The organism is Amycolatopsis minnesotensis, from assembly GCF_039529815.1.
Classification (GTDB): domain Bacteria; phylum Actinomycetota; class Actinomycetes; order Mycobacteriales; family Pseudonocardiaceae; genus Amycolatopsis; species Amycolatopsis minnesotensis.
In genome coordinates this window covers 112083-165551 of sequence record NZ_BAAANN010000013.1, presented here as the reverse complement: position 1 = coordinate 165551, position 53469 = coordinate 112083, and the positions used below count along the sequence as shown (strand labels likewise).

Below are 53469 nucleotides of genomic sequence, written 5' to 3'. Positions count from 1 at the left end.
CCCGAGGTCGGGCTCGCCTCGGCCGGGGTGTCGGCGACGTAGTCGCCCGAACCCGAGCAACCGCCCTGGAACGTGTGGTAGAGCCCGAGCCAGTGCCCGATCTCGTGCGTCGCGGTGTCGCCCTCGTTGTAGTTCGTCGCGGAACCGCCCGGCACCGACGTGTCGAGCATGACCACGCCGTCCATCTTCGGGCTCGATTGGTAGCTCCACGGGAACGTCGCCCAGCCGAGCAGGTCGTCACCGAGCGAGGCGGTGTAGAGATTGAGCACGTTCGCGCCGCCGGTGTGCAGCGCGTTCTTCATCTGCGTTTCGGCGCTCGAGCCGTCGGTGATGCCGTTGTACCAGGCAGCTTTGTTCGTGCGGTCCGTCTTCGCGAGCGAGAAGCTGAACCCGGCCTTCGCGTAGGCGCTGTTGAGCACCGAGATCTGCTTCGCGATCGTGGCGTCGGAAATGTTGCCCTTCGAGCCGTCGGTGATCACGTGGAAGTAGACGGGGATGTTCGTCGCCGCGAGCCGCGCGGTCGCCGCCTTCCCGGCCAGTTTCGCCGTCATGTCGCGTTCGACGGCCGCTGCCTGCGCGGGGGTCAGGTCGTTCGCGTCGCCGTCCTTGCCGCGCTGGGCGGGGTTCTGCGGGGTGAAGCAGTCGGCCCGCGCGGTTGCCGGTGCGGGCGCGGCCCCGACCGACGAGGTGCCGGGGACCATCAGGCAGGCCATGGTCAGCCCGGCGACGGCGCCGGCTTGTGCGATACGGCGGATTCGGGAACGAGTGCTCATCGGCAACTCCTCGAATGCGAAGTGTGACCCCAAGTGGTCGACGCGAAACGTAGCCAACGGGTCACGACAAAGTCCCCGATGTGATGAAAATGTGCCCAGGACGGGGTTTTTCGGGCCTTTCGGCGGGAACCGAGTGGAGTAATCAGGCCCAGCGAAGGCTTATCAACTGGGTGAGCAGGGCGAGCCTGGTGTCGGCATCGTCGAGGTCGAGCGGCGCGATCTCGAGCACTCGCCGCATCCGGTACCGCAACGTGTTGGGGTGGATCCGCAGCTCGCGCGCGGCCGCCCTCGGATCGCCGGGGTGCCGCAGCCACTGGTAGAGCGTGTCCAGGTAGCCGGCGCCGTTCGCTTCGTCGTGAGCGCGCACCAGGGCGAGCGGACCCAGCTCGCCGATCGAAGCGGCGGTCGCCGCGGTGGCGGCGCGATGCAGCGTCAGCGCCGTCCACACCTCTTCGAAGGTGACCACGCGTCCCGGCACGAGCCGGGCGCGCAGCAGCCCGAGCGCTTCCTCCGCCTGCCGGCGCGAGCGTGCGAGTTCGCCGACTTCTCCCGCGCCGCCCGCCGCGATCCTGACTTCGTTCGGCACCGCGGCCAGCGCGCCCCGAAGCGCGCTCCACGCGTCACCATCCGGGACGACGGCGTAGAGCAGGCCGCCCAGTTCGGTGGCCACCGGCCGCCTGCCCACTCCGGAGGCGATGCGTTCCAGCAGGGACAGCCGCAGGCCCTCCTGCTCGGCGTCGACGGCGACCACCCGGTGCGGTTCGTCGGACAGTTCGAGCTCCGCCATCACCTTGCGCGGGCTCGCCCTGCCTTCCAATACCGCGCGCAGCAGCTCCTCCGACGCGCGGCGCTGCGCGTCGGCATGGGCCCGCCGTCGCAGCAGGTGCAGCGCGACGACCGGCGCCGCGTCGGCGAACGCGGCCGCGCGCTCGTCCGACACCGGGCCGGAGACGACCGCCCACATCGACCCGAGCAGCTCGCCGCCCATCCTGATCGGCACGATCAGCCTCGGCAGCGTGCCGTCGCGCTGCGCGGGCACGAAGATCGTCTGCCTGCCGCGGGACAGCTCGCGGAAGACCCCGCGCGAGCGGAACCGCGCCAGCACGTCGTCGGGGATGCGGCGGCCCATGATCGTGGACACCCGTGCCGGGTCGGTCAGGTCCTGCCGCGCCGAATACGCGAGCACGCGCGAGTTGGTGTCCTCGATGGTCACCGGCGCGTCCACGACGGAGGCGACCGCGTCGGCCAGCCGGAACAGGTCGCTGGAGCCGGTGTCCTCGAGCGATTCCGATTCGTCGGCGATCGCGTCCAGCACCGTGCGCAGCAGCCAGACGAGCTGTGCCCACGACGCGGCCGCGCGCACCTCGATGAGCGCGATGGCGGCCGATTTCGCGGCCTGCCGCACCACGGGTTTCCCGGCGAGCGGCGGCTTGAACAGCACCGCGGCCGCGCCCTGCGACGCGCTCGACCTGACCAGCGCGGTCGCGTCCTCGACACGCGTCGTCGCGACGGCCAGCACCAGATCGCCCGCGGCGAGGTGCCCTGGGGTGCCCGGTTCGGCGATCACCACGTCGGCCACCGCCGGGCAGTCCTCCGGCAGCAGGATCGACCGCATCAGGGTCGGGCCGACCCGGTCGACGACACTGCGCACCGAAGCCACGTCAAACCTCCCGCGGGGCGCGGGCGTCGATGTCCTCCGGCGTGAACAGTTCGCGTTTCGTGGTCAGTGCCCACCGATGGCCGAACGGGTCGCGCACGCGGCCGTAGCGCTCGCCGAAGAACAGTTCCTCCACCGGGGCCTCGACCTCCGCACCCGCGAAGACCGCGCGCCTGGCGAGATCGTCGGGATCCTCGGTCTCGAGCGTGAGCAGCATCGGGCAGCCGCCGACGGTGGGCGGCGCGAGCGCGTTCAGCTGGGGGATTTCCTCGCTGACGAGCAGTCTCGCCTCTCCGACGGCGAGTTCGACGAACAGGATCACGCCGGTGGGCAGCCGGTTGCGGAACAGCTCGACGGCGCCGAAGGCCTTGCGGTAGAAGGCCAATGCCCCTTCGACGTCCTGGACGAACAGGTGTGGCGCGAGGCCGAGTACCCGGCTGGTGCTCATCGATACACACCCTTCACGGCTGCCCCGCTCCGCAGGGCAGTGCTTGCGGGGACACGGTTCATGCGGACTCGGCCCGTCCCGTATCGGCGAGGCCTGCCGCGGAAGCCGCGTCGAGCAATGCGCTCAGCTGCCTGGCTTCCCGTTCGGCAGCGCGCCTGCCCAGGCCGGTGAGCCGGTAGTTCCGGCGCCGCGCGTCGTGGGGGGCGCCGTCGGTGATGTCCGTGGTCTCCTCCACGAGTCCGTCGGCCGCGAGCCGCGACAGTGTCCGATACAGGGTGCCGGGCCCGAGCTGTGCCGCGCCATCGGTGACCTCGGCGATGAACGCCATGATCCCGTACCCGTGCGCATGACCGCTGGCCAGCGCGAGTGCCACCTGGAAGCCGGCCGGCGTCAGCGGGGGAGGGTTGCCGTCGGGCATGCCGCGAGCATACACTCCGCCCTCGTTATATCCAAAGTGGATACAAAGGAGTCTTTCGTGGCCATCCGAGGAGTCAGCAAAATCGTGCTCGGCGTGCAGGACCAGCAGCGCGCCAAGGAGTTCTGGTCCGAGATCGTCGGGTTCACCGTCACCACGGACGTGCCCTACGACGACAGTGGTGCCAGGTGGGTCGAGGTGACCTCCGCCGATGACAGGACCGTGCTCGTGCTGAGCACGGATCCCGCCGATCGGAAAACGTTCGAGGGCAGGGGTGAACTGCCGACCTCGAATTTCTTCTTCTACGCCGACGACATCGAGAAGACCTACCGTGAACTGTCCGCGAAGGGCGTGGAATTCCCCGCTGTGCCGGAAGAACAGCCATGGGGATGGTGGTCCATGTTCGTCGACAGCGAGGGAAACCGATTCGCCCTCCAGCAGCGGGACTAGAAGCGCTGTCCGGGTCTGCAGTGGATCTCCTTTTTCGGCCGGTTCGGGTCATCGGCGGAGGCGGTTTCGTGGGTGTCCGCATCGTGGTCGCCCGAGGGTGAGCGCATGGTTCCCCATGCACCCGAACGGGTAGCGCGTCTCCCACGGGATGGGAGTGGGTTGGGTGTGTCCGCGCCGGTGGTTAGCGTCGGCGGCGCGGGCAGGTCCGATCCACTGAGCAGGGAGTTCCGATGAGCGCCGAAGAAACCAGTGCGTGGTCGTTCGAAACCAGGCAGATCCACGCGGGTGCCGCGCCCGATCCGGCGACCGGCGCCCGTGCCACGCCGATTTACCAGACGACGTCCTACGTTTTCCGCGACACCCAGCACGGTGCCGATCTGTTCAGCCTCGCCGAGCCGGGCAACATCTACACGCGGATCAACAACCCGACGCAGGACGTGCTGGAGCAGCGGCTCGCCTCGCTCGAAGGCGGCGTCGCGGCGCTCGCGTTCGCCTCCGGTTCCGCCGCGACCACGGCCGCGATCCTGAACCTCGCCGGTGCCGGCGACCACTTCGTGTCGAGCCCGTCCCTCTACGGCGGCACCTACAACCTGTTCCACTACACCCTGCCGAAGCTCGGCATCGAGGTCACCTTCATCGACGATCAGGACGACGTCGAGCAGTGGAAGGCCGCGGTCCGGCCCAACACCAAGCTGTTCTTCGCCGAAACGCTCGCGAACCCGGGCAGCAACGTGCTCGACGTGCGCGCGGTGGCCGACGCCGCGCACGAATCCGGGGTGCCGCTGATCGTCGACAACACCATTCCGACGCCGTACCTGCTGCGCCCGATCGAGCACGGCGCCGACGTCGTCGTGCACTCCGCCACGAAGTACCTCGGCGGCCACGGCACCACCGTCGCCGGTGCGCTGGTTGACGCCGGCACCTTCGACTTCGGCGCCGACCCGGCGCGGTTCCCCGGCTTCACCGAGCCCGACCCGAGCTACCACGGCCTGAAGTACTGGGAGGCACTCGGCCCGGGTGCGTTCGCGGCCAAGGCCCGCGTGCAGTTGCTGCGGGACACCGGCGCCGCCATCGCGCCGCTGAACAGCTTCCTCATCCTGCAGGGCATCGAGACCCTGTCGCTGCGGATCGAACGCCACGTCACCAACGCGAAGGCGCTCGCCGAATGGCTGGAGCAGCGTGACGAGGTCGAGCAGGTCTACTACGCCAGCCTGCCGTCGAGCCCGCATTACCAGGCCGCGCAGAAGTACCTCCCCGGCGGCGCCGGCGCGGTGCTGTCCTTCGACCTGCGAGGCGGCGTCGCCGCGGGCCGTGCGTTCGTCGACGGCACCGAACTGCACAGCCAACTGGTGAACCTGGGCGACGTGCGCAGCCTCATCGTGCACCCGGCGTCGACCACACACAGCCAGCTCTCGTCGGAGGAACAACTCGCCAGCGGCGTCACCCCCGGCCTGATCCGGCTCGCCGTCGGCTTGGAGGGCATCGAAGACCTGAAGGCGGACCTGGACGCCGGCTTCAGGGCGGCGAAGGCGTCGCTTTGAGCCTTCCTCCCAGCGGTCGCCCGCCTGCCACCGGCGCGTGGCGGACGGGCGACCCACCAGGAAGGCGGACCTGGGCGCGCCGCCGCGGCGCGTTCACGTTCGAGGCAGGTGGCGTGCTGCCCGGGATCGACATCGCCTACGAGACTTGGGGGACGTTGAACTCGGACCGATCGAACGCGGTGCTGGTGGAGCACGCGCTGACCGGCGACAGCCATGCCGTGGGCGACGTCGAACCCGGACATCCCAGCCCCGGCTGGTGGGACGGGCTCATCGGTCCCGGCAAGGCGCTCGACACGACCGAGTTCTTCGTGGTGGTACCGAACGTGCTCGGTGGATGCCAGGGTACGACCGGGCCCGCGTCGCCGGACTCGGAGGGAAGGCCATGGGGCAGCCGATTCCCGGTGACAACGGTTCGCGACCAGGTCAAGGCGGAAACCGTGCTCGCGGACGAACTCGGCATCGAACGGTGGGCCGCTGTCGTCGGCGGTTCGATGGGCGGGATGCGTGCGTTGGAGTGGGGCGTCGGCCTGCCGGACCGGGTCGCAGCCCTGCTGGTGCTCGCAGCCCCCGCGGCAGCCTCCGCCGAGCAGATCGCGTGGGCGTCGCCGCAACTGCACGCTATCAGGGGCGACCCGGGTTGGCGCGGCGGCGACTACCACGACCTACCCGACGGCGAAGGCCCTCACATCGGGCTCGGCGTCGCGCGTCGCATCGCGCACGTGACCTACCGCAGCGAACCGGAACTGTCGCAACGCTTCGGCAGGTCTCCTCAAGTCGCCGAGGATCCGCTTCGCGGTGGCAGGTTCTCCGTTGAGTCCTATGTAGACCATCATGCCGCGAAGCTGGTCCGCCGTTTCGACGCGGCCAGCTACGTGGTGCTCACCGAATCGATGAACACCCATGACGTCGGGCGCGACCGCGGCGGAATCGGGTCGGCGCTGCGCCGTGTGCGCGCGCGAACGGTGGTCGCCGGTGTGGACAGTGACCGGCTGTATCCGCTGTACCAGTCGGAGGAGCTGGCCGCCGGTGTCCCGGCCGCCGGTGCGGCCGAAGTGATCAGTTCGCCCTATGGGCATGACTCCTTCCTGATCGAGACCGACCAGATCGCCGGTCTGGTGAAGGCGTTGCTCGAATGATTCGTGCACATGTTCGCGGGTGGTTCAGTTCCGGTGCCGCGTCGTAGCGTGACCAGTTCGGGTCGCGTGACGGGCACCGTATGGCACACCCGTGCTTACCAAGCTGGCCAGCTGTGCCCAACCTGCCGAGAAATGTTCGGCCACAGGCGGGCCGCTCAGTGAGGCCACCAAGACAAGCCGGTATCGCGGATGGCTGTTCTACGGTCACAGGAGCCTGGCTTCGTGCGACAGCCAGTCGCACCGGAGATCTGCGCTCGTTTTGTCGTGCTGTCAGCGGTTTCCCCTTCGTGACGAGGTGGACGCACCGGGTCGCCAGCATCACCAAGATGCCGCCGACGGCGAATCAGGGGTTCCAGAGGATCAGGCTCCAATGTGTTTCCAGCGGCCCGACGGACGCCGCGATACCACCCGGTCCGGAGAGGAGGACGACCTCCATCAGCGCACCGCGGAGCAGCAGTGCGCCACCGCCCAAGTATCCGAGCACCAGCATGACTTTGCGGAGTGGCACCGGCGGTCGCCAGCGCACCGGGCACAAGCTGAACACTGCGCCGATGAACAGCAGCAGCGCCACACCCCACAGGCCGAACGTCACGAACCACCCCGGCCGACGTCGGCGAGATCCATCCCTGCCGAGGACGCCAGTCCGATGCTCCCACCGGCCGTCCAGTAAAGGTGCAGCAACGCGAAGAGTGCGCACCAGGCGCTCGAGAGGTATCCGGAGGCGGGTGTCCGATGAGGACACTGTTGCCGTCCGAGATATCTTGCCTACTCTCACAAGCGGCACCGATCGGTCGGTGTGGTGTGGTTCAGTGTTGTCATTTGATGGTGCGGTTCATTGCTGTTGCGGAAACAGATGCTTGCTTGTCAGCCCCTGTGCACCAGGGTATCTGTCAGTGAGCACCGTCGAGGCCGGTTAGAGCCAGTAGCCTGGCGTGTGCGGCTCCTGGTGCAGGTGCACGATCTTAGGAGTGCTGGGCGTTGGCGGTGCGCCGCCTTTGCCTGCGAACCGGTCGGGCCCCGACGTGCCTCCTGGCCTGCGCCTGTCGTTGGCTTTGCGAGTGCGTTTTCCGGCAAGGATTTCCTGCCAGCGAAGCAGTCTGGGAGGCCGTCCGGCGGGCGACGGCGCCGGAGCCACTCCGACCAGGCACCGTTCGACCAGTGCGTCGGCCCGCAACTGATCGAGCGTCCTCGAGTCACCCAGCTTCTTGGCGTCGCGGGCATCGTCGTCGCAGGCTTTGTACAGCGCGACCGCCTGCTCCATCGGCAATCGCGCGATCACGGACGAGGACGCGTGGTCACGGTGGACGATCCGCAGCATCCGTTGGACACGCCGAATCCGCCGCCGTTCCTCATATCCCTGCCGATCGACCTGCAGAACGATCGAGTTCACGATCCGCCGCAGCTCGCTGGGGTTCTTCCCCGCGAACCGTTCGACGACGAGCGTGTCCACCTCTCGTGCTTTCCCTTCCTCCAGGTAGGAGGTCGCCTCGAACACTTTCGAGGCCTTGTACTCGTCCAGTAGCCCGGCCTCCATCGCCGCCAGCGTGTTCGGCAGGTACGTCGTCAGCGCGAGCGCGAGGCCGACCCGTCTTTCCGCGGCGCTTTTTGTTATATGAGAAGCTTTCGCGATTTGTTCGATCGCTCTTCGCCGCCCTACCTGGCGCGCGATGTGCGCGATCGCGCGTAGTCTCCGAGCATGCGACCGAGCCTCGACCGCATCCTCTTCCGTCAGAATGTCCATTGCGTCTGAGAGTTCCATGAATCGACTGTAACCCGGGACACCGACAGAGGCGAACAGTTGTTTGAGCGAGTGGAACATTTGTGCGAAAATTTTCTGGAGCGGGTCAGTCCGCCACGGCTTCGGAGATCCAGGGCGCGACCGGGAGGTCCCGTTCCAGGCATTCCGTCGACAGGCGCACGGTCCAGCGCAAAGCCTGCAGCACCAGGCTGTCCACCTCGTCCGGTGCGGCGTTGGCCAGTGCGATCTCCACCTGTTCCACGGCGGCCTCGGTGTTGCCGTGCACTTCGGCCAGCAGAGTGCGGACGGCGGTGCGCACCGGTGGGTCCGCTTGATCGATGGAGACTTCCTCGCCGTCCTCGTCGAAGACCTGCACCTTGACCGGTGCGCTGCCTCCGTCGCCCAGCGTCGCCACCATCTGGCTGCATTCGCCGAACAGGAGCAGCATCAGCGCGCGCGTTTCGGCGGACCGGTCGTCGTCCTCGGCCGCCGAAGGCGCGACCTCGTCCAATGCCTCGTCGTCCTCGCCGAGTTGCATAGCGACGAGGGCACGCTGTGCCTTCTCGACGAGCTTCTGCTGCTCGTCACCGCTGCCGTCGGGCTCCACGTGCCTATCAAACACCAGTGGCTGGTTTTGGCACAGTGGCGCCGCCAGGACACCCGATCGCGTTACCCCGCGGCGCGAAGCGCGCCCAAAGCCAGCCTGCTCAGGAGATCGGCGAGGTCGCCTTCGCCGAGGTAGCGGTTGTACGGCGTGGAGTTGATCAGGCCGAACACCGCGTGCGCCGCCGACCGGGCTTCGGCCTCGCCGACGCCGGGCACCGCCGCCGAGATCGCGCCGACCCAGACCTCGACGTAGCGGCGCTGCAACGCGCGGACCTGTCTGCGATCGGTGTCGGTGAGATTGGCGAGGTTGCGCTCCTGGACCGTGATGAGCGAAGGGTGGGAAAGCGCGAAGTCGACGTGGAACCGCACGAGTTCACCGAGCGTGGTCTCCGGGGCTTCCGCTTCCGCTGCTCGCGCCGTGCCCCCGTCGAGCAGGAACCGGCTGATCGAGCCCAGCATCTCGCCGAGCATGGCGTCCTTGCTCCGGAAGTGGCGGTAAAGAGCGGGGCCCGAGATGCCGACCGCAGCGCCGATGTCGTCGATGCCGACACCGTGGAAACCGTGCCTGGCGAAGAGTTCGGCCGCTGCGGCGAGGATCTGTTCCCGGCGGCTGGCCTTCTCGCCGTTGGTGAGCGGAGTCGGGGTGGTCGACATTTTCCCATCATATGCGGCAAAGTTAGCGATCGCTAACCTTATTTTCCCGACCGATGGCTTGGGCCACTCGGGTTACCTGTGCCGTGATTCGGCCAACGTTGCCCGTCCACGTGGTACTGATACTTCGCGTTTATCCATTACTGAGGGGTGTCACACCATGTCCGTCCCTGCTCGGATCACCTCACGACGATCATTGGCGGCCATCGCGGTCGCCATGCTGGCTGCGGTCGGCATGGCCACGCCGGCATCGGCCGTCCAAGCCTCGACCTACGCTGCGCTCGGCGATTCCTACTCTTCGGGAGTCGGCGCCGGTGACTACGGCGACTCCGGGTCTTGCAAGCGCAGCGCGAACGCGTACCCGAACCTTTGGGCGAAGGCCCACTCCGGCACTCAGCTGACCTTCGTCGCCTGCTCCGGCGCACGCACGCCGGACGTGCTCAAGCAGGCCGACTCCATCAAGTCCGGCACCAACCTGGTCACGGTCTCGGTCGGTGGGAACGACGCCGGATTCGTCGACGTGATCACGAAGTGCACGCTCGGCTCGGACCAGGACTGCCAGAACCGGGTCAACACGGCGAAGGACTACGCCGCCAAGACGTTGCCGGGCCTGCTTGACAGCGTGTACTCGAAGGTGAAGTCGAAGGCGCCCGCCGCGAAGCTGGTGGTGGTCGGGTACCCGCGGATCTACAAGGTGCCCGGCTCGTGCGACGTCGGCCTCAGTGATGCGAAGCGCACGGCGATCAACTCGGGTTCCGACGCGTTGGCTTCCGTGATCTCCGCTCGCGCCTCGGCCGCGGGCGCCACGTTCGTCGATGTTCGTGGTCCGTTCACCGGCCACGAGATCTGCTCGGGCGACTGGTGGCTGAACAGCCTCACCTGGCCGGTCGACGAGTCGTACCACCCGAACAAGAGTGGTCAGGCCAAGGGTTATCTTCCGGCGCTCACCTCAGCCGCCGGCTGAGCCCTGCACCGGGCGCGGAAGGAAGGGAGCTCCCCAGGGGGCTCCCTTCTTTCGTGTCGCCATCGTTCGCGCCCACTGGACGTCTTGGTTAGCGGTCGCTAACATCGGGCTTGTAGTTAACGACTACTAACCTGACTTCCGCGTGCCTGAGCGGCGGAGGACGAGGAGCCCATGGACACGCCGGTTCTCACCACCACCGCGGACCCTCGCGGTGCCGACTATGCGCGAAGCGTCACGGCGCACGCCGAACTCGTCGGGGACCTCACGAAGCGGCTCGAGACCGCCCGCCTCGGCGGTCCCGAGAAGTCGCGAACCCGGCACATCGAACGCGGGAAGCTCCTTCCCCGTGACCGGGTCGACGCGCTGCTCGACCCCGGTTCACCGTTCCTCGAACTGTCTCCGCTCGCGGCGAACGGCCTTTACGGCGACGAGGCGCCCGCGGCAGGCATCATCACCGGCATCGGCCGTGTGTCGGGCCGCGAATGCGTGATCGTCGCGAACGACGCCACGGTCAAGGGCGGCACCTACTACCCGCTTACCGTCAAGAAGCACCTGCGCGCTCAGGAAGTCGCGCTGCACAACAACCTTCCGTGCCTCTACCTCGTCGACTCGGGCGGCGCGTTCCTGCCGCACCAGGACGAGGTGTTCCCCGACCGCGAGCACTTCGGCCGCATCTTCTTCAACCAGGCGACCATGTCGGCGCGGGGGATCCCGCAGATCGCGGCCGTTCTCGGCTCCTGCACGGCGGGCGGCGCGTACGTGCCGGCGATGAGCGACGAGGCGGTCATCGTGCGCAACCAGGGCACGATCTTCCTCGGCGGGCCGCCGCTGGTGAAGGCCGCTACGGGTGAGGTCGTGACGGCGGAAGAACTCGGTGGTGGCGACGTCCACGCGCGTTCATCCGGTGTCACCGACCACCTGGCGGCAGACGACGCGCACGCCCTGCGCATCGTCCGGTCGATCGTGTCGACACTCGGTCCGCGCGCGCCGAGGCCGTGGGACGTCTTGCCGACGCAGGAGCCCGCGGTCGATCCCGGCCAGCTCTACGGTGTGGTGCCGACCGATTCGCGCACCCCGTACGACGTGCGCGAGGTGATCGCCAGGATCGTCGACGGCAGCAGGTTCGGTGAGTTCAAGAAGGAGTACGGCTCGACGCTCGTCACCGGCTTCGCGCGTATCCACGGCCACCCGGTCGGGATCGTGGCGAACAACGGCGTGCTGTTCGCGGAGTCGGCCATGAAGGGCGCCCACTTCATCGAACTGTGCGACAAGCGCTCGATCCCGCTGCTGTTCCTGCAGAACATCACCGGGTTCATGGTCGGCAAGGCCTACGAGGCGGGCGGGATCGCCAAGCACGGCGCGAAGATGGTGACGGCGGTGGCCTGCGCGCGCGTGCCGAAGCTGACCGTGATCATCGGCGGCTCGTTCGGCGCGGGCAACTACTCGATGTGCGGGCGTGCCTATTCGCCGCGGTTCCTCTGGATGTGGCCGAACGCCCGCATCTCGGTGATGGGCGGCGAGCAGGCGGCCTCGGTGCTGTCCACCGTTCGCCGGGACGCGATCGAAGCACGCGGCGACGAGTGGCCTGCCGATGACGAAGAGGCGTTCAAGGACCCGATCCGCCAGCAGTACGAGGAGCAGGGAAGCCCCTACTATTCGACGGCACGGCTGTGGGACGACGGCGTCATAGACCCGGCCGACACCCGCACGGTGGTGGGTCTCGCACTGTCCGCGGCGGCGAACGCGCCGTTGGAACCGGTCAACTACGGCGTCTTCAGGATGTGAGCATGTTCGACACGGTTTTGGTCGCGAACCGCGGCGAGATCGCGGTCAGGGTCATCCGGTCCCTTCGCGCGATGGGGATCCGCTCGGTCGCGGTGTACAGCGATGCGGACGCGGGTGCCCGGCACGTCATCGAGGCGGACACGGCCGTCCGCATCGGCCCGGCGGAGGCGTCGGAGAGCTACCTCTCCATCCCGGCGATCGTGGGCGCGGCACGGGAAACCGGCGCGCGTGCGGTGCACCCCGGGTACGGGTTCCTATCGGAAAACGTCGAGTTCGCTCGCGCCTGTGAAGAAGCGGGGATCACGTTCATCGGCCCGACGGTGGACGCGATCAACGCGATGGGCGACAAGATCAGGGCGAAGGCCACCGTGTCCGCGGCCGGGGTTCCCGTCGTCCCGGGTACCTCCGACGTCGACATCGCCGAGGGCGGGTTCGCCGACGCGGCGGCCGCGGTCGGGTACCCGTTGCTGCTCAAGCCGTCCGCGGGCGGTGGCGGCAAGGGCATGCGGCTGGTCGAGTCGGCGGGCGAGCTGGACTCCGCCGCCGAATCCGCGCGCCGCGAGGCGAAGAACGCGTTCGGCGACGAAACGCTGCTGCTGGAACGGTTCGTCACCACGCCGCGGCACATCGAGATCCAGGTCCTCGCCGACGGGCACGGGAACGTGATCCACCTCGGCGAGCGCGAATGCAGCCTGCAGCGCCGTCACCAGAAGATCATCGAGGAAGCCCCGTCGGTGCTGCTCGACGAGGAGACGCGCGCGCGGATGGGGGCCTCGGCGGTCGAGGCGGCGCGATCGGTGGGATACGTCGGCGCCGGAACTGTCGAGTTCATCGTGTCCTCGCGGGTGCCGGACGAGTTCTTCTTCATGGAGATGAACACGCGGTTGCAGGTCGAGCACCCGGTCACCGAGCTGGTCACGGGCCTCGACCTGGTCGAGTGGCAGGTGCGGATCGCGGCAGGCGAGCACCTCACCGTCGTACAGGACGACGTGCGCCTGAACGGGCATGCTGTCGAAGCGCGCGTGTACGCGGAGGACCCCGCGCGCGGGTTCATCCCGACCGGGGGCACGGTGCTCGCACTGCACGAGCCCGACGGCGTCCGGGTCGATTCTTGGCTCGACGAGGGCGCGGTGATCGGTTCGCACTACGACCCGATGCTGGCGAAGGTCATCGCGTGGGGCGCGGACCGCGGTGCGGCACTGCGCAAGCTCGATCTCGCGCTCGCGGACACGGCGGTGCTCGGCCTCGGCACGAACGTGGCGTTCCTGCGCGGCTTGCTCGCCGACGAGGAGGTGCGTGCCGGGCGGCTGGACACCGAGCTCGTCGCGCGCCGGATCGACTCGCTCGTATCGGCGACGGTGCCAGAGGAGTTCTTCGTCGCCGCGGCATTGGACCGGTTGCTCGCATTGCAGCCGACGACACCGATCGTGGACCCGTGGGACGTGCCGAGCGGGTGGCGTTTCGGTATCCGCGGCGGCGTGACGTTCCGGCTGCATTCCGGCGACGACGAATCCGTGGTGCGCGTCAAGGGTGCGCCGTCGGACGCGGAGGTCGTCGTCGGCGACGGTGACCCGACGCGGGTTTCGGCGCGGTGGCAGGGCGAAGAACTGCAGGTGCGTGCGCCCGGTGGTCTCCGCCGGTACCGCAGGGCACTCGCGGACGGCCGTGTTCTGTGGCTGGCGCGTGAGGGCCGTTCTTTTTCGTTCTCCGAACGCGACACCGTGCAGCTGGCGCATGGCGACTCCGTCGACGCGGGCCCGGTGAAGAGCCCGATGCCGGGCAGTGTCCTCGTGGTGAAGGTCGCCCGTGGCGACGCGGTGAGCGCGGGAACGCCGCTCATGGTCGTCGAGGCGATGAAGATGGAGCACACGATCACCGCGCCGGTCGACGGCGTGGTCACGGAACTGCACGTCCAGACGGGCCAACAGGTCGCACTGGACGAACCCCTTGCCATGGTGACCCCAGAGGAGCAGAGATGATCGACTTCCGGCTGGACGAGGAGTACGAAGCACTCCGCAAGACCGTCGAGGAGTTCGCGCGATCCGAGGTGGCGCCGGTGATCGGCGGCTTCTACGAGCGCGAGGAGTTCCCGTACGAGATCGTCTCGAAGATGGGCGAGATGGGCCTGTTCGGCCTGCCGTTCCCCGAGTCGTTCGGCGGCATGGGCGGCGACTACTTCGCGCTGTGCCTCGCACTGGAAGAGCTTGCTCGTGTCGATTCCTCCGTCGCGATCACCGTCGAGGCGGGCGTGTCGCTCGGCGCGATGCCGATCTACCGGTTCGGCACCGCCGAGCAGAAGGAACGCTGGCTCCCCGCCCTGTGCACGGGCGAGGCGCTCGGCGCGTTCGGCCTGACCGAGCCCGGTGGCGGCTCCGACGCGGGCGCGACTCGCACGCGTGCCGCGCTCGACGGGGACGAATGGGTGATCAACGGCAGCAAGTCGTTCATCACGAACTCGGGCACGGACATCACGAAGCTGGTCACGGTCACCGCGGTGACCGATGTGAAGGAGAACGGCCGCAAGGAGATCTCCGCGATCATCGTGCCCGCCGGGACACCGGGCTTCGCGGTCGCGCCGAAGTACTCGAAGGTCGGCTGGAACTGTTCGGACACGCACGAGCTTTCGTTCGACGACGTGCGCGTCCCGGCCGAGAACCTGGTCGGCGAGCGTGGCAGGGGTTACGCGCAGTTCCTGTCGATCCTGGACGAGGGCAGGGTGGCGATCGCCGCGGTCGGTGTCGGGCTCGCCCAGGGCTGCGTGGACGAGTGCCTTCGCTACGTCGGCGAGCGCGAGGCGTTCGGCCACAAGATCGGCGCCTACCAGGCCATCCAGTTCAAGATCGCGGACATGGAGATCAGGGCACACACCGCGCGGCTCGCCTACTACGCGGCGGCGTCGAAGATGCTGCGCGGCGAGCCGTTCAAGCACGAGGCCGCGATCGCGAAGCTGGTTTCGTCGAACGCGGCGATGGACAACGCGCGCGACGCGACGCAGATCTTCGGCGGGTACGGCTTCATGAACGAGTTCCCGGTCGGCCGGTTCTACCGCGACGCGAAGATCCTCGAAATCGGAGAGGGCACGAGCGAGGTCCAGCGCATGCTGATCTCCCGCCACCTTGGCCTGAAGTGAGCGGCGGCCTGAAGTGTGCGGCGGCCTGAACTGACGGTGCCGGGCGCCGGTGTGCTAGATATACCGGTATAGGTATCCCGGTAGGAGTGGCGGCGTGATCGAGATCAAGACCGGCGGCGAACTGGACGCGATGCGCGCGGCGGGGCAGGTTGTCGCGCGAACCCTCGAGACCGTGCGTGGCGAGGCGGCCATCGGGGTGAGCCTGCGTGAGCTGGACGAGGTGGCGGCGGGCGTGATCGCCGAGGCCGGCGCCAAGTCGTCGTTCCTCGGCTACCACCCGAACTGGGCGCCTTCGCCCTATCCGGGGGTGCTGTGCACGAGCGTGAACGATGCCGTGGTGCACGGCATCCCCACCGCGTACCGGCTTCGTGACGGTGACCTGGTCAGTGTCGACTTCGGTGCGTCGATCGACGGCTGGCACGGTGACGCGGCGATCAGTTTCGTCGTGGGCACCGCGGATCCGGCCGACCTGCGCCTCGTCGACACCACCGCGGAAGCGCTCGCCGCGGGGATCGCGCAGGTCCGCGAGGGCAACCGGCTCGGCGACATCGGGGCGGCGGTGGGCGTGATCGGCAGGCGCGCCGGGTACGGGCTGCTCGCCGACCACGGCGGCCACGGCATCGGCAGGGCGATGCACGAAGCGCCGCACGTGCCGAACGAAGCGCGCGCGGGTACCGGGGTGCCGCTTCGCGCGGGCATGGTGCTGGCGATCGAGCCGATGTTCCACGCGGGCGGCCGTGACGACTACCGCCACAACGAGGACGGCTGGACGCTGCACACGGCCGACGGCAGCAGGGCGGCACATGTCGAGCACACCGTCGCGATCACGCCGGAGGGCCCCGAGACCTTCACCGTCCTGCCCTGACATGCGAGCGGATCGGGCGGCGGGTCTCCTCTGGCACGCGTGGCAGGCCGGGGAGCGGTTGCCGGGCCTGCCCGACGACGCGCGCCCTCACGACCGTGCCGAGGCGATGGCCGCGCAGGAATGCCTGGCCGGGCTGGCCGGTCCGGTGTTCGGCTGGAAGATCGCCGCGACGACCGAGCTGGCGCAGCGGTACCTCGGCGTGGGCGGTCCGCTGCCGGGCATGCTGTTCGAGCGGTTCCGGCACGCCGAGGGGGAGCCGGTGCCCGCGGACACGATGACCATGGGGGTGGCCGAGCCCGAGTTCGCGTTCCGGATGGCGGCGGATCCCGGGCCGGAGCCGAGCCTGGGGGCCGTGCTCGACGCCGTCGACACGATGGTGCTCGCGCTGGAGATGCCGGACAGCCGGTACGCGGATCATCGGCACGCGGGCGAACCGCACCTCGTCGCGGACGTCGCGTGCGCGGGCCGGTTCGTCGAGGGAAGCCCGGTGCCGGGATGGCGTGATTTCGACCTGGCTGGGCAAGCAGTGGTCGCTTTCGCCGACGGCGCCGAGTTTTCGCGTGGTAGCGGTGGGCTGGTGCTCGGGGATCCGCGGCACGCGTTGCACTGGCTGGCGGCGGAAATCCCGCGGTACGGGTACCGGCTGCGGCCTGGCGACATCGTCACGACCGGCACCGCCACCCCGCCCGTGCCGATCGCGCCCGGCAGGCACGTGTCGGCGGACTTCGGCGTGCTCGGCACCGTCGGGGCCCGATTCACCTGACCGCTGGGTCGACATCTCCACCGGTGCGGGGCACCATGATGGGCAACCATTTGGCGCTACGCCAATAGTGGGAGGGATGCTCGTCATGCCACGCACGGAACGCCTGCTCAACGGCAAGGTCGTCGTCATCACCGGCGGAGCGCGAGGCATCGGCGCCACAACCGCCGCGGCCCTCGCCCGGCTCGACGCGAAGGTCGCCATCGGGGATCTCGACCGGGTGCTCGCCGAGAAGACCGCGGGTGAACTGGGCGGTGAGGCACTCGCGCTGCCGCTCGACGTCACCGACACCGCCGGGTTCACCGCGTTCCTCGACGAGGTCGAGCGCCGTCTCGGTCCCATCGACGTGCTGATCAACAACGCCGGCATCATGCCGCTGTCCCGGCTCGAAGACGAAGACGACGCGTCGACGCGACGTCAGCTCGAGATCAACCTGCACGCCGTGGTGCACGGGACGCGCGAGGCGGTCCGCAGGATGCGTCCGCGCGGGCGGGGGCACATCGTCAACGTCGCCTCCATGGCCGGTAAGGCCGGTTTACCTGAACCCCGAAAACCACATACTTTCACCCAACTGGGCTAGGTTTTCGGTTTGTCCAGGTCAGAAGGCTCTTGAGGCGAGTTTCGCCGGTCACAACTGCTTGGGCGCGGTGGAAGCGCTGGGAGTTGACCGCTGCCCAATGATCTTGCAGCGACTCCGCTTCTGACTCGTATTGGAGCTGGGGAGGCTCGTCCTCGCTGTTGATCGGGTGTATGTCGCCCCTTTGCATGGTCAGTTGAGGAATTGCTTGTCCTATTAGGAGTCCTTTTGCTTCTTTCCGCGTAGGGTTGTCGGCGCCCTGTCAGGGGTTTCCCTGGCATTGACCCGGACAGAATCTGAAAGGAATCGAAACGTGGCTAATAGCAGTCATGGTCGCCGATCGCGGCTTTTGCTGGATTATCCGTCATCGCCCGAGAAGGCTGGCCCCGTGCCGACTGAAAACGTGTTGCACACATACCGGGTGGAGCTTTTTTTGGAGGCGCCGGGATTGACGTTCGTGGCTCTCGTGGAAGCGCCGCATACCGACGTTGCTGCGAAGGGCGCTGGTCTTCGCGTGGCCGAGGTCATCAAGGAGGGGCACTTTATCACGCGTATCAATGTGTCGCTTGTGGATGATGAGCCGTCCCTTCCCGTGCAGAGGCGGGAGGACGGTTCGTGCTGAATGGCGAGTTGGAATCTGGCGAGACGATCGTTCTCTGGGAGACTCTTGCCCTGTGGGGTGTCGCTCTGCCCGAGGGGTGGGTGATCACGCTTCGTCCGGATCGGTTCGACGCGGACCGTACGCCGCTGGACTTCGAGGTCGGGCACTACTCGGCGCACGACTATCGGGCCTTTTTGGATGGTGAGCTGATATTCGTTGTTGTGGTGGCTGAGGTGTTCGCGGAGGGCGCCAGCCTGGCCCAAGTCGAGGTCAACGGGTTGGGGTGGCGTCCGGACACGAAGAAGCCTCGGTACGTCGGCGATGCCAATGTGGACGACCTGTTGTCCTACGAGGACTTGCGGGAGCTGGTCAGCGATGTCGTCGCGCAGGCTGAACGGGAGGTCGGCGCATGAGTTTGGATGAACTGAAAGCGGGCGAGCGGATCGTGTCCGCCGCCGAACTGGCCAAGTGGGATCTCTCCGTCCCGATCGATTGGACGGTGACGGTTCGGCCGGACAGGATCGACTCGACCACAACCCCGCTGGGATTCGGGCTTGGGGTGTACACGGCACACGACTACTACGCCTGGTTGCAGAGGCGGCTGGTGTTCGTCGTGGTGACGGCCGAGGTCTACAGCCCGAGCGGGGCGCCGGTGGCTTACGACGAAATCTGTGGCGTGGAGTGGCGTCCTGAGCATCGCATTCCGCGTGTGGTGCGCCTCGACGAAGCCAATGTGGACGAGTTGCTGTCCGGGAAGGAACGGGAGTTCCTGGTCACCAACGCGGTACAGAACTGGCGTCAACAGGGGGACCGCCGATGACGGGGGAGGTGAAGCCGGTGCTGTACGGGATGCGGGCGAGAGTCCTGCGGCCCTGGCCCGTTGTTCAGCGGGACACGAGCCGGATGCTCAGCGGCAACCCCGAGGTCCGGGAGGTGTTCGTAGTGGGCGACGGCGTCCCACGTTCTCACCCGGTTCGCCCGGAGATGCCGTTGGTGCTGCTGCACGAGGTGGTGGAGGGCCACGTCGTGGCGCGTCCGGCGGACCGATGCCCGGCGGGGCGACACGGGTTCATGGCGAGCGGCGCGTATGTCGTCCATTCCAGTTGCTACGACGAGTGGACGGCGTTCTTCGGGCACTCGCTTCCGATCCCGCTGCACGACTACACCGAACGGAGGCGAGACGCGTAATGGCCACTTTGCACAGCAATGTCACCGTCGACAACTACGCCGAGGTGCTGGCCGTAACCGAGGCCGCGCTGAAGCCTGCGCAGGAGAAGCGTGACCGGTTGGAAGCCGTGTACAACCGGCGCACCGCGCCGCGTTCGGAGGCGGAGACCGATCCGGCCATTGTGTCCCTGGTCAAGACCGGTGGGCAGCTCAAGCGTGCAGCGAAGAAGATGGACCTCGATCTGGAGGCGTACCAGGCGTTCAAAGCCGCCGACGACACCTACCGCGGGCTTCTCGCCCGGGTGGAGAACCTGCGCAAGATGAAGCCCGTCCCGTACACGGAGGAGGAGTTAAAGGCGGCGACCGCCGTGCGCACCGACCTCGGGTGGTTCCGGCTGCTCAAGGTCAACCGGGTCACCGTTGGCGTGCAAGATGGGTTCCCGTGGCCGCACAAGGTCAAGCGGGACCGGATCCTCGAGGTTCGACCCCAGGTGGTGGCGGAATGACCGACGAGAACCAGGACATGGTGGAGGCGGGCCGCCAGGCGTACTCGGCGGGCGAGTCGGGTGCGCCGTGGCTCAACGCCGCCGTCCGGGAAGCGATCGGTGACAGGCCGGTCGGCACGGGCGCGGTCGAGATCATGCGGCAATTCCAGCTCGGCTGGGCTGAGGCGTTGTTGGCCAGCGAGACTGCGGTCCACTTCGAATCGCCCCAGTCCCCGGGGTGCGCGGCGTGTCCGAGCAGGGCGGACGAGCCGGTGGTGACGGCGAACCCGCAGGCGGTCAACTGCTGGGCGTGCCGGGAGACGGAGGACTGGCGATCCGGAATGGACGCGGTGCTGCTCGAAGACGAGTTGCCCGAGGCCACAGAGACCGAGCCGGACAGGATCGTGATCCTGCGGGAGATGCGGGACAAGTTCGTGATGCGCAAGATCGACGGCGTGGTCATCGATCCGCAGACCGCGAACGCGATCGTCACTGTCCACGACGCGCTGAAGCCGGAGCTGCGGGTGAAGCTCGTGGCGATGCCGATCCTGACGATGGTGCAGGTGGCGTGGAAGTTGGTGGGCGGGTCCTGACGACCCGGTAAGGACGGAGCCCCGGGCGCGTGGCGGCCGGGGCTCCGTCGCGTTCACCGCCCGCCGGAAATGCTGTCTCACGGCCAGTTCCCCCAAGCGGATTAACTGGTGAAATTTAAAGCAAGAATTTATATCAGCCAGTTTTTAGATCATTCGATGTATATCACCCTGCGCGCACAAACGACAACACGGAATTGAATCGCGGTTGACACCGTGTTGTGGTTTCTCCTGTGTTGACGCGCGGGCGCGATCATGCTTACGGTGGCGTCCGCATTCGACGAACACCCGCGCACCACGCAGATGCCCATTTCCTGCCGACCGCTGCGCTTCCGAGTGAGATGAAAGGGCACTCCCGCATGACGGTCTCTGTGCGCGTACGCAGCTTGCCTGCGCTGCTGGAACGTACGCAGGCTGCCGGGTCGCAGCGGCAGCTCGCGAACGCGGTGGGCATCAGCCCGACCGCGATCAACCTTCTGATTCAGGGCAAGAGATCCACGGTCCGGGTCGACACGGCGGCCGGTATCGAAGACGCCCTCGGCGTCCCCCGGGGCAGTCTGTTCGTGTTCACCGATCTCGCGCTCGTCGCCCCGTACGCCCGCGAAGGCGCTGATGCCGCATGAGCGACAGCAGTGTCAATCGCGAGTGGACAGAGCGGTTCTACGCCGAGCGAGGCTTGACCCTGTCCGACGGCGAATGGGCCGCCATCGAACGCGCGGTGGACTCCGCCCCGCCCTGGCCGCGCGAGCAGGCGCGAGAAGTCGTGGCCCTGTTCCAGCCGATCCCGGCGCCGCCCGCCGGTACCCCGAGCACGCGGACCCGCCCAGAGAAACGTCCGCGTTCCCGGCGAGCGGAACGCGCGGCCTAACCGCCGGGCCGCGCAGGTGTGCCCGCCCCGCAGCGAACGCCCCCATTCCTGCGGGGCGGCGCACCACTCCACCCCCGATCGAAAGGCAGGCAATCCATTATGGCCGATCGTCCCGCGCACGCCCTCATCGTGCGCCCGGTCCTGGTCGAGGCGCCCTTGTGGCTGGTCTGGCGGATGGCCCATGTCCTCGGCGCCGCCCTGGACGTGCTGTCCATCCGGGCCGCCACCTACCTCGACCACTACCGCGACGCCCCGCCCGAGCACCGACGCCTCGCCCTGGCCACGGCCGTGACGACCGTGCTGTTCCTGGGGCTGGCCGTGTTCACCGTCTCCATCCTTGTCTGACCGGAAAGGACCGATCGATGCCGTCCACCGTGGAACACCTCGACGTCGCGGAAATGCGTGACCAGCACGACCCGGACACACCGTTGTTCAACGCGCTCGTCGCCGAGTACGACGCCGAGGTCATCGACGACCTGGGAAAGCGATGGCCGCACGGGCAGCTCGACCCCGAGCCCGCCGAGACACCCGGACAGGACCCGGAACCGAAGGAGGTGGGAACCGAAGAAACCGGCGACACCACGGAGCCCGTCCCCGACCCGGCTCCGGTGGCCGCCAAGTAGGTCGCTTCGGTCCCCACCGGCCTCCAGTATTCCCGCGCCGTTCTCGGAGAGACAGTGAACCCCGAACAACCTTGCTCGCCGCGATCATCCACACCGGATACCACGCGCAGCGTGTCCCTCGATCTTCATGCGGACCTCGTACGGAGCTGGCACGACGCCCGCGCCGCGTTCGGCCGCGCACGAGCCGATGTGGACCGCATCGAAGCCGAACTTCTCGTCCTGCTCGGCGATGCCGATGTCGGCACCGTCGACGGTCTGCCGGCGGTTGCGCGCGAGATCGAGGAACGAGCCGGGGTCGACCTGCCCCGCCTGCGCCGCGAGCGCCCCGAACTGGTGGACCAGTACCGGGTTCAGCGCCGTCGTCCCGTCTTGAAGTTTCCCCGTCACCGAAGGATCAACCCGTGATGCTCAGCCTGCGCATCGTCGCCCTGCTTCTGCTGTCCCGCCTGCTCATCATGGACCTGGACACCGCCCGCGACTGGTGGGGCTGGACCACGGTCGGGCTCGACGTCCTGATCGGACTGATGGTCTACGCCGACCGCGAGCCGGAACGTCCGGCCGAACAGGACGTGCGGTCATGACCGCGACCGAGGTCGACGGGGTCGCCGTCATCGCCGACGAACCACGCGAGGCCCCGTTCCGCGACAAGGCCGGAAACGTGGTCTACCAGCCGCAGACCCGGGTGCTCACGCTCGCGAACGGCACGATCGTCTACGGCTGCCTGCACTGCTCGTACACCAGCGCGAACCCGAACTCCGTGCGCCCGCACCTGGCCCGGCACAACAGCCGCCGCAAGACCAACGGCCACGGCCCGGACAGCTCGCTGAACCTGCCGCTGGCCGAACTGATGGACCGGCTGGACAAGCTCGCCGCGGTCACCGAGGACCGCGACGCGTGGAAGGCCCGAGCGCTCAACGCGGAGCGACGGCTCAAGCAGTTGCGCACCGCGCTGGGGGTGCGGGAGTGATGGACGCCGCGCTGGAGCTGACCGAGGACGACGTGCGCTGTCCGTCCTGTTCGTCCGTCCAATTCGTGGGTGTGCAGGTGTTCGGCGTCTACGACGGCGTTCTCTACTGGGAATGCGCAGCCTGCGGGCACCGCTGGCACCGCTTCCCCGCCGGGCACCACCTCCACCACCGCGCCGCCGCGTACCTCGCCGAACCCGAACCCATGCCCGTCATCGACGGGGCACCCGACAAGTCGTGCCCCGTCACCCACTGAATTTTCAGCCACAGAAAGGAAAACCGCGTGTCGGTCAAACTCGCACCCGCCTTACCCGCCGACGACCGCAACGGAATGCCCGCGATCGCCTCGTCCCTGGTCGAGCGCCCCGACGATGTGCACGTCGCTGTCCTGCTTGTCCGGACGAAGGAGATCCGCACCAACGCCCGGACCGGGGATGTCGTTCCCACGGCCGAGGTCCTGGCCTGCGAGGCGTTCACCGGCGTCACGGCCGACGCGGCCACGCTGCACCGGTTGCTGCGCCGCCAGCACGAGCGCCGTACCGGCAAGGTCGAACTCCCGCTGGAACTCGAAGAGGCCATCGACGCCCTGCGGCCCCACGACGACCAGGACGATGCGGCCGAGGCGCGCGACGACGAGCCGGAGGCCGGGCAATGAGCACCAGCCTGCGAGCCCTGCCGAGGCCGCCCTACCCGATGCCCCCAACCCTGGTATGCCAGTTCTGCGGACACCCCGCCAAGTCCTTCTGGCCGGGCCGCTACGTCGACCACGGCGGCCGGGTGCTGTGCACCCGCACTGCGGTCCGGCAGGTCCAGCGGCTCCCGCGCGCCCGCCGCACGGGGGCCGCCGCGTGAGCGAGTACACGCCCCCGATCCGCCGGAAGAACCACGGTAAGGGCCACTCCTACGTGGACGCCCACGGCGTGAAAGTCCCCGGGGTGACGACGATCCTGTCCGACGGCGTTCCGAAACCCGCGCTGATCAACTGGGCGGCGAAGACGACCGCGGAGTACGCGATCGACCATTGGGACGAGCTGGGCGAGCTGTCGCACTCGGCCCGGCTGGCGAAGCTGAACGGGGCACGGTTCGCCGACCGCGACGCCGCCGCGCGCCGGGGCAGCGAGGTCCACGGCCTCGCCGAGCGGCTGGTCGCGGGAGAGGAGGTGGAGGTCCCGGACGCGCTGGCCGGGCACGTCGAAGCCTATGTGGACTTCCTCGACCGCTTCGCTGTCGAACCGGTGCTCGTGGAGTTCGTGGTCGTGTCGCACTCCTACGGGTGGGCCGGGACCGGTGACCTGATCGCGGACTTCCCGACGCTGGGCAAGCGGCTGCTGTGCGACATCAAGACCAGCCGATCCGGGGTGTTCGGCGAAACGGCGTGGCAGCTCGCCGGGTACCGCTACTCCGATGCCTACGTGGACAGTGACGGCCACGAGCAACCCATGATCGAGGTGGACGGCTGCGCGGTCATCCACGTGCGCGCCGACGGCGCCGACCTGTACCCGATGACCAGTGGACCCGAGCAGCTCCGCGAGTTCCGATACATCCGCGAGGTTTCTCGCGCCTGCGCACGCTCCCGTGATTACGTGGGGGAGGTGATCCTGCCGCCCGCGCTCCAGCAAGCCGGATAGCCCCGCCCGCGAACACCCACGACGTTCACGTTTTGCGCACCACGCAGAAGCCCATTGCCTGCCGGTCGCTGCGCACCAAGCAGACCGAGGCAGCAGCAGATGAGCGAGCTTCAGCGCTACGACGCGCACGACCAGGTTTCCCGGCCACAACAGGACCCCGCCGCGCCGACCACATTGGATGAATGGGTCCTCGTCGTCCGCGACGTGTCCCGATTGGCCGCCCAGATCGCCGACACCCCGTTCGTGCCGGACGGGATGCGCGGCAACCCGGCCGCCGTCACCGCAGCCATCCTGACCGGCCGCGAAATGGGACTCGGCCCGATGACGAGCCTTCAGCACATCCACGTCGTGAAAGGAAAACCCGGCAAGAGCGCGGAAATCATGCGCGGCATGGCGCTGGCCGCCGGGCACCACCTGCGCGACGTCGAGGTCACCGACACCCGCGTAGTCCTGGAAGGACGACGCCGCGACGAAGAGACCTGGACCCGCGTGCAGTTCACCGCGGATCAGGCGAGGCGCGCGAAAATCGACCTCGGCGGCTACCCCGAGGACAAGCTGTACGCGCGCGCCACGACGAGGCTGTGCCGCCGGAAGTTCGCCGACGTGGTGGGCGGGATCGCCCTGACCGTCGACGAGCTGGAGGACAGCGACGCCCCGGACCCCACCAGGGCCGCCCTGACCACCCCACCCGGCCCGGCCGAGCCCGAGTCACCCCCGCCCGCGAAACGCACCGCAAAACGCCGTACAGCCCCGAAAAACGGTGTTCCCCAGGCCAAGGCCACCCCCGGCGAAACCGGCCAGGCGGACCCGCCCGCAGACCCCGGCCCAGCCGCGCCCGCTCCCTCCCTGCCCGGCGACGACGAGCAGCCCGCCACCCCCGACCCGGCCGAGCCTCCCGGCGATGACGCGGGGGAGGACGCGGCAACCCGCTCGCAGCTCGACAAGCTGCACGCCCAGCTCGGCGACCTCGACGTTAACGACCGCGGGGACAAGCTGGCCGTCGTCGGGCAGCTCGTGCAACGACCGCTCACCTCATCCAACGACCTGACGAAATTGGAGGCCACACAAGCGATCGACATCCTCGCCCGGGTCCTCGACAGTGACGAGCCCAAAAGGACGCTGGACGCGGTGCTCGGCGAGTTGGAGTCCTGACCGGCCATGCCGTGGTTCAAAGTGGACGACAAGTTCCACTCGCACAACAAGGTCCGCAAGGTCCTAGCGGAAGACCCCGCCGCCCTCGCCCTCTGGGTAGTCGCTGGCTCGTGGTCGTCGGACAACCTCACCGACGGGTTGATCCCAGACCATCAGCTCCCGTGGCTGTTCCCGACAGGCGGGGACGAGCTGGCCCGGAAGCTAGTGGCCGCGCGACTGTGGCGGCGAGTGCGCGGAGGCTACGAGTTCCACGAGTGGCGATCGGACAGCGACGGAACCAAACGCAACCCCAGCAAGGAAGAAGTAGAGGAAGAACGCCGGAAGAAGGCCGAAGCCGGGCGCAAAGGCGGCTTGGCCAGCGGGAAAGCGCGAAGCAAACCGCAAGCACCCGGTGAAGCACGTGCTGAAGCGGCTGCTGAACCACCTGCTAGCCGAGTCGTTGAACTCCCGACCCGACCCGACCGGGAGCCCTTACAGGGCTCCCCGGGAGGGCGCGCGAGCGCGCAGGCGCGCGGGGCGCGCTCGACGCCCTCCCCGGCCCGGCCGTCCACACCGGCCAGAGCGTCCCCGTCTGCGGTCCGCTGCGTCGAGCACGAGTTTGACGACGACCCGCCCCGCTGCGGCGCGTGCGAACGCGCCCGCCGCCACGCCGAGCAAGCCGACCACGAACGCCGGATCGAGACCCGGCAAGCGCACCTGCGCACCACCCACGCCGACAAACGCCGCGCCATCGCGAACTGCCCGCTCTGCGACGACAGCGGCTACCGGGGCACCGCCGTGTGCGGCCACGACCCCGGCGCCGAAGCCCGCGCCGCACGCGGACGCCGGATCGTTAACGACCTCATGGGCTGGACCAGCGACGAACGGACACCACCATGACCACCGACCTCGCGCCCTGGCGGGGAACCTGCGCCACCTGCGGACTCCCGGTCCTGTGGGCCACCACCCCGGCCGGGAAGGCCATGCCGGTCAACCCCGAGCCCGCACCGGAACGCGGAAACGTCCTGCTGTCCATCCGAAGTGGACAGCTCGTCGCCGGGGTGCTGCGCCGAGGCCAAGCCGCCGGAGCCCGCGATGCCGGACTCCCGGTCCACACCAGCCACTTCACCGACTGCCCCCACGCTGACCAGCACCGGAGACCACGATGAACGGCCCCGAGCACTACGCCAAAGCTGAAGAATGCTTCGCCGAATCCGACAGGATCGGCCCGTCCCACGAAGACGCCGGGCTCTGGCTCGACCTCGGCATCGGGCACGCCCTGCTCGCCATCGCCGCCGCGCTCTCCCAGCAGCTCACCGACCCCTACCACGTCAACGGCTGGCGGCCCGTGTGGACGTCCACGGCCGACATGCCGGCGGAAACCCCCGACGAGGAGAAAGCCGCGTTCGCCGAATGGGGGCCAGCATGAGCACCCTGGATCGGCAAACCCGCGCGGAAATCGGCCGGTCGAGCAACCGGCGCGGCAAGGAAGCCGAACAGGCCGTGGCGCGCTGGCTGCGCGAACACGGCTGGCCCGATGCGCAGCGGATGGTGCGCACCGGCTGGAAAGTCGGCGACCGGCGCTCCCGCGACCACGGCGACATCGACAACACGCCCCGCCTGGCGTGGCAGGTCAAGATTTCCCCCGAGGACTTCACTGACAGCCGCGTCCTGGTGGTGCTCGCCGCGACCGCCGACCAGGCCGTCGCCAGCGGCGCCGACTACGGCATCGCCATCGAACGCCGAGTAGGCAAGACCGACCCCGGCCGCTGGTGGGCCTGGATCACCGCGGGCGACCTGTACGCCCTCGCCGAAACCGCCCGCAATCCGTTCGTTCTCGCCGTGCCCCAACCCGTGCTCGAGATGCCCGTGCGGCTGCTGCTGCGCGACCTCGTGCCGCTGCTGCACGCCGCCGGATACGGCATCCCAGCAACAAACCCGACCACGAATGAGGAAGGACCAGCAGCATCATGAACCTGTTGACCAGCGACGACCTGCCCGAACCCACCGAACGCGGCCTCGACGGCGACGCCATGGCCTGGCACATCAACGGCCCGCTCGGCGTCCTGTGGATCCCGCCCCACGACGGCGAACCCAGCGCGGTCGGCGTCGGCATCGGCCCCGCCCTCATCGTGCTGGACCGCGACCTCGCGCAGAAACTCGCCGCCGCCCTGTTCGCGGCCCGCGCCCAGCCCGATCCGGCCACGGAACCGACCGAACATCCCGTCGCCACGCCCGCAACATCCGCGACAGACGCCACCGCGCCCGCACCTTCCGAGTGATGTACATGCCCAGCTCCAGCCCGCTTTTTCGCCCTCACGTGAGGTCGCACGGCCACCAGCGCCCGTTACACCGCGACCAGCCACACAGGCCGATGACCAAGGGCACCACGCCCGTGCTCTCGCCCCACGACCAGCCAGGAGCCGTCCCGTGAACGCCACGATCGACCTGCACCGCTGCCGCCGCGGACCCCGCTGCGCCCACTGCGAGCCCGACCCCGACTACCCGACGATCAAGCGGGGCGTACCGATCAACGCCGCCGAAGGTCTGTGCGCCGCCTGCGCACGACACCTCCACCAGGCCATCGTGGACATGCCCCGGGACTACCTCGACCTCGAAGCCTCGCTCACCGGCATCCGTGACGGGCTCCGGCAAGTCGTCGCCGGAACCCCCGACCCGCCCGTGCCGATCTCGCTAGCCATCGAGGCCACGCAGGCCGAGCTGCTGCACGAAGCGCAGTGCTGGGCCGAATCCGTCGCCGACGTCCTGGGTATCGAGTGGGACACGCAGAAAGCGCAGCGCAGCCGCCCCGGCCACGTGCTCGACCGCGCGCAGCGGCTTCTCACCAGCGGGATATCGGCGTTCCTCGCCCTGCGCAACGTCGTCCACACCGGCTGGACGGACGGGGAATGGTCCGTGCTCGAACGGGACGGATTGGACGGTGCCCTCGTCCTGATCGACCTGCATCACCGCGTCCGAGCCCTGACCGGGCAACGCCGCCTGATCAACCACCTACCCGTGCCCTGCCCGCGCTGCGAAAAGCTCGCCCTCGGCCGCGAAGACGGAGACGACACGATCACCTGTGCCGCCTGCAATCGTGCCTACACGTGGGATGAGTACGAGAAGCTGTGCACCCTGCTCACCGCCCGGCGGGAGATCGCGGCGTGAGCGACGATCCGTGGCCGTGGCCCGGCGACAGCCCGCTCGACCGGGCTCGCCGGGTCGCCCGCACCTACCGGGAAGCGCTGCTTCGCGACGCGCCCGAGACCTGCGCCGAACTCGACGACCGATGCCGGGAACTCGGTCAGAGCTGGGTGGTTCCGAAGCCCCTGACCTTCGGGCAGGACGACTTGCTCGACGCGGACGAAGTGGCCGACATGTGCGACGTGCGACCGGGCACCGTGCGGCAGTGGCGCCGCCGGGGTTTGCCCACAGTGGACACTGTGGACGGTGTTCGCTACCGGGTCGCCGACGTGCTGGCCTACCACGCCGATCGCCGCATCCGTCGCGCCAACATGGCCGTAAACCCTGATATGACAAGGGATTCGTGACCCACCCCAGTAGCGCGCGAACCCGTGACTGTACTACCGTGCACAGCAAGCACCCCTATGTCCACACAGGACCAGGTGCACCAGACGCGGAACTCGAACGGCACGGCCGAGAACCGCGCAGGACAGTGGCGGGGCCTCACCAGGAGCCCCCAGTTCGTCGAATGCGATCGTCAACGCGCGGCCCTGACCGAAACCGCCTCCGGGCAGGTTGTGCGGCCCCGCCACTGACCACCCCGAGAAAGCGTGAAGCCACAGTGGACACGGCCATCCTGCTCGGCGTCAGCCTCCCCGCCCTCCTCCTGTTCGTCATCGGCTACTACCTCGGACGCAACACCCGCTGAACACGATGCCCACCAGACCGCCCCACGTCTGCCCAACCTGCCGAGCCACCATTCCGCCCGGCCCCTGCCCAACCTGCCGAGCCGAACAACGCCGCGACAGCGACCAGCGCCGAGGAACCGCCGCCCAACGCGGCTACGGCTGGGACTGGCAGCGCAACAGCGCGACCTTCCTGCGCGAGCATCGGCTGTGCGTGCTCTGCCAGCGACCGGCCACAGTGGCCGACCACCACCCCGAAACCCGACGCGCCCTCGTCGCCTGCGGTGCACCCGACCCCGACGCCTGGCACCGACTCCGGCCACTGTGTAAACTATGTCATGACAGGCATACTGCTTCCACTTCGCCTGGTGGATGGAATGCGCTACCAAGATTTCTAGCCGTCGAAAAAGGGAAACGCTAGTCAAAGTCAAAATACGACGGGAACGATCCGCCGCACAGGTTGTTCGTAGTCGTCAAGGTGGACCGACTCTGATTCTCCCCAGATGGCAGGCAGATTCCAGACGGTGGACTCGGGGAGTAAAATGGCGCCGGTGAGACGGAGGTGCTCAATCCTGTCTTTTGGAAGGCTAACGGACTTGTGAAAGACTGCCGACTGAAAGTTTAGGCTATTGTAAGAAATGTTCGTTAAGTCGGTCTCTTCAAGAAAAGTTGCCTCCTCGAATGAGGCGGACTGTTCGAAGCGCGTTCTCAAGAATGCTCGAGAGCCTCCAGAGAATGTAGCACCTTCAAAGAAGGCGTGGATTATGAACCTCGTTTTGTAGAAGTATGTCGACCCTAGACTGGCCCTTGTCATGCTTACTGATGCAAACGGGTCGGTTGCCTCGGTCTCCACCGTATTATCGTTGTCAATGCCGAAACTTGCTCCAGAAAAGTCTGCGCCTTCCTTAAACTGTGCGGCATCAAAGTGTGCTGATTTATGGAAACTTGCGAATCCAAAGCTGCAATCGCTACGTATCTTGACTTGCTTGAACACGGCATCGTCAAGAAACGTTGAACTTGTAAAATCTGCAAATCCGAATCTTGCATTCGTGAAGTTCGCGACGCCTTCGAAGGTTGTATTGGTGAAGCTAATTATCGCAACGCTGGCGTGTGTAAAATCAAAGTCGATCAAAAGGGAGCCCGCGAGGTCTACTGTTAAATCAGGCCAGTAATCTTGTGGGAGCTCATTTCTTAGGTGTTTGATTAGAATTGATTGCGCCGTGCGTCGTACATCTTTCTCCAGCTTGCGCTCTCTCGCTTGGTCTTTGCTTTCCTCGGAACTGTTCGTTCTGCCGTACGGTGCACGCAGATAAGCGCATATGCGGTCGACCACTGTTTGTCGGAGATTTTCATGAGATTGGCCAAGCCGTTCTAGGTCGGTTAGCCCCCCGATGCGCACGAATGCGTCAGTGCTTCCCAGTTGCTCGCTAGCTTTCGACGATAGCTCAGTTATCTGCCTGGCCACCGCATCCTCTCGTGCAGCCGAGTCGGCATCTAGCTGTCGTCTCAGGACAGCCTCGGCGTGCGACCGGTGGTGTTCGTCAGCGGCAAGTTGTCGCAGATGCTCTCGTTCGCCGAGTTCTACCCGACGAGCGCCGAGGACTGCAGCCAAGATTGCAAGGACGCCCGCCCCTAGTTTCCAGCCAACATCGAACGCGGACCGATGGTCGTTCGGCGTGTCGCCCCACTGACTCCAAACCAGTAGGCCGCACACCGCAACGCTTACTGCGATCGCAAGCCAGATCCAGCGTCGATTTAGCGGCTTCAGGATGGACCGCCGGTCCACCCATCGTTGCTCGCCGTGCTCGTTCGTGTCCTCCCTCATCAGTCAATCACAGCACAGTCCTGAGCGTACCGGGGCCAGATCCGGGTACGCTTCCGCAGTCGCAGGTACGGATCGGCCATGCCCTCGGCCAAGCACCTCGGACACTGGTACTCCAGCCAATCGATCTCCGTGGTCTTCATCTCCGCCCACCGGACCGCCCTTGGCCGGATCTAACGATGTAGCGGTCGGCACGGTTCTGGCGACTACGAGGCGTGAAGTCGAAGAGAATGAACGCGTTAAAGACCGCGCTGGCCCGGCGGTTGCGGGACCGTGGAGGAACGTGGTGGTGGGCGATCGTCGTCATCGTCGTCCCGGTCGCGTTCATCGCGACCGCGGCCGTAATCACACTGCTGCGGTACGTCGAGCCTGGCGGCAATGCAAAGGACAAGATCGAAGTAATCAAGGTCGGTCTCTCGGTCGGTGCCGGCACCGGTGGTGTGGTCGCGCTAGTACTCGCCGGGCGTCGGCAATGGTCCACTGAGCACGACGCCACCGAACGCCGTCTCACCGAACTGTACGTCAAGGCTGTCGATCAGCTCGGCTCCGACAAAGTCGCGGTCCGCCACGGCGGGCTATACGCGCTTGAACGCGTCGCCCAGGACAATCCCGACCACCGTCAAGCCGTGGTCGACGTGCTGTGCGCCTACCTGCGCACCCCATTCCAGCTACCTGGCACCCCCCGGCCACGGAACCGTCCAGGGATCCACCGCCCCCTGGCGCCCAGCAGAGGCGCCTCTCGAAAGTGCGCCGCAAGCGAGGAACGACCCAAGTCACCGACCGTGGCCGAACTCGACGATGACGCCCGGCAGGAGCGAGAGGTCCGCCTCACCGCCCAGCGCATTCTCGCCACGCACCTCAAACCGGGCATCGACCCGAAACATCCCGCGAAAACCTTCTGGAAAAACATCAACCTCGACCTCACCAGCGCCACCCTCATCGATCTCGACCTCATGGGCTCCCGAATCAACAAGGCCAGTTTTGTCAACACGACCTTCACCGGAGTCGCCTGGTTCGACGGGGCGACCTTTACCGGGGACGCCCGGTTCGACGGGGCGACCTTCACCAGCGACGCCCGGTTCAACAAGGCGACCTTCACCGGGGACGCCTGGTTCGACTGGGCGACCTTCACCGGCGTCGCCGGGTTCGACTGGGCGACCTTCACCGGGGACGCCGGGTTCAACTGGGCGACCTTCACCGGGAATGCCTGGTTCTTCGAGGCGACCTTCACCGGCGTCGCCGGGTTCGACGGGGCGACCTTCACCGGGGACGTCTGGTTCGACGGGGCGACCTTCACCGGCGTCGCCTGGTTCGACGGGGCGACCTTCACCGGGAACGCCGGGTTCTTCGAGGCGACCTTCACCGGGAACGCCCGGTTCGACGGGGCGACCTTCACCAGCGACGCCCGGTTCGAGAAAGCGACCTTCACCAGCGATACCTTGTTCGGCGAGGCGACCTTCGATACGGCGGCTTGTGCTGATAAGGCACGTGTTCGAGTAGCCCCTGTCAAACCAGATTTCAAGCATTCATCATGGCCACTCGGATGGACGGCTGAGATGCCAGATGCGGTACCAAGCGACAGCGTGCAGGTGTGGGTGCGGCTGGTTCCCGTGCCAGTCATCCTCAGCTCACTAGACGAGGCCGGAGCTGTCTGAGGCAAAGGACGCGACGACTCTAGATGACGAACTATCACGTGGCGGACCATCCTTCCGGACTGTCAAGTACCGCCGAACCGCTCCAAGTATCACAGGTAGTTCATGGCTATCCATCGCACGCACCTTCCACAAACTGGCAGGTGAGATCGAGCCGCCAACTAGCCGCTGGCGTCACAACAAGGAAGCCCCTGACCAGCAGGTCAGGGGCTTCAGCGACCTCGAAGCCGAGAGGTCAGGCAGTGTGACGCAGGTCCTGCCCGGTCGCACGCACATGCACCGTGGTCACCACGCCGTAAGCGATCGCGACCAGCAGCTCCGCGTGCCCCGTCGACGCGCTGACGCCGTACGCGACGGCCATGACCACGTGCTCGACCTCCACGCGAGTGCGCAGAACGGTGATCAGGGTGGCGACGTGGATGAAGAACTTGGCGAACATTCGAGACTCCTTCGGTGACTTGTCCGGGTCAGTGACCGCTTAACCGGTCCTGTAAAGGATCTCCGCGCGATTGCACCCAAGATCAGGAGCCATTCGAGCGCTTCGCCCGCGGTGCTCTCGCGCGCTCCCGGCCGTGGGAGGGGGTCGAAATCGCTAGGACCTCGCGGCTCCCAGACCGCGCCGGTGGTGCCGCGCGTGGAAACCCGGATTTCACAAACTCGGTGCCGACAACCCCAGGAGGACGCTGTGCCGACCGAACCTCGCGTTCGCCGCTTCCACCTCCAGCGTGACGACGACGTGACCGGGGTGTCCGGAACCGGCCGGGTGGCTGACGGCTGCTTGTGGCCGGACGGCAGTGCGAACGTGCACTGGTCCGGGGAGCACCGGTCCAATGTGTTCTGGCCGAGCGTCGAGTTCGCCGAGGCCGTACACGGTCACGGCGGCGCCACCCGAATCGTGTGGGACGACTGACACCGACATTGACCCGGCAGTCGCCGATCATGGACGTTAGGTGTCGACGTGGACGACGCGAAGGTGTGCAGGAAGTGCGGGGAAAATCCGCCCGGACCAGGTGGGATCTTGTGTTCGCAGTGCCGGGCGAAGATCGAGGCGCAGCGGCTTCCGTAGCGGTCTCACCCGCGAGGGTGACCTGCGCCCGCGGTGCCGGAGGACGAGCGTCTGTTCGTCCATGGAAAAGAAGCCTCGGCGGCTGCGGCCGCTGCACGAGTTCGAGACCGGTGGCGTGGAACGCAAGGAAGCCCCCGCAAGTGCGGGGGCTTCCGGGTGGTGGTTACTCCGGCGTGGGGGCGGTGTCGTCCCGCTTGCCGAACACCAGCTCGTCCAACTCGTCGAGGGCGCTGGCAGCTTCGCGCAGTTCGTCCGCGAACTCGGCGAGGCCGCGAAGGTCGCCGGTTCGCTTCGCGTGTTCGAGGCGCTGGACGATCTTGCTGACCTGGGCGATGGGCATGGTGAGGCTTATTTCTTGTGTCAGTTTCTCGGCGGGGTCCACGACCGTACCTTTCCAGAGCCGCCTTAGCCGTGCGTGCTGTCGACCGTCGTTGACGTTCGTGAGTGCCGTGGTGTGCTCGTCCATGTCGCGGTCGCAGCACGCCGCGTAGCCGCACCGGCATCGCTGCGGTTCCGGTTCCCGGCGGTGGCGGCAGGCGCCATCCGGAGCTAGGGGCGACTGCTCCAAGGCCAGGATGTCCCACCCGGGGAAGACGGCGGCCTGCCGCTTGCACGCGGCGATGACGGTGCGCAGTGCGGGCAGCTCGGTGTCGCGGTAGCGGGGCGAGTTGGCGAACTCGGTGGCGGTCTCTTCGAGGCGCAGCCGGGTGACCGGGACGGGCTGCTTGCGCCCGTTCGGCAGGGTGCGGCCGGTCCGGCAGTTCACGCGGGCGCGCAGTGCAATCATCTCGGCCAGCTCCCGCTTGCCCTCGGGTGGCTGGCGCGTCACCGGTTCACCTCCTTCGCGAACCGGAGCGCGGCCTGCTGCTGCGCCTCTTCGAAGGTGGGGGCGTCGTGCTCGGCCAGCAGGCGACCGCCGGGGAAGGCTTCGCCGACGGTCCAGGTGAACCAGCCGTCTTTGGTGGCCTCAATCTCGGCGTAGTAGTTCTCGGCGCCGGTGTCGTAGGTGGTGGAGAAGGACCACACCTCGAACCCGTCCTCGTTGGGGACCTCCGGCTCCCAGGTTCCGGCCGGGGTGTTGTTGTTGGTGTTGGTGCTCATGGTTGTGATCTCCTGTCCGGATCGCTTTTCCTTGTGTGCCTTAAGCTTCGACGCTCAGGCGCGACCGGGACCAGCGATCTCCGGTTCCAATCATGTTCCGTGGACCACGCCACCGACAGTGAGATGTTGTTGCACGCAAAGGGAAAAACCCCACGGAGAGTCCGTGGGGTCTTCGTGGATAGTGGGACCGCCGTTCCCCAGCTCACTCGACGATGCGCGCGGGCACCGGGTCCCCGGCTACGGTTCCGCTGGCTCTGGTGGTGGCACGTCGCCGTCTCGGAAGATCGTGACCAGGTATCGGATAACGTCCTCTTCGGACACGTCCCAAGCGCGAGCGAGCAATCTGACGTCCGTGCGTGTCTCGTCCGACACCGGTATGTGCTGCACGGCCTTAATCCTTTCGGTCTGAACTGGTGTGGAAGGAACCGGACCGGGGGCGGCTCAGTCGTGGTTGGGTGAGCGCGCACCCCCGGCCCGGCCCCTGGTGACCCCGCAGGGCCACCAGGTCATCAGTTGTCGCGGATGTCCTTGTCCTTGCCCTGCAAGAAGACCGTCACCGTGCCGTCGTCCTGCGCCTGCTGGGTGAGGTTGACGCCGAGGTCGTTGCGGGCTGCGGCCCGGCGCACGGCGGCCTTCACCGCGTCGGCGTCCTCGGGCGCCACACCGGTCAGTTCGAACGGCTGGCCCTCGTCGTAACTGCGCTTCACCAGGTCAGCCAACGGGTTCGGCTTGTTCTTGCCCCGGGTGGGGGCGGGCATGGTCTTGGCCTGCTTGGCGTTCAGGGCGAGCTGGGTAAACAGGTCACCCTTGCCGGGCTTGGCCTTGGTCTCCTTGGTTTCCACGGCAGGGGCCGGGGTGTCAGCCGCCGGGGTCGCGGGCGCCGGGGCGTCGGCCGCCTTGGCCTCGTCCGCCTTGGGGGCGGGGGCCTTCGGGGCGGCGGGCTTGGCGGCGGTGGTCTTGCGGGTGGTGGTGTTGGTGGCCATGGGGTTCCTCCTGTGGTGTGTTGTGGTGGGGCTGTTTGCCCTCCGTTGACAACAACACTCGACTGGTCCGTGCGATGAAGACAAGCGACTTCGGGTGAGCCGTTCAGGTGCTCACGGGTCGGAGTCCAACCGATCACGGCTCGGATGCACACAGAAAACCCCCACGGTTTCCCGTGGGGGTTCCTGTGCGGCTACCTACCGGTTAGCGCCCGCCGCACCCGGCGTGGCCGCAGCCGCCGCAGAAGCCACCGCTACAGCACGCGCAGCCGCACCCACCGGCCTTCGGGAGTTCCGTGCGGAACAGGGACACCGAAACCCGGGCCAGGCTGACAACCGTGGACGTCATGTTCGTTCCTCCTGCACTAAGCGGGGGCTGTTTGCTCCCCGTTGACACCAACTATCGACGGATCGGCCGCACAAGGGCTCAGCCGTCCGAGCGTTCCCAGACTGGAGTCCGATGATCCACAGCGAGTTCGCAACCGGGGGGCGTTGCTGATGTCCGACCGGTATGTGGAGTACATGCCCATCGAGGACATGGAGGCCGCGCCCCGGAACCCGAAGGGGCACGACACCGCGGGCATCGGCCGGTCGATCGGCCACTTTGGACTCGCGGAACTGCCGCTCGTGGACGAACGGACCGGGCGCCTGGTGGCCGGGCACGGCCGGTACGAACAACTGTGCGCCTGGGCCGAGGAAGGACGCGACGCGCCCGAAGGTGTGCGGGTCGACGAGGACGGCCGGTGGCTCATGCCGGTCATCCGGGGGTGGGCGTCGCGTTCGGACGATGACGCCGAGGCGTACTTGATCGCGTCGAATCAGTTGACCGTCAAGGGCGGATGGGATGACCGGCTGCTCGCCGAAGTCCTGCACGACCTCGGCGAGGCGCAGATGCTGGACCTGACCGGGTACGAGGCTGACGACCTGGCGGCGCTGGAGGACGCGCTGACCGCGGGCGAGGAAGACGGCGAGCCGGGGGAGGGGGACCCGCCGGACAAGGGCGAAGCGTTGCGGCTGGCCGGGGTGACGGTGGGGGAGCCGGACTACGAGACCACCACGGGACAGGTGTGGACGCTGGGCCGCCACGCCCTCGTGGTGGCCGATGTCCACTCAGGCTGGCCTTTGTGGACACCGCTGCTCGGCGAGGGTGACCTGTTCTGGCCGTATCCGACGATGCTGGCCCCGTTCGCGCAGAAGGCAGAGCAGCACCGCGTGGTGATGGTGCAGCCGTTGCCGTACCTGGCCGGGTGGCTGCTGACGAAGTGGGCGCGCATCACCGGCCAGGAACCCATTCTGTCCACTTCGGATGCTTCGGGGAGGGCGGCGTGATCGCTACTGCCGGCGGAATGTTCGACCGGGCCGACACCCCGATCTACTTCGCGGCCGGGGAATCCTCGGCCTACCCGCGTCACCTGCTGCTCGCGGTGAACGATCTGTACCACCGCAGCCAGGAACTCCGGATGGTCAAGCTGCTCGACCAGGGGCACGTGATCCTGCTGGACAGCGGGATCTTCAACCTGACCAACGAGCACAAGCGGGCGACCGGCTGCACGATGGACGAGGCGCTGTCGCTGCCCCCGGACGAAATCACCGGGTTCGACCGGCTCTTCGACCGGTACGTCGAACTGGCCACAAAGTACGAAGACCGGTTGTGGGGCTACATCGAACTCGACCAGGGCGGGCGCGACAACAAGATCCGCACCCGGCAACGGCTTCACGACCTCGGGCTGAACCCGATACCGGTGTACCACCCGCTCAACGACGGGTGGGACTACTTCGACGAGCTGGCCGGGACCTACGACCGGCTGTGTTTCGGCAACGTCGTGCAGGCCAACCACCCGACGAGGGTGCGGCTGCTGCACACCATGTGGGAACGGCGCCGCCAGTACCCGCACCTGTGGGTCCACGTTCTCGGCCTGTCCGCCTGCGAGTGGTGCCTTCCGTGTCCACCGGATTCCTGTGACTCCTCGTCGTGGCTGAACTCGCTGCGCTACCCCGCGGTACGTACCGAATCCGCCGCGCTGCGGCGGCTCGGCGAACTCGGCCACCGCTTCCTGTACGGGGTCGGGGCGCACCGCGACGAGGCGTGCCAGACCTACGCCGACATCTTGGAGCACACGGGAATGACGTGGGGTGCGTTGCAAGCAGTCCACGCGCAGTTCGGCGACGTGCCGCACCCGCCGCGCCACGACCGCGAAGGGGAGTTGGCGCCGTCATGACCGTGACCGTGTGGACCACCGTGACCGCCCCCGGGTTCCACCGCTGGCCAGGCGCGACCGGGGCACGGTCCTATCTGGCCGATCGGCACCGGCACCTGTTCCACATCACCGTGCACGTGGCCGTCGCCCACGACGACCGGGACGTCGAGTTCCACGACCTGCAAGACCTGATCCGGACGTGGTGGGGGCCGGTCGCCCGCGAGTGCGGTTCTGCGAGCTGTGAAGACCTGGCCCGGCAGCTCTGGACTCACCTGCGCGAGGACCACCAGCTCACACCCGTGCGGGTCGAGGTGTCCGAAGACGCCGAGTCCGGCGCGACCTTGACGGAGGTGTCCTGAATGGCCAGCACCGTCACCATCAGCCACAACTTCGAGACCGCGCACCGGTTGCCGCACCTGCCGGGCAAGTGCGTCTCGTTGCACGGGCATTCCTGGTGGGCCGAGGTGACCGTGACCGCGCTGGCAGCGGACGCGGCCGGGATGGTCGTGGAGTTCGGCCCGTTCAAGAAGATGCTGCGCGGCTGGATCGACGACAACTTCGACCACGGCGTCCTGCTCGGCGCGGACGACCCGCTCGTCCCGTTGCTGCGCGGCCAGGACTGCAAGGTCTACGAACTGCCGGTCTGGCCGACCGTGGAGAACGTCGCCGCCCACCTCGCCGAGGTCGGCGACGAGCTGCTGGCCACTGTGGATCACGCCTACGGCGCCCGGGTGACCCGGGTCGAGGTCCGCGAGACGCACGTGAACAGGGCCGGGTGGTGCGCGTGACCAGCACGTCGGCTCCAGCCACATCGGACACGCTCGTCACCAGCGAAGTCTTCGGTCCCACGATCCAGGGCGAGGGGCCTTCCGCCGGCAGACGCGCGAGCTTCATCCGCCTCGGCGCGTGCAACCTGTCCTGCTCGTGGTGCGACACCCCCTACACCTGGGACGGCTCCCGCTTCGACCTGCGCACCGAGCTGGCCCGTATGCCGGTTCAGGACATTGTGGACCGCGCGCTCGTCGGCGATCCGGGGCTCGTGGTGATCTCCGGTGGCGAGCCGTTGCTGCACCAGCACCAGCCCGCGTGGACGGAGCTGCTGCGCAAGCTCGCGCGGTCCGCGGAGATCGAGATCGAGACCAACGGCACGATCGCGCCCGCCGGGGCGACGCTGCACTACCAGCCCTTCGCGCTGCGGTACAACGTGTCCCCGAAGCTCACGCACTCCGGCGACCCCGAGCACCGCCGAATCCGGCCCGAGGTGCTGGAACGGTTCTCCGACTCCGCGCGGGCGAGCTGGAAGTTCGTGTGCGCCACACCAGCCGATGTGGACGAAGTCGCCGAGCTGGTCGACCGCTACGACCTGACGGGGCCGGTGTGGATCTCGCCCGAGGGCACCACATCCAAGACCGTCCTGATCCACACCCGACTCATCGCCGACCACGTGATCAAGCGGGGCTTCAACCTCGGCACCCGGCTGCACGTGCTGGCCTGGGGAAACGAAAGGCGCCGATGACCACCGACCTCGCCGCCGGGATTCGATCCTGGCTCACGCACCGCGGGCTCGACCCCGACGACCCCAACTTGGCTGACACCCCCGAGCGGGTGGGGCGAGCGTGGGCCGAGCTGACCGCCGGGTACGACCAGGACCCGGCCGTCGTCCTGGAGCGCACGTTCCCGGTCGAGCGCTCGGACGGCATGATCGCCGTGACCGGGGTTCCGTTCACGAGCTGCTGCGCACACCACCTCATGCCCTTCACCGGGACCGCGACCATCGCCTACCTGCCGGTCGCCGGGGCGCCGGTGGTCGGGCTGTCCAAACTGCCGCGCCTGCTCGACATTTACGCGCACCGTCTCCAGGTTCAGGAGCAGCTGACCCACCAGGTCACCGATGCCCTGGACACCTACCTCAAGACCGAGGGCTCGGCGTGCCTGGTGCGCGCCGAGCATGGGTGCATGACCCAGCGCGGGGTCCGCAAGCCCGGCGCGACCATGCTCACGACGTCGGTGACCGGTCGCTTCGCCACCGAGCCCGAGTTGCGCGCGCACGTGCTTGCCGTGCACCAGGGAGGCTGACATGGGACGACGCGGCCTGCCGCCGAAGCCCACCGCGTTACGGATCATCGAAGGTGACCGGCACACCGAGCGGTACAACCACTACGAGCCGATCCCGCGAGGCGGGCGGCCGGAGTGTCCGGACGATGTGTCCGATGCCGTGCGGGAGATCTGGGACTACACGGTGTCCGAGCTGGACGCGATGGGCATCGCGCACGCCTGCGACCGGGACACGCTGATGTGCTACTGCGAAGCCGTGGTCGCGCACCGCCGCGCCTCGGCGGTCGTCGCCAAAACGGGAGTGATCCAAAAAGGACTGCATGGCGGCTATGTGAGGAACCCGGCCCTGGTAATCCAGCGCGACAGCGCGCACGTGATCCGCGCGTTCGCCCAGGAGTTCGGCCTTACCCCGTCGGCGCGGACCCGGATTGAGCAGAAGGACGGGGCTGGCCGTGGGGACGAAGCCAACCCGTTCGCGGGCACCGGCTAAACGGCCGCCGAGCCGCGCCACGCTCGACCGCTTGAACATCTCGCCCGAGGTCGGGTGGTATCTGCACTCGCGCGGCATCCCGCTGCCTGACTGCCCGCCCGCGATCAAGACGCCCGAAGGCGGCACCCGGCGGGGAGCACGGTTCGATCCGGCCCGTGTGGACCGTGTGCTCGATGTGTTCGCTCGGCTGCGGCACACGCAAGGGAAGTGGGCGGGTAAGCCGCTCGCGCCGGACCCGTGGCAGATCGCTTATATCCTGGCGCCGGTCTTCGGGTGGGTGTACCGCAACGAGGACGGCGATTGGGTGCGCGTCACCCGCCGCGTTTACGTTGATGTGCCGAGGAAGAACGGCAAGACCACGCTCGCGGGTGGGTTCGCCACCTACCTCACGTGCGCGGACCGCGAGCAGGGCGCCCAGGTCTACGCCGTCGCGTCCGGTAGGGACCAGGCGCGGTATTGCTTCGATCCGGTCAAGCAGCTCGCCGAGAAGTCCCCGGCGCTCTCGCCGTACGTGAAAGCGTTGCAGCACCGGATCATTCACCAGCCCAGCGGTTCCTACTTTGCTGTCGTGTCCAAATTGGCCGACGTGCTCCACGGCGCGAACGTCGCGGGCGCGATCATCGACGAACTGCACATCCACAAGACCCCAGACCTCGTGGAAGCCGTCGAGACCGGTACCGGGTCCCGGTCGCAGCCGCTGGTGTTCACCATCACCACGGCCGACGACGGCCGGGCGGCGACGATCTACGCGCGGCGGCGCCACTACGTCGAGCAGCTCGCGCGCGGGGCGCTGCGCGACACGTCGATGTACGGGGTGGTGTGGGCCGCCGACCGCGAGGATGACCCGTTCGCCGAAGCCACCTGGAAGCGCGCGAACCCGGGCTATGGGGTGTCGCCGTCGAAGGCGTACCTGGAGAACGCGGCCAAGGAAGCACGCAACTCTCCGGCGGACCTGGCGAAGTTCCTGCGCCTGCACCTCGGGATTCGTACCCGGCAGCAGACCCGGTACCTCGACCTGGAGGCGTGGGACCGTAACGCGTCCATCGTGGACGAACGGAGCCTCGCCGGACGTACCGCCTACGGCGGGCTCGACCTCGCGTCCACAAGCGACTTGTGCGCGCTGGCGTGGGTGTTCCCGGACGGGCAGGGAGGGCACGACCTGCTGTGGCGGCTGTGGTGCCCGGAAGGCGCGCTCGACGCCATCGACAAGCGCACCGCCGGGCAGGCTTCGGTGTGGGTCGAGCGTGGCCTGCTGCACGTGACCCCCGGGGATGTCGCCGACTACGACTACATACACAGCCAGATCAACACCGACCGGGAGAAGTTCGCGGTCCGCGAGATCGCCTACGACCCGTGGAACTCCAGCCAGCTCGTCTCGGACCTGCTCGGCGACGGCGCCCCGCTGGTCAAGATGCGCCAGGGCTTCGGCTCCATGTCCTCGCCGACCAAGGAGCTTCAGCGGTTGGCGCTGGAGGGCACCGCGGAGCAACCGCGTCTGCGGCACGGCGGGAACGCCGCGATCCGCTGGCAGGTCGATAACTTCGCGGTCGAGATGGACGCGGCCGGGAACGTCAAGCCGTCCAAACGCAACTCCGGGGACAAGATCGATGGTGTGGTGGCGCTGATCATGGCGCTTGACCGCGCGGTCCACCACACTCCGCCCCGCCGCTCGGCCTACGACGACGGCGACCTCGAAATCGTGTGAGGAGGCCGGGGTGGAGCTGGCCATCATCACTGCTGCTCTGGTCGCGCTCGTCGTCGCGGTGGTCTGGCACGTGGCCGAGGAATACCGGGCACGCACGATCGCCGCCCGCCGCCGGGTCGTGGTGTGCCTGGTCGACGACCAGGCCATCACCGGAATCCTGTGGCGCCGCCACCGCCGCCTGGTGGTGGTGCGCTCGGCCGAGCTGGTCCAGCCAGGCCGCGAAGCCGTGGGCATGGACGGCGATGTCGTGATCGAGCGCGACCGGATCAACTGGGTCCAGATCGTGGGGGCGGGCTAGTGCCTTTCGTGTTCTCCCAAGGGGTCCTGGAATCCGTTCACCAATACCAGACCGCGACCATCCCGGTCGGCGGGTCCATCATGCTCGCCGACGGGCTCGCGCAGGACTACGCCACGATCTGGCGGACACAGCCCCAGGTCCGCACCGTGGTGTCGTTCCTGGCGCGCAATATCGCGCAGCTCGGCATTCACGTGTACCGGCGCATGTCCGATGTGGACCGCGTACGGATCACCGACCACCCGGTCGGGGATCTGCTGTCCAAGCCCAACCCTTTCACGACCCGGTACCGGCTCATCGAAGCCCTGGTGTCGGACCTGGCGATCTACGACAACGCGATCCTGGCCAAAGTGGACACGCTCGGCCTGGTGCGGCTCGACCCGCGCTACGTCACCCCGATCTCGGCGAACCAGTTCACGGTGGAGACCTACCGGTACCGGGGAACCACCGGATACCGCGACCTTCCCGCCGAACAGGTCATCCATTTCCGGGGATACAACCCCGAAGACGGGCGGTGGGGCTGCTCGCCGATGGAGACGCTGCGCCGCACCCTGTCCGAGGAATACCAGGCCGGGCAGTACCGCGAACAACTGTGGCGCAACGGCGCCCGGCTCATGGGCTACCTTAAACGCCCGCTGGACGCGCCGGAGTGGGGCGAGGCCGCACGCGACCGGTTTCGCCGTTCCTGGCAGGCGCAGTACACCGGCACCGGCGCGAAGGCGGGCGGAACACCGATCCTGGAAGACGGCATGGACTTCGTGCCCGCCTCGGTGACACCGGAAGCCGCGCAGTACATCGAAGCGCGCAGACTCACCCGGGAAGAAGTCGCCGCCGCCTACCACATTCCGCTGCCCATGGTTGGAATCCTCGACCACGCAACGTTTTCCAACATCCAAGAGCAACACAAGAACCTGTATCAGGACACGCTCGGCCCGTGGCTGACCATGATGACCGAGGAACTGCACCTTCAGTTGCTCGGCGACTTCGAGGACTCCCAGGACGTCTACCTCGAATTCAACCTGGCCGAGAAACTGCGCGGGTCCTTCGAGGAACAGGCCGCGCAGCTCCAGACCGCGACCGGCGCACCGTGGATGACCCGCAACGAAGCCCGAGCCCGCGTGAACCTGCCGCAGCTCGACGGCGGCGACGAGCTGGTCACCCCGCTCAACGTCCTGACCGGCGGGCAAGCCTCACCGACCGACAGCGCCCCGGAACCGAAGACCGTGCTCGCCACCGCCATGAGACTCCTGGAGGGTGTCGCAGGATGAAGAGGAAGACGTGCCCGGTCCGGATCAAGGCGGCCGGGGAGCAGGACGGCACCGAAGACGGAGTCTTCGAGGCCATTGTGGCCGCGTACAACGTGGATTCCGTGGGCGACAAGATCCTCCCCGGCGCGTTCGCCGACACCCTGGACGAGTGGAAGTCCTCCGGTAACCCGATTCCCGTGCTGTGGTCGCACATGTCCCACGACCCCGAATACCATATCGGCTACGTCGAGGACGCCGAGGAACGGGAAGAGGGATTGTGGGTCCGCGCCCGCATCGACCTCGACGAGCCCAAAGCGGGCAAGGTCTACCGCCTGCTCAAAGGCCGCCGGGTCCGGCAATTCAGCTTCGCCTACGACGTGCAGGAAGGCGGCTGGATCGAGGAAAAGGACGGCGACGGCGAGGGGGAGGGGTACTACGAGCTGCGCAAGCTCAAGCTGTACGAGGTTGGCCCCACCCTGATCGGGGCGAACCAGGACACCGAGCTGCTGACCGTGAAGACCCCGGCCGACGCCGACCCGCCGCCACGCACCGAACCGGCCGCGCCGTCGGCGAAGGCCGGGCGGACGCTCTCGGCGAAGAACGAGACCGCGTTGCGCGATGCCCTGGGCAAGATCGCCGAGGGCACCGAAGCCATCGAGACCGTGCTGTCCAGCCTGGACAGCGGCGACGAGGACAAGTCCGTCGGCCCCGCGGGCGACCCGCCCGCCCCGCCGACCGGCGAGTCACCGTCCAAAGCGGCCAGCTCCGCCCTGCTGCGGGCGACGCTGGCTCTGCTGGAAGCCGAGTCGCAGCCGCTCACCGCCTAAACCCATCCGAACAGCCCGACGTACCGAGGCCAAGCCCGGCCCCGCGTGCACCCCCGCCTCTACGGCGGCAGCTCGCCCGGCACGGGAACCGCCTCACTTCGTCTGCGCACGCGCACGAACTGAGGACACACCTTGAGCGAGAAAATCGCCCGGCTCGCCGACGAGCTGAAGAAGCACCTGAACGACGCCAAGACCATCGCCGCGAAGGCAGACGAGGAGAACCGCGACTTCACCGACGAGGAGCGGTCCGCGGTCACCGAGGCCATGACCAGGGCACAGGAAACGAAGAAGGCCCTCGACGCGGCCAAAGCGGACAGCTCGGTGCGAGCGGCCATTGCGGACCTCGGCGACGCCGTTGGCCTGGTCGACGCCGAGGCCGAGGCGAAAGGCCGGCGGGAGCAAGCCGACCGCGACGGGTACAAGGCCAGCACCCGCACGAGCATCGGTGAAACCTTCATCACCTCCGAGCAGTACAAGGACCTGCTGCTCTCCGCCCCGAACGGGCAGTTCGCCAAGGACATGCGCGTCCAGTCCCGTCCGCTCGGGTACAAGGATCTGGTCACCGGGCTCTCGCCGACCTCGGGCGGGGCGTTCCGCACGGAGGACTACCGGGGCGTCCTGGTTGGACCGGACCGGTTCTTCCGGCCGCTGACCCTGCGCCAGCTCGTCACCGGCGGCACCACCACCTCGGACCAGATCGAGTACGCCCGCATCACCGGATGGCACAACGCGGCCGCCCCGGTCCCGGAAGCCGTCACCTCGGCGGCCGTCGGCTCGGGGGACCCCGCGGTCACTCCCGCGCAGGCGGGCGTCAAGCCCGAGTCCGGGTTCTCCACCGTGCGGGTTTCCACGCCCGTGCGCACGATCGCGCACTGGATGCCCGTAACGAAGCGGGCGCTGTCCGACGCCGCGCAGGTCCGCACCCTCATCGATAACTTCCTCGAGGTCGGCCTTGAAGAAGAACTCGAAGACCAGATGATCGCCGGGGACGGTACCGGCGAGAACTTCGAGGGGTTGGCCACAGTGTCCGGTACCCAGACCCAGGCCGCCGTCCCCGACCCTGCCGGGAAACCCGCAGGCTTCGGGAAGCTCCTGGCCGTGCGCCGCGCGAAGACCAAGGTGCGCACGGTGGGGCGCAGCGTCGCCAACGCGGTCGTGATCCACCCCAACGACCTGGAGAGCATGGACGAGATCTCCGACATACAGGGCCGGTTCTACTTCGGCGGCCCGGCCGGGGCGAACGGCACGCAACCGCTGTGGGGCCTGCCGGTCATCGAGTCCGAAGCCGCCACCGCCGGAACGGCGTGGGTCGGCGACTTCCGCAAGGCCATCCTCTGGGACCGGCAGCAGGCCAGCCTGACCGTGACCGACAGCCACGCGGACTTCTTCATCCGAAACCTGGTCGCGATCCTCGCCGAGCTGCGCGCCGCGTTCGGCGTGATCCAGCCGTCCGCGTTCTGCAAGGTCACCCTCGTCTGATGTGGACTCGTGGCTGCCCCGTCTGCGGAAGCATCGACTTCTCCTGCGGGGCAACCACTTCCACCATCGGCGTAGACGAGCGAATCGAGGAGGCGCCTGCAATGGCGGAGTTACGGGAATACCACGTGACCGTGAACGGCCACAACACCATCATGAACCTGTCTAAAACCGACGCCGCGCGTCTCAACGGTGTGCCAGTCGAGTCCGAGCGTGACTGGCAGGTGTCGACCGAGCCGCCCACTAAGGCCCGAACGACACGCAACAAGTCCAATTCGTAGGTCGGCGCCGACACGTGGAACGGCGGTCAAGTATCTTGCCCACCGCGCTGCGAAGGGGACAGCCGGGCAGGATCATACGCGCGCCAGTGGTTGGGATAATAGATACTGCGTAGCTCGAACTCCTCGTCGTCGTCGCGGGTGGTCACGCCGGTTTCCAAGCGAAGTTCCCAGATGAGGTGGTTGGCGGCCCACGCGACCTCAGTCAGAATTCCTTGGTCACCATCGATGACTCGTTGAAGCTCGCAAAGGAATTGGCCCAGTAGCGCACGAACGTTCTTGCCGCTGATGACATGGGTTTGCCGGAACAGCTTTTGGAGGGGCTTCACGTGGTTCTTGATCACGTCGGTCTTGTCTTGATCGAGTAGCGCACAATCGCGATAATCCTGCTTAACTCCCTTTTCAGTCGGGGGTAGCTCTTCCATGATCTGGTCGATGAGGGGAACCAGATCCAGGTAGAAATCAACGCGTCGGTTGTACAGCTCCTTGTCCCGTTCTAGACTCCTTGAGTGCGTCTCTTTATCTCGCTCCAACGCTCTGGAATGTTCCAGTTCTAGGCGCAGACGCTTCAGGCTTAGTTTTCCGGCCAGCCAGGAAGCCGCAAGCGTGAAAGCTCCGGCAACGACTGCGGTCACTGCTACGAACCACCATGGCGCAGAAGTCATAGATGGACCCTAGCGAGGCGGGGGAGGCTCGTGTCCCTTCCACTGCTGGCTGACCCGGCGGTCTTGGCGCGCTGGACAGGGCGAGAGACGGATGACCCGGCCGTGCTGGATGCGTTGACCTCGGCGTCGGCGCGGTTCCGGGGTGAGGTGCGGCATCCGGTGTCGCTCGTGGCTGATGAGGAAGTCCGGCTGGACGGGCACGGCGGGACGGTGCTCACGCTCCCGGCCGCGCCCGTGGTGGCCGTGCGCGTGGTTGAGGTGCGCGGCAAGCCGGTCACCGATGTCACGTGGTCACGGCAGGGACAGCTCCGGCGCGCAAAGTGCTGGCCGGACGAGCTGGACGCGGTGCGCGTGGTCTACAGCCACGGGTACGACCCGGTACCCGAGGATGTGGCCGAGGCGGTGCTGACCGAGGCGCGGTTCCTGCTGACCGTGCAGCCCGGTATCGCGTCGATGACGGTGGGCGGGGAGTCGTTGTCCTTTTCGGCTCCCGCCGCCGGGATGCCCCGGGCGTGGACTCGCGCGGTCGATCGGTACCGGATCAACCGCGGGGACCTGCCGTGATCTTCGGCGACACCATCACCCGCGTCCGGCCGCTGGTCACCCAGGACCGGTACGGCTCGGACGTGCTGGATTACGCGGCCGGAGCGCGCACGGTGTTCGCCGGGGTGTGCGTTCAGCCCCGCTCGTCGGCCGAAGCCACGGCCGACGAGCGGGACATGGTGACCACGGGGTGGCGGATTTACTCCCCGGCTGGAATGGACCTCGACATCGAGCCGGTAGACCGGATCGAGTGGGCGGGCCGGACCTGCGAGGTCATCGGCGAAATAGCGCGCTGGCCACACCCGATCCGGCCCGGAGAGGTCCACCACTGCGAAGTCGACATTCAGAAGGTGAGCGGCTGATGAAGCCTGTCCAGCTATCGGACCGGGAATGGCGGCGCATCGTGCAGCTTTCCTCTGTCCGGAAGCGACTGCGGTTCGTCGCGAACCAGATCGCCACCCGCACCCGCGCGAACCTGTCCTCGGCCGGGTCGGCCGCCACGGTCACGATCGAGGAAGGAACCCGCCCGAAAGGTCGTGCCTACGCCCGGGTCGTGCACAACGACCCGTTCGGCGAGTACGGGACCGAAGACGTACCCCGGCACCGCGCGCTCGGCCGCGCGGTCGGCAGTAAGTAGAAGGAGACACAGTGGCCAAGGTGATCGTCGCGTTCAGCCGCGACCACAACCAGGTCGGTAAGACCGTCGAGATCGACGACGACGAGGCGGCCGTGCGGGTCCAGGAAGGACGCGCCCGCTACGCCGAGGACCCGAAGACCGAGCCGCGCAAGGCCAAGGTCCCCGAGAAGTGACCGACGCTGAGGCGCTGGTCGTGGTATGGCTCGCCGGGCGCCTCGGCGGAATCCGCGTGGTGGCCGAGTTACCCGCGAAGTTCGAGCAGTCCCTTCCGGTCGTACAGGTGACCGGCCTACCAGGGCCGAAGACTGACCGGCCGTGGAACGCGCACGGCCCGCTGCTGTGGCACCCGCGCATCGACATCGACACCTACGCCGCCACCCGCGCCATCGCGACCGACCTGGCATCCACAGTGTCCGGACACCTGCACGAGCTGGCCGGGCAGGGAAACCAGTGGGGCGCTGTCGTCGACGTCGGCGAGCCAGCCGGTCCGGCTTGGCGACCCGATTACAACCCCTCAGTCCGCCGCGCCGGGCTGACCGTCGAACTCACCATCAGGGCCGGATAGCCCGCCGTTTCCGCACCCCGGTCGCTCACCCGGGGCTCCGCACGTTCAAGGGAGATACCCCCGTGGCAATGAACTCTGCCCTGGCGCGCCTGGGCGTGACCGGGGCGCTCTACGTCGGCCCGCTGGGCACGACTGCGCCGAGCGCGACCACTATGGACGCCTGGAACGCGGCCATGAAAGACCTTGGCTACATCTCCGACGACGGGATCGTCGAGGGCCGCGACGAGGACAAGGAAGAATTCACGCCCTGGCAGTCCGCGACCCCGATCCGGTCGGAGATCACCAAGTCCACGCAGACCTATCAGGCGACGTTGTGGGAGTCGAAGTTCGACACGATCTCCCTGTTCTACCGGGTTGGTCTGGACGGCATGAAGCAGACCGGTACCGGGAAGGACGCGGTGGTGTCCTTTGTGGAGGAAGGCAAGCCAGCGCGGGACCTTCGCGCCTTCGGTATTGATGTCGTCGACGGCACTTACCATCGCCGGATTTTCCTGCCCATGGCCGAGGTGTCCGAGCGCGGCGAGGTCACGTACAAGTCGGACACGCTGATCGGGTACGAAGTCACGATCACCGCCTACCCGGGAAGCGATGGCTTCTCGGCGTTGCGGGTCTACAAGGAAGGCTGGGAGCTGCCGACAGTGCCTCCGGCCCAGTGACCCGCACCTAAGCGGGGGCCGATGTGGACATGTGGTGAGCGGTCCACGTCGGCTCCCTTCTCTTCTCGCTCACCCGACACTCACCGAAACGGAGAACATCACCTCGTGTCCACAATCGACATTGACGCGATCCTCGCGCAGCGCGAGGAAGCCACCGGCTCGGCCGATACCTTCAGCTTCACGTTCAAGGCCAAGCAGTGGACTTGTAAGGACCCGATCACCGCGGAGGACGGCTGGAAGGACGGCCTGCTCGACTTGGAGACCGATGTCGAGGTGGCCGAGCACTACCTTGGCGAAGACCAGTACTCGGCGTTCGTCGACGCCGGGGGCCGCGCCGGGTATGTCATTCTCGCGATCAACCAGCACATGCAGAAGATGAGGCAGGAGACCGAAGAGGGCCGCCCTACACGGCGCTCGACCTCCTCAGGCAAGCGCCGGAAGCGATAGAGGCCGCCCTCTGCGCAACCTACGCGCCCCGCAACCCGGTCGCAGAGTTTTGGCGCGGAAAGATCAGCCTGCGGCACCTGCGCGTCCTGATCGAGCACCTGCCGCCGGACTCGGCGTTCCACCGCACGGTCAACGGGCACGCGTGGACCGATGTGGAATACCTGCTGGCGATGGTCGCCGACCGGCTGGGGGAGAACACGTTCGTCACCGGACGCGGGTCAGGCCTGAAAGGACTGCGCCGCCCCCGCCCGGTCACCCGGCCCGGCGAGGACGACGAGGGCCGCATCGGTGACCGCGGAGACGTCCCCGCCGAAGACGTGATTGCGTACCTTGATCTCTACAAGCCCCGCGCGTGCGTCGATGGCCGACTAGGACTCTGAACTGTCCTGAGTAGTAGTCGCCGCGCTGCCGGTACGTGTCTGGGTGGCTGCTGCCCGAATTTGTTTGACGGCCTTTTTAGCCGACTTGACCGGGTCAAGATCGCCGAAATCGTACCATTCTCCGCGCACTCGTAGCTTCTTAAACTTCTCGTGAAGAGCGTACTCTAGCTTGCGATCGCCAGACGTGTGCCACAGCAGTTCCAACAGGTGTGGGTGGCTACTCTGGAGACCTTTATGTCGCTTGTGAATATCGGTTGAGTAGCCAATTTTGGCAATACTGCTTCCGGATTGACCGATGACGTATATATTTCCTGTGAACTCCTTGCTGTCGATTGATTTGCGTCGGTCATGATCCTCTAGTTCGAGAATTCGTTGGGTTCTTGCGTCATCCTCCTTTCGTTGCGGAGGGCTCATTTCGTGAAGAATCGTGGTTCTCGTGCTGGCTCCGTTGCTGTCGGATTCGAAACGATTCTCGAATGCCCCGATTTCGACAAGTTCCTGGCGTATTTGTTCCACCTGGTCGACGGTGTCTAGATGAAGTGCTGCGGCACAGTAATCTGGTGTCAGCGATATTTCTTCTCCTGATTCGGTGAATCCAGATCTCTGGAGTGCGAGCTGATGCAAGCAGTAGAGCGTGACCGCGTGAGGCGAGATGCCGGAAGTTATTAGCCACTGTGGAATTTGCAGGGGAACTCCGGTCGCTCGCCCAGGCAGGTGATGAAGCAATTTGGCTGGCTCCTCCGGTCGAGTGCGTTGTTCCAACGAGATGACCGTATCGCCTGCTCTTCGAGTGCAAAGGGGTGAGGGGCGTGGTCAACTCCGGCGAGGTCGTGTGGATCGACACGCTTCCCTCGGCGCGTGGGTGGGGCGCAGAACTGGCCAAACAGGCCGCCGGGGCCGGAACTCGCGCAGGGCAGCAGATCGGGAAGGAGCTGGAGCGCTCGGCCGGGGATGCGGGACGCCGCGCCGGAACGTCGCTGGGCACGGGGATCGAGGCGGCCAAGGAGAACGTCAAGCGGGTCGCGGCCGAGCTGGAGACCGCCCGCAACCGGGAGGCGGACGCGGCCGGGAAAGTGCGGGTCGCTGAAGCCCGCCTCGACGAGATCCGTGCCAGCGGCAACGCCAAGGCCAGCCAGCTCGCCGCCGCCGAAGAACGCCTCGCCACCACACAACGCGGGCTGACCACGGCGCAGGAGCGCACGGCGTCGACGTCCGGCCGCTACGAGCAGGCGCAGCGCAACGCCGCCGAGGCCACGGACGAGGTCACGGTCTCACTGGACAAAGCGGACCGTCGCTCGTCCGGGTTCGGATCGTCGCTGGTGGAGACCACCCGCCAGGCGGGCACGTTCGCGTTCGGGCTGGCCGCGATCGGCAACGCCGCGTCGGTCGCCATGGACACGCTGGAGAACGCGCGCCTGGGCGACAAGCTCGCGGCGCAGCTCGGCGCGCCTGCCGACATGGCGGCCGATCTCGGGCGGGTTGCCGGCAACTTGTACGCGCAGGCGTACGGCGATTCCCTGGGCCAGGTCAACGAAGCCATCCGGGGTGTCATGCAGTCCGGGCTGGTCATGGAGGACGCGACCAACGACCAGATCCAGGGAATCACCGGGAAGGTCTTGAACCTGGCCACGGTGTTCGACCAGGACTTGGGCGGGACCACGCAGGCCGTGGGACAGCTGATGAAGACCGGCCTGGCCCGTGATGCGAACGAGGCGCTGGACGTGCTCACGCGTGGGTTTCAGCAGGGGGCCGACCGGTCACAGGACCTTCTGGACACGATGACCGAGTATTCGGTGCAGTTCCAGAAGTTCGGGCTCGACGCGTCGATGGCCACGGGCTTGCTGGTTCAAGGAATGCGCGCGGGTGCGCGGAATTCGGACCTAGTGGCCGATGCCATCAAGGAGTTCAGCATCCGGGCCGTGGACGGGTCGAAGCTGACCGCGCAGGGGTTCCAGGCCGTGGGGCTGAACGCGGGGGAGATGGCGGCGAAGATCGCCCGGGGCGGGCCGGAGGCAACCGGGGCGCTGGACCTGGTGCTTGACCGGTTGCGTGCCATGCCCGACCCGGTAGCCCGCTCACAGGCCGCTGTCGCCCTGTTCGGCACGCAGGCCGAGGACCTGGGCCAAGCGCTCTACGCGCTCGATCCGAGCAAGGCTGTGCAGGCGCTGGGCAACGTCGCGGGCGCCGCCGATCGGATGGGCGCCACCCTGAACGACAACGCGGGCGCCCGCTTGGTCGCGTTCCAGCGCGCCATCCAAACAGGACTGGTCGACTTCTTCGGCGGGGTCGTGCTTCCCGCGCTGCAATCCGCGGTGCAGTGGGTGCGCGACAACGCCGATTGGCTTGTCCCGCTGGCCATCGCGTTGGGCGGGTTCGCGACCGGTTACGCCGCTGTCGCCGCAGCAACCAAGCTTTACGAGCTGGCGACGAAGGGCGCGGCGGCGGCGCAATGGCTGCTCAACGCCGCGATGCGCGCCAACCCGCTCGGCCTGATCGTCGGCGCGATATCGGGCGTGGTGGCCGCGTTCACCTACTTCTGGCAGACCTCGGCCCCCTTCCGGGATTTCTGGATCGGACTGTGGCACGCCATCGAGCCCATTACCCCGGAACTGGGGCTGGTCGCTGCGGCGCTCGGTGCGGGTGTCCTGGCGGTCAACGGGTATTCGCTGGCTGCGCGCGGAATGCTGCTCGTACAATCGTTGTGGCAGTCCGGAAGCATCGCTGCCCGGGTCGCGATGGCCGCGTGGAACGGGGCCGTGTGGCTCGGCACCGCTGCCGTGCAGGCGTACAACGCCGCGAAGTGGGCGGTTGTCGCGGTGATCGGCGTGTTCAACTCCGCGTTGGCGTTCGCGCGAAGCGGGATGATCCTCGCGACCCTGGCGCAGGCGGGGCAGACCGCCGCGCAGTGGGCCAGCAACGCCGCGCACTGGGCCGTGATCGCCGCGATGGGTGTCTACAACG

74 protein-coding genes and 1 pseudogene (2 of these 75 running past the window's edge) are annotated in these 53469 nt (G+C 67.4%); 58 read left to right on the top strand and 17 right to left on the bottom strand.

Annotated elements, in window-relative coordinates; all coding sequences use genetic code 11:
* The 4 genes from ABD256_RS18380 to ABD256_RS18365 form a co-directional block, all read right to left on the bottom strand.
* Window positions 1–773, bottom strand: the 5' portion of a protein-coding gene (locus tag ABD256_RS18380) for a zinc metalloprotease (protein ID WP_344419737.1). It extends 148 nt beyond the left edge of the window; the window shows 773 of its 921 coding nt (coding positions 1–773); the start codon lies at window positions 771–773; its stop codon lies beyond the left edge, outside the window.
* 142 nt (window positions 774–915) lie between these two features.
* Window positions 916–2433: a PucR family transcriptional regulator gene (locus tag ABD256_RS18375; RefSeq protein ID WP_344419734.1), complete on the bottom strand. Its 1518-nt coding sequence runs from the start codon at window positions 2431–2433 to the stop codon at window positions 916–918.
* A gap of 1 nt (window position 2434) precedes the next feature.
* Window positions 2435–2878: a VOC family protein gene (locus tag ABD256_RS18370; RefSeq protein WP_344419731.1), complete on the bottom strand. Its 444-nt coding sequence runs from the start codon at window positions 2876–2878 to the stop codon at window positions 2435–2437.
* Window positions 2879–2936: 58 nt separating this feature from the next.
* Window positions 2937–3296, bottom strand: coding sequence for a PadR family transcriptional regulator (locus tag ABD256_RS18365; protein ID WP_344419728.1), 360 nt, complete (start codon window positions 3294–3296; stop codon window positions 2937–2939).
* Between the two features lie 57 nt (window positions 3297–3353).
* On the opposite strand from ABD256_RS18365, the gene ABD256_RS18360 reads away from it, so the two are divergent.
* From ABD256_RS18360 to metX, 3 genes are all read left to right on the top strand, one after another.
* The gene (locus ABD256_RS18360) at window positions 3354–3743 is read left to right on the top strand and encodes a glyoxalase superfamily protein (protein WP_344419725.1); all 390 of its coding nucleotides are present in this window, start codon (window positions 3354–3356) and stop codon (window positions 3741–3743) included.
* 230 nt (window positions 3744–3973) lie between these two features.
* Complete coding sequence (locus ABD256_RS18355) at window positions 3974–5284, top strand: bifunctional o-acetylhomoserine/o-acetylserine sulfhydrylase (protein ID WP_344419722.1); 1311 nt, start codon at window positions 3974–3976, stop codon at window positions 5282–5284.
* The gene (gene metX, locus ABD256_RS18350; RefSeq protein ID WP_344419719.1) at window positions 5281–6420 is read left to right on the top strand and encodes a homoserine O-acetyltransferase MetX; all 1140 of its coding nucleotides are present in this window, start codon (window positions 5281–5283) and stop codon (window positions 6418–6420) included. The genes ABD256_RS18355 and metX overlap by 4 nt, the downstream gene beginning before the upstream one ends.
* A 343-nt stretch (window positions 6421–6763) precedes the next feature.
* Here the strand turns inward: metX and ABD256_RS18345 are convergent, their stop codons facing one another.
* The 4 genes from ABD256_RS18345 to ABD256_RS18330 form a co-directional block, all read right to left on the bottom strand.
* Window positions 6764–7012, bottom strand: a complete 249-nt coding sequence (locus tag ABD256_RS18345) for a hypothetical protein (protein WP_344419716.1) — start codon at window positions 7010–7012, stop codon at window positions 6764–6766.
* 321 nt (window positions 7013–7333) lie between these two features.
* Window positions 7334–8179: a DUF222 domain-containing protein gene (locus ABD256_RS18340; protein ID WP_344419714.1), complete on the bottom strand. Its 846-nt coding sequence runs from the start codon at window positions 8177–8179 to the stop codon at window positions 7334–7336.
* 85 nt (window positions 8180–8264) lie between these two features.
* A complete protein-coding gene (locus ABD256_RS18335; protein ID WP_344419711.1) occupies window positions 8265–8765 on the bottom strand; it encodes a hypothetical protein in 501 nt (166 codons plus the stop codon).
* A gap of 62 nt (window positions 8766–8827) precedes the next feature.
* Entirely contained in the window at window positions 8828–9418 is a 591-nt protein-coding gene (locus tag ABD256_RS18330) for an SACE_7040 family transcriptional regulator (RefSeq protein ID WP_344419708.1), read from the bottom strand.
* A 157-nt stretch (window positions 9419–9575) separates the two neighbouring features.
* On the opposite strand from ABD256_RS18330, the gene ABD256_RS18325 reads away from it, so the two are divergent.
* The 17 genes and pseudogenes from ABD256_RS18325 to ABD256_RS18245 all read left to right on the top strand — a co-directional run bounded on the left by ABD256_RS18325 (window position 9576) and on the right by ABD256_RS18245 (window position 21830).
* Window positions 9576–10379 carry an SGNH/GDSL hydrolase family protein gene (locus ABD256_RS18325; RefSeq protein WP_344419705.1) on the top strand — a complete coding sequence of 268 codons (804 nt, stop codon included), beginning with the start codon at window positions 9576–9578 and terminating at the stop codon, window positions 10377–10379.
* Window positions 10380–10550: 171 nt separating this feature from the next.
* A complete protein-coding gene (locus ABD256_RS18320; RefSeq protein WP_344419702.1) occupies window positions 10551–12164 on the top strand; it encodes a carboxyl transferase domain-containing protein in 1614 nt (537 codons plus the stop codon).
* A 2-nt stretch (window positions 12165–12166) separates the two neighbouring features.
* Window positions 12167–14143 (top strand): acetyl/propionyl/methylcrotonyl-CoA carboxylase subunit alpha, encoded by a 1977-nt coding sequence (locus ABD256_RS18315; protein WP_344419698.1) that lies wholly within the window; start codon window positions 12167–12169, stop codon window positions 14141–14143.
* Window positions 14140–15294 (top strand): acyl-CoA dehydrogenase family protein, encoded by a 1155-nt coding sequence (locus ABD256_RS18310; protein WP_344419695.1) that lies wholly within the window; start codon window positions 14140–14142, stop codon window positions 15292–15294. Before ABD256_RS18315 ends, ABD256_RS18310 begins: the two co-directional genes overlap by 4 nt.
* A 94-nt stretch (window positions 15295–15388) precedes the next feature.
* A complete protein-coding gene (gene map, locus ABD256_RS18305) occupies window positions 15389–16159 on the top strand; it encodes a type I methionyl aminopeptidase (protein ID WP_344419692.1) in 771 nt (256 codons plus the stop codon).
* 1 nt (window position 16160) lies between these two features.
* Entirely contained in the window at window positions 16161–16922 is a 762-nt protein-coding gene (locus ABD256_RS18300; RefSeq protein WP_344419689.1) for a 2-keto-4-pentenoate hydratase, read from the top strand.
* A gap of 85 nt (window positions 16923–17007) precedes the next feature.
* Window positions 17008–17460, top strand: a pseudogene (locus ABD256_RS18295) (SDR family NAD(P)-dependent oxidoreductase); the annotation flags it as partial.
* 349 nt (window positions 17461–17809) lie between these two features.
* Complete coding sequence (locus tag ABD256_RS18290) at window positions 17810–18118, top strand: hypothetical protein (protein ID WP_344419686.1); 309 nt, start codon at window positions 17810–17812, stop codon at window positions 18116–18118.
* The gene (locus ABD256_RS18285; RefSeq protein WP_344419683.1) at window positions 18112–18510 is read left to right on the top strand and encodes a hypothetical protein; all 399 of its coding nucleotides are present in this window, start codon (window positions 18112–18114) and stop codon (window positions 18508–18510) included. The genes ABD256_RS18290 and ABD256_RS18285 overlap by 7 nt, the downstream gene beginning before the upstream one ends.
* On the top strand, window positions 18507–18917 hold the full coding sequence (locus tag ABD256_RS18280) for a hypothetical protein (protein ID WP_344419680.1): 411 nt from the start codon (window positions 18507–18509) through the stop codon (window positions 18915–18917). Before ABD256_RS18285 ends, ABD256_RS18280 begins: the two co-directional genes overlap by 4 nt.
* A complete protein-coding gene (locus tag ABD256_RS18275; protein ID WP_344419677.1) occupies window positions 18914–19285 on the top strand; it encodes a hypothetical protein in 372 nt (123 codons plus the stop codon). The genes ABD256_RS18280 and ABD256_RS18275 overlap by 4 nt, the downstream gene beginning before the upstream one ends.
* Window positions 19285–19770, top strand: coding sequence for a hypothetical protein (locus ABD256_RS18270; protein WP_344419674.1), 486 nt, complete (start codon window positions 19285–19287; stop codon window positions 19768–19770). Before ABD256_RS18275 ends, ABD256_RS18270 begins: the two co-directional genes overlap by 1 nt.
* The gene (locus ABD256_RS18265) at window positions 19767–20342 is read left to right on the top strand and encodes a hypothetical protein (RefSeq protein WP_344419671.1); all 576 of its coding nucleotides are present in this window, start codon (window positions 19767–19769) and stop codon (window positions 20340–20342) included. Before ABD256_RS18270 ends, ABD256_RS18265 begins: the two co-directional genes overlap by 4 nt.
* A 356-nt stretch (window positions 20343–20698) precedes the next feature.
* A complete protein-coding gene (locus ABD256_RS18260) occupies window positions 20699–20962 on the top strand; it encodes a helix-turn-helix domain-containing protein (protein WP_344419669.1) in 264 nt (87 codons plus the stop codon).
* Window positions 20959–21207, top strand: coding sequence for a hypothetical protein (locus tag ABD256_RS18255; protein WP_344419667.1), 249 nt, complete (start codon window positions 20959–20961; stop codon window positions 21205–21207). Before ABD256_RS18260 ends, ABD256_RS18255 begins: the two co-directional genes overlap by 4 nt.
* Before the next feature lie 99 nt (window positions 21208–21306).
* Window positions 21307–21552, top strand: coding sequence for a hypothetical protein (locus ABD256_RS18250; RefSeq protein ID WP_344419664.1), 246 nt, complete (start codon window positions 21307–21309; stop codon window positions 21550–21552).
* 17 nt (window positions 21553–21569) lie between these two features.
* Window positions 21570–21830 carry a hypothetical protein gene (locus tag ABD256_RS18245; RefSeq protein ID WP_344419661.1) on the top strand — a complete coding sequence of 87 codons (261 nt, stop codon included), beginning with the start codon at window positions 21570–21572 and terminating at the stop codon, window positions 21828–21830.
* Between the two features lie 84 nt (window positions 21831–21914).
* Here ABD256_RS18245 and ABD256_RS18240 read toward each other — a convergent pair whose 3' ends face one another.
* Window positions 21915–22217, bottom strand: coding sequence for a hypothetical protein (locus ABD256_RS18240; RefSeq protein ID WP_344419658.1), 303 nt, complete (start codon window positions 22215–22217; stop codon window positions 21915–21917).
* Between the two features lie 14 nt (window positions 22218–22231).
* Between ABD256_RS18240 and ABD256_RS18235 the strand changes: the two genes are divergently transcribed.
* From ABD256_RS18235 to ABD256_RS18170, 14 genes are all read left to right on the top strand, one after another.
* Window positions 22232–22411: a hypothetical protein gene (locus tag ABD256_RS18235; RefSeq protein WP_344419655.1), complete on the top strand. Its 180-nt coding sequence runs from the start codon at window positions 22232–22234 to the stop codon at window positions 22409–22411.
* Window positions 22408–22797, top strand: coding sequence for a hypothetical protein (locus ABD256_RS18230; RefSeq protein ID WP_344419652.1), 390 nt, complete (start codon window positions 22408–22410; stop codon window positions 22795–22797). The genes ABD256_RS18235 and ABD256_RS18230 overlap by 4 nt, the downstream gene beginning before the upstream one ends.
* Window positions 22797–23051: a hypothetical protein gene (locus tag ABD256_RS18225; RefSeq protein ID WP_344419649.1), complete on the top strand. Its 255-nt coding sequence runs from the start codon at window positions 22797–22799 to the stop codon at window positions 23049–23051. Before ABD256_RS18230 ends, ABD256_RS18225 begins: the two co-directional genes overlap by 1 nt.
* Before the next feature lie 27 nt (window positions 23052–23078).
* Window positions 23079–23450, top strand: a complete 372-nt coding sequence (locus tag ABD256_RS18220; RefSeq protein ID WP_344419646.1) for a hypothetical protein — start codon at window positions 23079–23081, stop codon at window positions 23448–23450.
* Window positions 23447–23647 carry a hypothetical protein gene (locus ABD256_RS18215; protein ID WP_344419643.1) on the top strand — a complete coding sequence of 67 codons (201 nt, stop codon included), beginning with the start codon at window positions 23447–23449 and terminating at the stop codon, window positions 23645–23647. Before ABD256_RS18220 ends, ABD256_RS18215 begins: the two co-directional genes overlap by 4 nt.
* Entirely contained in the window at window positions 23644–24423 is a 780-nt protein-coding gene (locus tag ABD256_RS18210; protein ID WP_344419640.1) for a hypothetical protein, read from the top strand. The genes ABD256_RS18215 and ABD256_RS18210 overlap by 4 nt, the downstream gene beginning before the upstream one ends.
* A gap of 99 nt (window positions 24424–24522) precedes the next feature.
* Entirely contained in the window at window positions 24523–25575 is a 1053-nt protein-coding gene (locus tag ABD256_RS18205) for a hypothetical protein (protein ID WP_344419637.1), read from the top strand.
* Window positions 25576–25596: 21 nt separating this feature from the next.
* Entirely contained in the window at window positions 25597–26454 is an 858-nt protein-coding gene (locus ABD256_RS18200) for a hypothetical protein (protein ID WP_344419634.1), read from the top strand.
* Entirely contained in the window at window positions 26451–26723 is a 273-nt protein-coding gene (locus ABD256_RS18195) for a hypothetical protein (protein ID WP_344419631.1), read from the top strand. The genes ABD256_RS18200 and ABD256_RS18195 overlap by 4 nt, the downstream gene beginning before the upstream one ends.
* A complete protein-coding gene (locus ABD256_RS18190; RefSeq protein WP_344419629.1) occupies window positions 26720–26983 on the top strand; it encodes a hypothetical protein in 264 nt (87 codons plus the stop codon). The genes ABD256_RS18195 and ABD256_RS18190 overlap by 4 nt, the downstream gene beginning before the upstream one ends.
* Window positions 26980–27528 (top strand): hypothetical protein, encoded by a 549-nt coding sequence (locus ABD256_RS18185; RefSeq protein ID WP_344419627.1) that lies wholly within the window; start codon window positions 26980–26982, stop codon window positions 27526–27528. The genes ABD256_RS18190 and ABD256_RS18185 overlap by 4 nt, the downstream gene beginning before the upstream one ends.
* Complete coding sequence (locus ABD256_RS18180) at window positions 27525–27836, top strand: hypothetical protein (RefSeq protein ID WP_344419624.1); 312 nt, start codon at window positions 27525–27527, stop codon at window positions 27834–27836. Before ABD256_RS18185 ends, ABD256_RS18180 begins: the two co-directional genes overlap by 4 nt.
* A gap of 148 nt (window positions 27837–27984) precedes the next feature.
* Window positions 27985–28722: a hypothetical protein gene (locus ABD256_RS18175; protein ID WP_344419622.1), complete on the top strand. Its 738-nt coding sequence runs from the start codon at window positions 27985–27987 to the stop codon at window positions 28720–28722.
* Window positions 28719–29105, top strand: coding sequence for a helix-turn-helix domain-containing protein (locus ABD256_RS18170; protein WP_344419619.1), 387 nt, complete (start codon window positions 28719–28721; stop codon window positions 29103–29105). The genes ABD256_RS18175 and ABD256_RS18170 overlap by 4 nt, the downstream gene beginning before the upstream one ends.
* 745 nt (window positions 29106–29850) lie before the next feature.
* On the opposite strand, the gene ABD256_RS18165 is transcribed toward ABD256_RS18170, so the two are convergent.
* A complete protein-coding gene (locus ABD256_RS18165; RefSeq protein WP_344419616.1) occupies window positions 29851–31248 on the bottom strand; it encodes a pentapeptide repeat-containing protein in 1398 nt (465 codons plus the stop codon).
* 212 nt (window positions 31249–31460) lie between these two features.
* Between ABD256_RS18165 and ABD256_RS18160 the strand changes: the two genes are divergently transcribed.
* Window positions 31461–32900 (top strand): pentapeptide repeat-containing protein, encoded by a 1440-nt coding sequence (locus ABD256_RS18160; protein WP_344419613.1) that lies wholly within the window; start codon window positions 31461–31463, stop codon window positions 32898–32900.
* Between the two features lie 232 nt (window positions 32901–33132).
* Here the strand turns inward: ABD256_RS18160 and ABD256_RS18155 are convergent, their stop codons facing one another.
* Window positions 33133–33336, bottom strand: a complete 204-nt coding sequence (locus ABD256_RS18155; protein WP_344419610.1) for a hypothetical protein — start codon at window positions 33334–33336, stop codon at window positions 33133–33135.
* Window positions 33337–33582: 246 nt separating this feature from the next.
* Here ABD256_RS18155 and ABD256_RS18150 point away from each other — a divergent pair, with 246 nt between their 5' ends.
* Entirely contained in the window at window positions 33583–33807 is a 225-nt protein-coding gene (locus ABD256_RS18150; protein WP_344419607.1) for a hypothetical protein, read from the top strand.
* A 319-nt stretch (window positions 33808–34126) separates the two neighbouring features.
* Here the strand turns inward: ABD256_RS18150 and ABD256_RS18145 are convergent, their stop codons facing one another.
* The 3 genes from ABD256_RS18145 to ABD256_RS18135 form a co-directional block, all read right to left on the bottom strand.
* Window positions 34127–34792: a hypothetical protein gene (locus tag ABD256_RS18145; RefSeq protein ID WP_344419604.1), complete on the bottom strand. Its 666-nt coding sequence runs from the start codon at window positions 34790–34792 to the stop codon at window positions 34127–34129.
* Entirely contained in the window at window positions 34789–35064 is a 276-nt protein-coding gene (locus ABD256_RS18140) for a hypothetical protein (protein WP_344419601.1), read from the bottom strand. The genes ABD256_RS18145 and ABD256_RS18140 overlap by 4 nt, the downstream gene beginning before the upstream one ends.
* A 509-nt stretch (window positions 35065–35573) precedes the next feature.
* Entirely contained in the window at window positions 35574–36047 is a 474-nt protein-coding gene (locus ABD256_RS18135) for a hypothetical protein (protein WP_344419598.1), read from the bottom strand.
* Window positions 36048–36542: 495 nt separating this feature from the next.
* Here ABD256_RS18135 and ABD256_RS18130 point away from each other — a divergent pair, with 495 nt between their 5' ends.
* From ABD256_RS18130 to ABD256_RS18070, 13 genes are all read left to right on the top strand, one after another.
* A complete protein-coding gene (locus ABD256_RS18130) occupies window positions 36543–37373 on the top strand; it encodes a ParB N-terminal domain-containing protein (RefSeq protein WP_344419596.1) in 831 nt (276 codons plus the stop codon).
* Window positions 37370–38263 (top strand): hypothetical protein, encoded by an 894-nt coding sequence (locus tag ABD256_RS18125; RefSeq protein WP_344419594.1) that lies wholly within the window; start codon window positions 37370–37372, stop codon window positions 38261–38263. The genes ABD256_RS18130 and ABD256_RS18125 overlap by 4 nt, the downstream gene beginning before the upstream one ends.
* Window positions 38260–38601, top strand: coding sequence for a hypothetical protein (locus tag ABD256_RS18120; protein WP_344419592.1), 342 nt, complete (start codon window positions 38260–38262; stop codon window positions 38599–38601). The genes ABD256_RS18125 and ABD256_RS18120 overlap by 4 nt, the downstream gene beginning before the upstream one ends.
* A complete protein-coding gene (locus ABD256_RS18115; RefSeq protein WP_344419590.1) occupies window positions 38602–39030 on the top strand; it encodes a 6-pyruvoyl trahydropterin synthase family protein in 429 nt (142 codons plus the stop codon).
* Complete coding sequence (locus ABD256_RS18110; RefSeq protein ID WP_344419588.1) at window positions 39027–39758, top strand: 7-carboxy-7-deazaguanine synthase QueE; 732 nt, start codon at window positions 39027–39029, stop codon at window positions 39756–39758. Before ABD256_RS18115 ends, ABD256_RS18110 begins: the two co-directional genes overlap by 4 nt.
* A complete protein-coding gene (gene folE, locus ABD256_RS18105) occupies window positions 39755–40318 on the top strand; it encodes a GTP cyclohydrolase I (RefSeq protein WP_344419586.1) in 564 nt (187 codons plus the stop codon). The genes ABD256_RS18110 and folE overlap by 4 nt, the downstream gene beginning before the upstream one ends.
* A gap of 1 nt (window position 40319) precedes the next feature.
* Window positions 40320–40787: a phage terminase small subunit P27 family gene (locus ABD256_RS18100; protein WP_344419583.1), complete on the top strand. Its 468-nt coding sequence runs from the start codon at window positions 40320–40322 to the stop codon at window positions 40785–40787.
* Between the two features lie 31 nt (window positions 40788–40818).
* Entirely contained in the window at window positions 40819–42492 is a 1674-nt protein-coding gene (locus ABD256_RS18095) for a terminase large subunit (protein ID WP_344419579.1), read from the top strand.
* Window positions 42493–42502: 10 nt separating this feature from the next.
* Entirely contained in the window at window positions 42503–42790 is a 288-nt protein-coding gene (locus ABD256_RS18090) for a hypothetical protein (RefSeq protein ID WP_344419576.1), read from the top strand.
* A gap of 8 nt (window positions 42791–42798) precedes the next feature.
* Entirely contained in the window at window positions 42799–44055 is a 1257-nt protein-coding gene (locus ABD256_RS18085; protein WP_344419573.1) for a phage portal protein, read from the top strand.
* Complete coding sequence (locus ABD256_RS18080; protein ID WP_344419570.1) at window positions 44052–44861, top strand: HK97 family phage prohead protease; 810 nt, start codon at window positions 44052–44054, stop codon at window positions 44859–44861. The genes ABD256_RS18085 and ABD256_RS18080 overlap by 4 nt, the downstream gene beginning before the upstream one ends.
* A 132-nt stretch (window positions 44862–44993) precedes the next feature.
* Window positions 44994–46340: a phage major capsid protein gene (locus tag ABD256_RS18075; protein WP_344419568.1), complete on the top strand. Its 1347-nt coding sequence runs from the start codon at window positions 44994–44996 to the stop codon at window positions 46338–46340.
* Window positions 46340–46618 (top strand): hypothetical protein, encoded by a 279-nt coding sequence (locus tag ABD256_RS18070; RefSeq protein WP_344419565.1) that lies wholly within the window; start codon window positions 46340–46342, stop codon window positions 46616–46618. Before ABD256_RS18075 ends, ABD256_RS18070 begins: the two co-directional genes overlap by 1 nt.
* A 26-nt stretch (window positions 46619–46644) precedes the next feature.
* On the opposite strand, the gene ABD256_RS18065 is transcribed toward ABD256_RS18070, so the two are convergent.
* Window positions 46645–47250, bottom strand: coding sequence for a hypothetical protein (locus ABD256_RS18065; RefSeq protein WP_344419562.1), 606 nt, complete (start codon window positions 47248–47250; stop codon window positions 46645–46647).
* Window positions 47251–47310: 60 nt separating this feature from the next.
* On the opposite strand from ABD256_RS18065, the gene ABD256_RS18060 reads away from it, so the two are divergent.
* The 8 genes from ABD256_RS18060 (at window position 47311) to ABD256_RS18025 (ending at window position 50508) form a co-directional block, all read left to right on the top strand.
* Window positions 47311–47844: a hypothetical protein gene (locus ABD256_RS18060; protein WP_344419559.1), complete on the top strand. Its 534-nt coding sequence runs from the start codon at window positions 47311–47313 to the stop codon at window positions 47842–47844.
* Entirely contained in the window at window positions 47841–48185 is a 345-nt protein-coding gene (locus tag ABD256_RS18055; RefSeq protein ID WP_344419556.1) for a head-tail adaptor protein, read from the top strand. Before ABD256_RS18060 ends, ABD256_RS18055 begins: the two co-directional genes overlap by 4 nt.
* On the top strand, window positions 48185–48460 hold the full coding sequence (locus tag ABD256_RS18050; RefSeq protein WP_344419554.1) for a hypothetical protein: 276 nt from the start codon (window positions 48185–48187) through the stop codon (window positions 48458–48460). Before ABD256_RS18055 ends, ABD256_RS18050 begins: the two co-directional genes overlap by 1 nt.
* 11 nt (window positions 48461–48471) lie before the next feature.
* Complete coding sequence (locus ABD256_RS18045; RefSeq protein WP_344419551.1) at window positions 48472–48633, top strand: hypothetical protein; 162 nt, start codon at window positions 48472–48474, stop codon at window positions 48631–48633.
* Window positions 48630–49025 carry a hypothetical protein gene (locus ABD256_RS18040; protein ID WP_344419548.1) on the top strand — a complete coding sequence of 132 codons (396 nt, stop codon included), beginning with the start codon at window positions 48630–48632 and terminating at the stop codon, window positions 49023–49025. Before ABD256_RS18045 ends, ABD256_RS18040 begins: the two co-directional genes overlap by 4 nt.
* Window positions 49026–49093: 68 nt before the next feature.
* Window positions 49094–49681, top strand: a complete 588-nt coding sequence (locus tag ABD256_RS18035) for a phage tail tube protein (protein WP_486303468.1) — start codon at window positions 49094–49096, stop codon at window positions 49679–49681.
* Window positions 49682–49786: 105 nt separating this feature from the next.
* Window positions 49787–50128, top strand: coding sequence for a hypothetical protein (locus tag ABD256_RS18030; RefSeq protein WP_344419542.1), 342 nt, complete (start codon window positions 49787–49789; stop codon window positions 50126–50128).
* 152 nt (window positions 50129–50280) lie between these two features.
* Window positions 50281–50508 (top strand): hypothetical protein, encoded by a 228-nt coding sequence (locus tag ABD256_RS18025; protein WP_344419539.1) that lies wholly within the window; start codon window positions 50281–50283, stop codon window positions 50506–50508.
* Here the strand turns inward: ABD256_RS18025 and ABD256_RS18020 are convergent.
* Both ABD256_RS18020 and ABD256_RS18015 read right to left on the bottom strand, forming a co-directional pair.
* Entirely contained in the window at window positions 50497–51132 is a 636-nt protein-coding gene (locus ABD256_RS18020) for a GIY-YIG nuclease family protein (RefSeq protein WP_344419536.1), read from the bottom strand. The two genes, ABD256_RS18025 and ABD256_RS18020, sit on opposite strands and share 12 nt — an antisense overlap.
* A 595-nt stretch (window positions 51133–51727) precedes the next feature.
* Window positions 51728–51901, bottom strand: coding sequence for a hypothetical protein (locus ABD256_RS18015; RefSeq protein WP_344419533.1), 174 nt, complete (start codon window positions 51899–51901; stop codon window positions 51728–51730).
* On the opposite strand from ABD256_RS18015, the gene ABD256_RS18010 reads away from it, so the two are divergent.
* Window positions 51900–53469: the 5' portion of an aggregation-promoting factor C-terminal-like domain-containing protein gene (locus ABD256_RS18010; protein WP_344419530.1), read on the top strand. 2639 nt of this gene lie beyond the right edge of the window; only the first 1570 of its 4209 coding nucleotides appear in the window; its start codon is at window positions 51900–51902; its stop codon lies beyond the right edge, outside the window. The genes ABD256_RS18015 and ABD256_RS18010 overlap by 2 nt on opposite strands.

Bases quoted from the DNA above. Each gene is read 5' to 3' on its own strand.
- ABD256_RS18370 (WP_344419731.1), bottom strand. From the start codon at position 2,878: ATGAGCACCAGCCGGGTACTCGGCCTCGCGCCACACCTGTTCGTCCAG.
- ABD256_RS18365 (WP_344419728.1), bottom strand. From the start codon at position 3,296: ATGCCCGACGGCAACCCTCCCCCGCTGACGCCGGCCGGCTTCCAGGTG.
- ABD256_RS18355 (WP_344419722.1), top strand. From the start codon at position 3,974: ATGAGCGCCGAAGAAACCAGTGCGTGGTCGTTCGAAACCAGGCAGATC.
- ABD256_RS18340 (WP_344419714.1), bottom strand. From the start codon at position 8,179: ATGGAACTCTCAGACGCAATGGACATTCTGACGGAAGAGGATGCGGTC.
- ABD256_RS18330 (WP_344419708.1), bottom strand. From the start codon at position 9,418: ATGTCGACCACCCCGACTCCGCTCACCAACGGCGAGAAGGCCAGCCGC.
- ABD256_RS18325 (WP_344419705.1), top strand. From the start codon at position 9,576: ATGTCCGTCCCTGCTCGGATCACCTCACGACGATCATTGGCGGCCATC.
- ABD256_RS18320 (WP_344419702.1), top strand. From the start codon at position 10,551: ATGGACACGCCGGTTCTCACCACCACCGCGGACCCTCGCGGTGCCGAC.
- ABD256_RS18315 (WP_344419698.1), top strand. From the start codon at position 12,167: ATGTTCGACACGGTTTTGGTCGCGAACCGCGGCGAGATCGCGGTCAGG.
- ABD256_RS18310 (WP_344419695.1), top strand. From the start codon at position 14,140: ATGATCGACTTCCGGCTGGACGAGGAGTACGAAGCACTCCGCAAGACC.
- ABD256_RS18300 (WP_344419689.1), top strand. From the start codon at position 16,161: ATGCGAGCGGATCGGGCGGCGGGTCTCCTCTGGCACGCGTGGCAGGCC.
- ABD256_RS18280 (WP_344419680.1), top strand. From the start codon at position 18,507: ATGAGTTTGGATGAACTGAAAGCGGGCGAGCGGATCGTGTCCGCCGCC.
- ABD256_RS18275 (WP_344419677.1), top strand. From the start codon at position 18,914: ATGACGGGGGAGGTGAAGCCGGTGCTGTACGGGATGCGGGCGAGAGTC.
- ABD256_RS18270 (WP_344419674.1), top strand. From the start codon at position 19,285: ATGGCCACTTTGCACAGCAATGTCACCGTCGACAACTACGCCGAGGTG.
- ABD256_RS18265 (WP_344419671.1), top strand. From the start codon at position 19,767: ATGACCGACGAGAACCAGGACATGGTGGAGGCGGGCCGCCAGGCGTAC.
- ABD256_RS18260 (WP_344419669.1), top strand. From the start codon at position 20,699: ATGACGGTCTCTGTGCGCGTACGCAGCTTGCCTGCGCTGCTGGAACGT.
- ABD256_RS18255 (WP_344419667.1), top strand. From the start codon at position 20,959: ATGAGCGACAGCAGTGTCAATCGCGAGTGGACAGAGCGGTTCTACGCC.
- ABD256_RS18250 (WP_344419664.1), top strand. From the start codon at position 21,307: ATGGCCGATCGTCCCGCGCACGCCCTCATCGTGCGCCCGGTCCTGGTC.
- ABD256_RS18245 (WP_344419661.1), top strand. From the start codon at position 21,570: ATGCCGTCCACCGTGGAACACCTCGACGTCGCGGAAATGCGTGACCAG.
- ABD256_RS18230 (WP_344419652.1), top strand. From the start codon at position 22,408: ATGACCGCGACCGAGGTCGACGGGGTCGCCGTCATCGCCGACGAACCA.
- ABD256_RS18225 (WP_344419649.1), top strand. From the start codon at position 22,797: ATGGACGCCGCGCTGGAGCTGACCGAGGACGACGTGCGCTGTCCGTCC.
- ABD256_RS18215 (WP_344419643.1), top strand. From the start codon at position 23,447: ATGAGCACCAGCCTGCGAGCCCTGCCGAGGCCGCCCTACCCGATGCCC.
- ABD256_RS18205 (WP_344419637.1), top strand. From the start codon at position 24,523: ATGAGCGAGCTTCAGCGCTACGACGCGCACGACCAGGTTTCCCGGCCA.
- ABD256_RS18195 (WP_344419631.1), top strand. From the start codon at position 26,451: ATGACCACCGACCTCGCGCCCTGGCGGGGAACCTGCGCCACCTGCGGA.
- ABD256_RS18190 (WP_344419629.1), top strand. From the start codon at position 26,720: ATGAACGGCCCCGAGCACTACGCCAAAGCTGAAGAATGCTTCGCCGAA.
- ABD256_RS18185 (WP_344419627.1), top strand. From the start codon at position 26,980: ATGAGCACCCTGGATCGGCAAACCCGCGCGGAAATCGGCCGGTCGAGC.
- ABD256_RS18180 (WP_344419624.1), top strand. From the start codon at position 27,525: ATGAACCTGTTGACCAGCGACGACCTGCCCGAACCCACCGAACGCGGC.
- ABD256_RS18165 (WP_344419616.1), bottom strand. From the start codon at position 31,248: ATGAGGGAGGACACGAACGAGCACGGCGAGCAACGATGGGTGGACCGG.
- ABD256_RS18155 (WP_344419610.1), bottom strand. From the start codon at position 33,336: ATGTTCGCCAAGTTCTTCATCCACGTCGCCACCCTGATCACCGTTCTG.
- ABD256_RS18140 (WP_344419601.1), bottom strand. From the start codon at position 35,064: ATGAGCACCAACACCAACAACAACACCCCGGCCGGAACCTGGGAGCCG.
- ABD256_RS18135 (WP_344419598.1), bottom strand. From the start codon at position 36,047: ATGGCCACCAACACCACCACCCGCAAGACCACCGCCGCCAAGCCCGCC.
- ABD256_RS18130 (WP_344419596.1), top strand. From the start codon at position 36,543: ATGTCCGACCGGTATGTGGAGTACATGCCCATCGAGGACATGGAGGCC.
- ABD256_RS18120 (WP_344419592.1), top strand. From the start codon at position 38,260: ATGACCGTGACCGTGTGGACCACCGTGACCGCCCCCGGGTTCCACCGC.
- ABD256_RS18115 (WP_344419590.1), top strand. From the start codon at position 38,602: ATGGCCAGCACCGTCACCATCAGCCACAACTTCGAGACCGCGCACCGG.
- folE (WP_344419586.1), top strand. From the start codon at position 39,755: ATGACCACCGACCTCGCCGCCGGGATTCGATCCTGGCTCACGCACCGC.
- ABD256_RS18100 (WP_344419583.1), top strand. From the start codon at position 40,320: ATGGGACGACGCGGCCTGCCGCCGAAGCCCACCGCGTTACGGATCATC.
- ABD256_RS18080 (WP_344419570.1), top strand. From the start codon at position 44,052: ATGAAGAGGAAGACGTGCCCGGTCCGGATCAAGGCGGCCGGGGAGCAG.
- ABD256_RS18070 (WP_344419565.1), top strand. From the start codon at position 46,340: ATGTGGACTCGTGGCTGCCCCGTCTGCGGAAGCATCGACTTCTCCTGC.
- ABD256_RS18050 (WP_344419554.1), top strand. From the start codon at position 48,185: ATGAAGCCTGTCCAGCTATCGGACCGGGAATGGCGGCGCATCGTGCAG.
- ABD256_RS18035 (WP_486303468.1), top strand. From the start codon at position 49,094: ATGAACTCTGCCCTGGCGCGCCTGGGCGTGACCGGGGCGCTCTACGTC.
- ABD256_RS18015 (WP_344419533.1), bottom strand. From the start codon at position 51,901: ATGGCGACCGACGCGGCGTTGCCGATCGCGGCCAGCCCGAACGCGAAC.